This is a genomic window from Sporomusa sp. (assembly GCF_035561155.1).
Classification (GTDB): Bacteria; Bacillota; Negativicutes; order Sporomusales; family Sporomusaceae; genus Sporomusa.
Genome location: NZ_DATMYD010000101.1, coordinates 1 through 57,671, shown reverse-complemented (window position 1 = coordinate 57,671; position 57,671 = coordinate 1). Strand labels below are relative to the sequence as shown.

The 57,671-nt window shown below is 42.6% G+C and carries 60 protein-coding genes, 1 tRNA gene and 2 riboswitches (1 of these 63 running past the window's edge); of the genes, 46 read left to right on the top strand and 15 right to left on the bottom strand.

Translation table 11 applies throughout. The features are described from left to right. Positions 1-859, top strand: partial view of a PLP-dependent aminotransferase family protein gene (locus VN447_RS14295; protein ID WP_325526018.1) — the 3' portion only. Its footprint begins 548 nt before the window's first position; the window shows 859 of its 1,407 coding nt (coding positions 549-1,407); its start codon lies beyond the left edge, outside the window; it ends in the stop codon at positions 857-859. 243 nt (positions 860-1,102) lie between these two features. Further along, positions 1,103-2,293, top strand: a complete 1,191-nt coding sequence (locus tag VN447_RS14290; RefSeq protein WP_325526017.1) for a Xaa-Pro peptidase family protein — start codon at positions 1,103-1,105, stop codon at positions 2,291-2,293. A gap of 312 nt (positions 2,294-2,605) precedes the next feature. Here VN447_RS14290 and VN447_RS14285 read toward each other — a convergent pair whose 3' ends face one another. Further along, positions 2,606-3,064, bottom strand: coding sequence for a hypothetical protein (locus tag VN447_RS14285; protein WP_325526016.1), 459 nt, complete (start codon positions 3,062-3,064; stop codon positions 2,606-2,608). A 184-nt stretch (positions 3,065-3,248) separates the two neighbouring features. On the opposite strand from VN447_RS14285, the gene VN447_RS14280 reads away from it, so the two are divergent. The 6 genes from VN447_RS14280 to ribB all read left to right on the top strand — a co-directional run bounded on the left by VN447_RS14280 (position 3,249) and on the right by ribB (position 9,300). Next, positions 3,249-3,902, top strand: a complete 654-nt coding sequence (locus tag VN447_RS14280) for a GGDEF domain-containing protein (RefSeq protein WP_325526015.1) — start codon at positions 3,249-3,251, stop codon at positions 3,900-3,902. 252 nt (positions 3,903-4,154) lie between these two features. Then, a complete protein-coding gene (locus tag VN447_RS14275) occupies positions 4,155-5,288 on the top strand; it encodes a DNA alkylation repair protein (RefSeq protein WP_325526014.1) in 1,134 nt (377 codons plus the stop codon). Positions 5,289-5,290: 2 nt separating this feature from the next. Then, the gene (locus VN447_RS14270; protein WP_325526013.1) at positions 5,291-5,578 is read left to right on the top strand and encodes a Dabb family protein; all 288 of its coding nucleotides are present in this window, start codon (positions 5,291-5,293) and stop codon (positions 5,576-5,578) included. Positions 5,579-5,821: 243 nt separating this feature from the next. Further along, on the top strand, positions 5,822-7,396 hold the full coding sequence (locus VN447_RS14265; protein WP_325526012.1) for a PocR ligand-binding domain-containing protein: 1,575 nt from the start codon (positions 5,822-5,824) through the stop codon (positions 7,394-7,396). Between the two features lie 77 nt (positions 7,397-7,473). Further along, complete coding sequence (locus VN447_RS14260; protein ID WP_325526011.1) at positions 7,474-8,346, top strand: DMT family transporter; 873 nt, start codon at positions 7,474-7,476, stop codon at positions 8,344-8,346. Positions 8,347-8,409: 63 nt separating this feature from the next. Further along, positions 8,410-8,553: riboswitch (FMN riboswitch) on the top strand. A 99-nt stretch (positions 8,554-8,652) separates the two neighbouring features. Continuing rightward, complete coding sequence (ribB, locus tag VN447_RS14255; protein ID WP_325526010.1) at positions 8,653-9,300, top strand: 3,4-dihydroxy-2-butanone-4-phosphate synthase; 648 nt, start codon at positions 8,653-8,655, stop codon at positions 9,298-9,300. A 64-nt stretch (positions 9,301-9,364) separates the two neighbouring features. On the opposite strand, the gene VN447_RS14250 is transcribed toward ribB, so the two are convergent. Both VN447_RS14250 and VN447_RS14245 read right to left on the bottom strand, forming a co-directional pair. Further along, positions 9,365-10,270 (bottom strand): malate dehydrogenase, encoded by a 906-nt coding sequence (locus tag VN447_RS14250; protein ID WP_325526009.1) that lies wholly within the window; start codon positions 10,268-10,270, stop codon positions 9,365-9,367. A 26-nt stretch (positions 10,271-10,296) separates the two neighbouring features. After that, positions 10,297-11,094: a TrmB family transcriptional regulator gene (locus VN447_RS14245; protein WP_325526008.1), complete on the bottom strand. Its 798-nt coding sequence runs from the start codon at positions 11,092-11,094 to the stop codon at positions 10,297-10,299. Positions 11,095-11,524: 430 nt separating this feature from the next. Between VN447_RS14245 and VN447_RS14240 the strand changes: the two genes are divergently transcribed. Next, entirely contained in the window at positions 11,525-12,439 is a 915-nt protein-coding gene (locus VN447_RS14240) for a branched-chain amino acid transaminase (protein ID WP_325526007.1), read from the top strand. A gap of 250 nt (positions 12,440-12,689) precedes the next feature. On the opposite strand, the gene VN447_RS14235 is transcribed toward VN447_RS14240, so the two are convergent. Continuing rightward, entirely contained in the window at positions 12,690-13,211 is a 522-nt protein-coding gene (locus tag VN447_RS14235; RefSeq protein WP_325526006.1) for a CarD family transcriptional regulator, read from the bottom strand. Positions 13,212-13,569: 358 nt separating this feature from the next. Here VN447_RS14235 and VN447_RS14230 point away from each other — a divergent pair, with 358 nt between their 5' ends. From VN447_RS14230 to VN447_RS14215, 4 genes are all read left to right on the top strand, one after another. Beyond that, positions 13,570-13,995, top strand: coding sequence for a MarR family transcriptional regulator (locus VN447_RS14230; RefSeq protein WP_325526005.1), 426 nt, complete (start codon positions 13,570-13,572; stop codon positions 13,993-13,995). A 73-nt stretch (positions 13,996-14,068) separates the two neighbouring features. Continuing rightward, positions 14,069-14,719, top strand: coding sequence for a nitroreductase family protein (locus tag VN447_RS14225; protein ID WP_325526004.1), 651 nt, complete (start codon positions 14,069-14,071; stop codon positions 14,717-14,719). A gap of 447 nt (positions 14,720-15,166) precedes the next feature. Continuing rightward, positions 15,167-15,739, top strand: a complete 573-nt coding sequence (locus VN447_RS14220; protein ID WP_325526003.1) for a cysteine hydrolase family protein — start codon at positions 15,167-15,169, stop codon at positions 15,737-15,739. A 37-nt stretch (positions 15,740-15,776) separates the two neighbouring features. Continuing rightward, a complete protein-coding gene (locus VN447_RS14215) occupies positions 15,777-16,334 on the top strand; it encodes a pyridoxamine 5'-phosphate oxidase family protein (protein ID WP_325526002.1) in 558 nt (185 codons plus the stop codon). 97 nt (positions 16,335-16,431) lie between these two features. Here VN447_RS14215 and VN447_RS14210 read toward each other — a convergent pair whose 3' ends face one another. Then, on the bottom strand, positions 16,432-17,325 hold the full coding sequence (locus VN447_RS14210) for a LysR family transcriptional regulator (RefSeq protein ID WP_325526001.1): 894 nt from the start codon (positions 17,323-17,325) through the stop codon (positions 16,432-16,434). 150 nt (positions 17,326-17,475) lie between these two features. Here VN447_RS14210 and VN447_RS14205 point away from each other — a divergent pair, with 150 nt between their 5' ends. Both VN447_RS14205 and VN447_RS14200 read left to right on the top strand, forming a co-directional pair. Further along, positions 17,476-18,690: an MFS transporter gene (locus VN447_RS14205; RefSeq protein WP_325526000.1), complete on the top strand. Its 1,215-nt coding sequence runs from the start codon at positions 17,476-17,478 to the stop codon at positions 18,688-18,690. Positions 18,691-18,941: 251 nt separating this feature from the next. Beyond that, entirely contained in the window at positions 18,942-19,751 is an 810-nt protein-coding gene (locus VN447_RS14200; protein ID WP_325525999.1) for a hypothetical protein, read from the top strand. 61 nt (positions 19,752-19,812) lie between these two features. Here VN447_RS14200 and VN447_RS14195 read toward each other — a convergent pair whose 3' ends face one another. Further along, on the bottom strand, positions 19,813-20,787 hold the full coding sequence (locus VN447_RS14195) for a sensor domain-containing diguanylate cyclase (protein WP_325525998.1): 975 nt from the start codon (positions 20,785-20,787) through the stop codon (positions 19,813-19,815). 242 nt (positions 20,788-21,029) lie between these two features. Here VN447_RS14195 and VN447_RS14190 point away from each other — a divergent pair, with 242 nt between their 5' ends. From VN447_RS14190 to VN447_RS14160, 7 genes are all read left to right on the top strand, one after another. Then, positions 21,030-21,656, top strand: a complete 627-nt coding sequence (locus tag VN447_RS14190) for a LysE family translocator (protein WP_325525997.1) — start codon at positions 21,030-21,032, stop codon at positions 21,654-21,656. A 111-nt stretch (positions 21,657-21,767) separates the two neighbouring features. Continuing rightward, positions 21,768-22,631 carry a fumarylacetoacetate hydrolase family protein gene (locus VN447_RS14185; RefSeq protein ID WP_325525996.1) on the top strand — a complete coding sequence of 288 codons (864 nt, stop codon included), beginning with the start codon at positions 21,768-21,770 and terminating at the stop codon, positions 22,629-22,631. A gap of 227 nt (positions 22,632-22,858) precedes the next feature. Next, positions 22,859-23,542, top strand: coding sequence for an NAD(P)/FAD-dependent oxidoreductase (locus tag VN447_RS14180; RefSeq protein WP_325525995.1), 684 nt, complete (start codon positions 22,859-22,861; stop codon positions 23,540-23,542). Between the two features lie 317 nt (positions 23,543-23,859). Then, positions 23,860-23,997, top strand: a complete 138-nt coding sequence (locus VN447_RS14175) for a hypothetical protein (protein WP_325525994.1) — start codon at positions 23,860-23,862, stop codon at positions 23,995-23,997. Positions 23,998-24,260: 263 nt separating this feature from the next. Beyond that, entirely contained in the window at positions 24,261-25,235 is a 975-nt protein-coding gene (locus tag VN447_RS14170; RefSeq protein WP_325525993.1) for an N-acetylmuramoyl-L-alanine amidase, read from the top strand. A 398-nt stretch (positions 25,236-25,633) separates the two neighbouring features. Then, entirely contained in the window at positions 25,634-26,638 is a 1,005-nt protein-coding gene (locus VN447_RS14165) for a nucleoid-associated protein (protein WP_325525992.1), read from the top strand. 254 nt (positions 26,639-26,892) lie between these two features. Further along, a complete protein-coding gene (locus tag VN447_RS14160) occupies positions 26,893-27,132 on the top strand; it encodes a heavy-metal-associated domain-containing protein (protein ID WP_325525991.1) in 240 nt (79 codons plus the stop codon). A 90-nt stretch (positions 27,133-27,222) separates the two neighbouring features. Here the strand turns inward: VN447_RS14160 and VN447_RS14155 are convergent, their stop codons facing one another. Next, entirely contained in the window at positions 27,223-28,122 is a 900-nt protein-coding gene (locus VN447_RS14155; RefSeq protein ID WP_325525990.1) for a LysR family transcriptional regulator, read from the bottom strand. 134 nt (positions 28,123-28,256) lie between these two features. Here VN447_RS14155 and VN447_RS14150 point away from each other — a divergent pair, with 134 nt between their 5' ends. From VN447_RS14150 to VN447_RS14120, 7 genes are all read left to right on the top strand, one after another. Then, the gene (locus VN447_RS14150) at positions 28,257-28,967 is read left to right on the top strand and encodes a hypothetical protein (RefSeq protein ID WP_325525989.1); all 711 of its coding nucleotides are present in this window, start codon (positions 28,257-28,259) and stop codon (positions 28,965-28,967) included. Positions 28,968-29,031: 64 nt separating this feature from the next. Beyond that, positions 29,032-29,946 (top strand): EamA family transporter, encoded by a 915-nt coding sequence (locus VN447_RS14145; RefSeq protein ID WP_325525988.1) that lies wholly within the window; start codon positions 29,032-29,034, stop codon positions 29,944-29,946. A 294-nt stretch (positions 29,947-30,240) separates the two neighbouring features. Then, on the top strand, positions 30,241-31,158 hold the full coding sequence (locus tag VN447_RS14140) for a PhnD/SsuA/transferrin family substrate-binding protein (RefSeq protein WP_325525987.1): 918 nt from the start codon (positions 30,241-30,243) through the stop codon (positions 31,156-31,158). A 2-nt stretch (positions 31,159-31,160) separates the two neighbouring features. Further along, entirely contained in the window at positions 31,161-32,549 is a 1,389-nt protein-coding gene (locus VN447_RS14135) for a HAMP domain-containing sensor histidine kinase (protein ID WP_325525986.1), read from the top strand. A 1-nt stretch (position 32,550) separates the two neighbouring features. Beyond that, complete coding sequence (locus tag VN447_RS14130; protein ID WP_325525985.1) at positions 32,551-33,213, top strand: response regulator transcription factor; 663 nt, start codon at positions 32,551-32,553, stop codon at positions 33,211-33,213. A gap of 178 nt (positions 33,214-33,391) precedes the next feature. Further along, positions 33,392-34,777: a phosphoglycerate transporter PgtP gene (gene pgtP, locus VN447_RS14125; protein WP_325525984.1), complete on the top strand. Its 1,386-nt coding sequence runs from the start codon at positions 33,392-33,394 to the stop codon at positions 34,775-34,777. Between the two features lie 10 nt (positions 34,778-34,787). Beyond that, positions 34,788-35,513: a 2-phosphosulfolactate phosphatase gene (locus tag VN447_RS14120; protein WP_325525983.1), complete on the top strand. Its 726-nt coding sequence runs from the start codon at positions 34,788-34,790 to the stop codon at positions 35,511-35,513. A 123-nt stretch (positions 35,514-35,636) separates the two neighbouring features. On the opposite strand, the gene VN447_RS14115 is transcribed toward VN447_RS14120, so the two are convergent. Then, positions 35,637-36,125, bottom strand: coding sequence for a CarD family transcriptional regulator (locus VN447_RS14115; protein ID WP_325525982.1), 489 nt, complete (start codon positions 36,123-36,125; stop codon positions 35,637-35,639). Between the two features lie 351 nt (positions 36,126-36,476). Between VN447_RS14115 and VN447_RS14110 the strand changes: the two genes are divergently transcribed. The 4 genes from VN447_RS14110 (at position 36,477) to dapB (ending at position 39,969) form a co-directional block, all read left to right on the top strand. Next, on the top strand, positions 36,477-36,782 hold the full coding sequence (locus tag VN447_RS14110; protein ID WP_325525981.1) for a zinc-ribbon domain containing protein: 306 nt from the start codon (positions 36,477-36,479) through the stop codon (positions 36,780-36,782). Between the two features lie 330 nt (positions 36,783-37,112). Then, positions 37,113-37,823 carry an AraC family transcriptional regulator gene (locus VN447_RS14105; RefSeq protein ID WP_325525980.1) on the top strand — a complete coding sequence of 237 codons (711 nt, stop codon included), beginning with the start codon at positions 37,113-37,115 and terminating at the stop codon, positions 37,821-37,823. A 74-nt stretch (positions 37,824-37,897) separates the two neighbouring features. Continuing rightward, on the top strand, positions 37,898-38,794 hold the full coding sequence (locus VN447_RS14100; protein WP_325525979.1) for a DMT family transporter: 897 nt from the start codon (positions 37,898-37,900) through the stop codon (positions 38,792-38,794). A gap of 350 nt (positions 38,795-39,144) precedes the next feature. After that, positions 39,145-39,969, top strand: a complete 825-nt coding sequence (gene dapB, locus VN447_RS14095; protein WP_325525978.1) for a 4-hydroxy-tetrahydrodipicolinate reductase — start codon at positions 39,145-39,147, stop codon at positions 39,967-39,969. 53 nt (positions 39,970-40,022) lie between these two features. On the opposite strand, the gene VN447_RS14090 is transcribed toward dapB, so the two are convergent. The 4 genes from VN447_RS14090 to VN447_RS14075 form a co-directional block, all read right to left on the bottom strand. Beyond that, a complete protein-coding gene (locus VN447_RS14090) occupies positions 40,023-40,643 on the bottom strand; it encodes a TrkA C-terminal domain-containing protein (protein WP_325525977.1) in 621 nt (206 codons plus the stop codon). Positions 40,644-40,803: 160 nt separating this feature from the next. Continuing rightward, positions 40,804-42,570: a B12-binding domain-containing radical SAM protein gene (locus tag VN447_RS14085; RefSeq protein WP_325525976.1), complete on the bottom strand. Its 1,767-nt coding sequence runs from the start codon at positions 42,568-42,570 to the stop codon at positions 40,804-40,806. A gap of 1 nt (position 42,571) precedes the next feature. Next, the gene (locus VN447_RS14080) at positions 42,572-43,738 is read right to left on the bottom strand and encodes a cyclic nucleotide-binding domain-containing protein (RefSeq protein WP_325525975.1); all 1,167 of its coding nucleotides are present in this window, start codon (positions 43,736-43,738) and stop codon (positions 42,572-42,574) included. 173 nt (positions 43,739-43,911) lie between these two features. Beyond that, positions 43,912-45,567, bottom strand: coding sequence for an ATP-binding protein (locus VN447_RS14075; protein ID WP_325525974.1), 1,656 nt, complete (start codon positions 45,565-45,567; stop codon positions 43,912-43,914). Positions 45,568-45,823: 256 nt separating this feature from the next. On the opposite strand from VN447_RS14075, the gene VN447_RS14070 reads away from it, so the two are divergent. The 10 genes from VN447_RS14070 (at position 45,824) to VN447_RS14025 (ending at position 52,145) form a co-directional block, all read left to right on the top strand. Beyond that, entirely contained in the window at positions 45,824-46,273 is a 450-nt protein-coding gene (locus tag VN447_RS14070) for a DUF188 domain-containing protein (RefSeq protein ID WP_325525973.1), read from the top strand. A gap of 112 nt (positions 46,274-46,385) precedes the next feature. After that, positions 46,386-46,449, top strand: a riboswitch (Fluoride riboswitch). 73 nt (positions 46,450-46,522) lie between these two features. Then, complete coding sequence (locus VN447_RS14065; protein ID WP_325525972.1) at positions 46,523-46,861, top strand: DUF190 domain-containing protein; 339 nt, start codon at positions 46,523-46,525, stop codon at positions 46,859-46,861. A gap of 30 nt (positions 46,862-46,891) precedes the next feature. After that, positions 46,892-47,278 carry a fluoride efflux transporter CrcB gene (gene crcB / locus VN447_RS14060; RefSeq protein WP_414714914.1) on the top strand — a complete coding sequence of 129 codons (387 nt, stop codon included), beginning with the start codon at positions 46,892-46,894 and terminating at the stop codon, positions 47,276-47,278. 43 nt (positions 47,279-47,321) lie between these two features. After that, entirely contained in the window at positions 47,322-47,795 is a 474-nt protein-coding gene (locus VN447_RS14055) for a hypothetical protein (protein ID WP_325525971.1), read from the top strand. Between the two features lie 130 nt (positions 47,796-47,925). Continuing rightward, on the top strand, positions 47,926-48,375 hold the full coding sequence (tadA, locus tag VN447_RS14050; RefSeq protein ID WP_325525970.1) for a tRNA adenosine(34) deaminase TadA: 450 nt from the start codon (positions 47,926-47,928) through the stop codon (positions 48,373-48,375). A 7-nt stretch (positions 48,376-48,382) separates the two neighbouring features. Beyond that, a tRNA-Ser gene (locus tag VN447_RS14045) sits at positions 48,383-48,472 on the top strand. 391 nt (positions 48,473-48,863) lie between these two features. Then, positions 48,864-49,571: a hypothetical protein gene (locus VN447_RS14040; protein WP_325525969.1), complete on the top strand. Its 708-nt coding sequence runs from the start codon at positions 48,864-48,866 to the stop codon at positions 49,569-49,571. A 121-nt stretch (positions 49,572-49,692) separates the two neighbouring features. Continuing rightward, positions 49,693-50,100, top strand: coding sequence for a hypothetical protein (locus VN447_RS14035; RefSeq protein WP_325525968.1), 408 nt, complete (start codon positions 49,693-49,695; stop codon positions 50,098-50,100). A gap of 859 nt (positions 50,101-50,959) precedes the next feature. Beyond that, positions 50,960-51,316 carry a hypothetical protein gene (locus tag VN447_RS14030; RefSeq protein WP_325525967.1) on the top strand — a complete coding sequence of 119 codons (357 nt, stop codon included), beginning with the start codon at positions 50,960-50,962 and terminating at the stop codon, positions 51,314-51,316. A gap of 151 nt (positions 51,317-51,467) precedes the next feature. Then, positions 51,468-52,145, top strand: coding sequence for a reverse transcriptase domain-containing protein (locus VN447_RS14025; protein WP_325525966.1), 678 nt, complete (start codon positions 51,468-51,470; stop codon positions 52,143-52,145). Positions 52,146-52,206: 61 nt separating this feature from the next. Here the strand turns inward: VN447_RS14025 and VN447_RS14020 are convergent, their stop codons facing one another. The 3 genes from VN447_RS14020 to VN447_RS14010 are packed head-to-tail and all read right to left on the bottom strand — an operon-like array spanning position 52,207 to position 55,223. After that, on the bottom strand, positions 52,207-53,220 hold the full coding sequence (locus VN447_RS14020) for a site-specific integrase (protein ID WP_325525965.1): 1,014 nt from the start codon (positions 53,218-53,220) through the stop codon (positions 52,207-52,209). Next, positions 53,207-54,193, bottom strand: a complete 987-nt coding sequence (locus VN447_RS14015) for a tyrosine-type recombinase/integrase (protein ID WP_325525964.1) — start codon at positions 54,191-54,193, stop codon at positions 53,207-53,209. Before VN447_RS14015 ends, VN447_RS14020 begins: the two co-directional genes overlap by 14 nt. After that, entirely contained in the window at positions 54,186-55,223 is a 1,038-nt protein-coding gene (locus VN447_RS14010; RefSeq protein WP_325525963.1) for a tyrosine-type recombinase/integrase, read from the bottom strand. The genes VN447_RS14015 and VN447_RS14010 overlap by 8 nt, the downstream gene beginning before the upstream one ends. 151 nt (positions 55,224-55,374) lie before the next feature. On the opposite strand from VN447_RS14010, the gene VN447_RS14005 reads away from it, so the two are divergent. The 3 genes from VN447_RS14005 to VN447_RS13995 form a co-directional block, all read left to right on the top strand. Next, complete coding sequence (locus tag VN447_RS14005) at positions 55,375-55,995, top strand: group II intron maturase-specific domain-containing protein (protein ID WP_325526021.1); 621 nt, start codon at positions 55,375-55,377, stop codon at positions 55,993-55,995. 175 nt (positions 55,996-56,170) lie between these two features. Further along, positions 56,171-56,977 carry a site-specific integrase gene (locus VN447_RS14000; protein ID WP_325525962.1) on the top strand — a complete coding sequence of 269 codons (807 nt, stop codon included), beginning with the start codon at positions 56,171-56,173 and terminating at the stop codon, positions 56,975-56,977. Between the two features lie 268 nt (positions 56,978-57,245). Then, positions 57,246-57,671, top strand: a 426-nt coding sequence (locus tag VN447_RS13995; RefSeq protein ID WP_325525961.1) for a DUF2939 domain-containing protein, incomplete at its 3' end; no start/stop codon positions are given.

Here is a 57,671-nt window from a genome sequence, read left to right as displayed (position 1 = left end):
CATAGCCCAAATCATGCGGGGTAATCATTCAGCATTGGCGGTTGAAGATCCTGGTCACTGGATTCCTAGATCGGTTTTTCAAAATTATTCTTTTTCTCTCAGTCTCATTCCCGTAAATTCAAACGGCATAAACTTAGACTATTTAAAAAATACCGATAGCACTGTCATATATGTTACTCCCTCCCATCAATTTCCATTGGGATATGTGATGCCTGTGGAAAACAGGCTAAAGTTAATTAATTGGACAGAAACTGTTGGGGGAGTAATTATTGAAGACGATTATGATAGCGAACTCAGGTATCACGGAAAACCAATTCCTGCCTTGCAAGGATTGCACCCCAAAGGAAACATAATATATGTAGGTACTTTCTCCAAAGTTCTATCTCCCGCTCTACGAGTAAGCTATATGGTGTTGCCATATCAATTCCTTAGTGCTTATAATAAAATATTTCGTAATTATGCCGCCACAGTTTCATTATTAGAACAAAGAACACTATACGAATTTATGAAGCAAGGACATTGGGAACGCCATCTGCGGAAGATGCGAACAATATATAAAAGAAAACACGATGCGCTCATTCAAGCCATTGACCGTCATTTCAGCTGTCGAGTTAATATTCTTGGGCAGGGGGCGGGACTCCATGTTGTATTAGAGTTAGTCGATAATTCTCTTGACGAAAAGGAGCTTATCAGTCGAGCCTTGGAGAACAATGTCCGAGTATTCCCCCTCTCTGATACTTATCAATATAACAATAATTATCCTTCTCAAGTAATACTCGGATTTGGCAGGATGAATCCTGATGAATTGGAAAAGGGGATTAAATTATTATCTCAAGCCTGGAATTATAACAAGAGATGATATTCTTTTTGTGCGGTTACCACTAAAAACATAGTAAAGAACCCAGAAAATTATTTATATATTTCTGGGTTTTTTTAGTACATCGTAGATAGGATTCGACATGATGCGAAAAGAATTTATAAATATGAGCAGATTATTAACGGAGATCGAATTAGGTGTGATGTCTACCGAAAGCAGTCAGTTATATATTTGGCAAGCATTACCCGGAGATGCCCGAGATAATTATTCGACTGGAGGAAATGTATGATGAACTTTACCCCAAAGTCAGAAATTGAGGCAAGAACCTATCGTTTTCAAAGAAGGTTAAGCGAACAGGGGCTTAATGGAGCCATTATTTTACTCAACAGTGATATGTTTTATTTTACTGGTACGGTGCAAAACGCTGTTTTGTATATACCTGCCGACGGCGAGCCGCTACTCATGGTGAAAAAAAGTTTAAGTCGTGCTCAGCAAGAGTCGCCACTAAAAAACATTATTTCTATTAAGACTCCAAAAGAGATCGCTGGAATTATTGCAGCTGCCAATAATACTAGTCCTACGAAAATAGGGATGGAATTAGATGTGCTGCCAGTCAATCTGTATAATACCTATAAAAAAATGTTTCCCAATGCTGAATTCAGTGATATTTCGCCAGCAATCAAAGAAACTCGCGCGATCAAATCACCGTATGAAATAGAACTTATCCGTGACGCATTAGGGGTAATCGACAAAGCATTTTTAGCGGTTCCGTCTTTTTTGCATGAGGGGATGTTTGAGATTGAAGTGGCTGCATTGTTTGAGGCGGAAATGCGTAAACGCGGTTATTCGAATTGTTGCAAAATGCGGGCATTTAACCAAGATTTATTTTTTGGCAATCTATGTACGGGAAACAGTGGCGCGTATCCGAGTTTTTTTGATGGGCCGGTTGGCGGAATGGGGGTTAGCCCGTCCCAGCCTCAAGGGGCGGGTTGGAAAAAGATAAACCGGAATGAAGTGATCTATATTGATTATACGTGTGTAATCCAAGGCTATACAGGCGATCAGACCAGAATATTTTGTATCGGAGAACTTGCCCCCAAATTAGTAAAGGCATATGAAGATGCGTTGCTGATTGAATCGGAAATACTTAAAGCGATGAAACCGGGAATGTCGGCAGAAGAACCGTATCTATTGTCCGCTAAACTGGCAGAAGAACTGGGGTACAAAGATTGCTTTATGGGTTACAAAGATGATAGGGTCAAATTTATTGGCCATGGAATAGGCTTGGAGCTTGACGAATGGCCTATCTTGGCTAAGGGTCTTACTACTCCGATCGTGCCAGGGATGACTTTTGCTCTGGAACCTAAATTTGTGTTCCCTGAAGGGGCGATAGGGACCGAAAGTAGCTTTGTCATGACTGAAGAGGGACCTGAGTTATTAAGTGTTACACCTAATGGTATTACGTACATAAAGTAACTGGTATCCCCTACCGCGCCCTACTGCTTGAAGTCATGGTTTCTGCTATAGAGCGCAAGGCTATCTATGCAACCACGCCAACCGGTGCTTCGAGTTCTCCCGGGTGTACCAGCTCAACATAATAAATTAAGACTTCAAGAGTCTAATCTCTTGAAGTTTTTGTTTTTTTAAAATAAATGTACCTATTTGGTTAAGTTATACATTAAGCCAAAGACTGCAAACATCAAGTACGGATATAAGTTAACGGATACGTGTGATTACGCATCCGTCAACTTTTTGGGTAGAAGAAAGTCGTGAGACCTCGATTTCTTTCTAGATTTCAAATTCCGTTGCGGTAAAGGTAATTGGTCCAATAACAGTCGCGACACTGCCGGTATCCGGCAATTCAGCTGTTAGGAAATAGGTGGGCGGCTTTGATGACCGAAAGTCGAAGCGGGTATCGACATGAGAAAAGCTGGTAACTTTCCTGCTGTCAAAGCCACTTTCTCCACTATCATCCGCACTGAAAATTAAAGTGCCTGTTACAGGAGCGCCACGCCAAATTTTAAACAACACATCGACCCTGTCTAATCCAGTTCCATCAGTTATAGCCACCCAGCCGACAGTTGCACTTAATAATACGGCGGAATCGGAATCGCAATCGGAACGTCGGGTAAGAGAGGCCAAAGTCGTAGTTGCTGGCGACCGTGTGATAGGTATGGAAACACTCCCTGTTGTATTATTCGGTAATACAAAAAATCTAAATCTTTTTATTTCAACGTCCTGACTCATCCTAAATACCTCCATCACTATATTTCTATTAACATAATATTCATTATGCCTGCTAATTGTTACAGGTTAACTTCTAGTAATTGGGGTGCAGGAGTTGTCAGTTTGCAGGAAAACAATATCAATTCACGAAGAGTAAATAAAGTTTGTCAGTGAACATAGTACTATTTATAAAAAGGGGGACTAAATGAAATATACAGGCAGAATAACTGGCTTAATAATTATGCTAATAGCTATTATAGCAGTAAGAATATATGCTTATATTTATTTAAACTATTCATTTAGCAATCTACCTATTCCTGGCATTATTGGATTATTTATTGCTTTTTGGGCCGGTAAGCAGTATGACAAAGTAAAATTCTATTCAGAAAAAGATAGTTTGACGGGTTTTTATAACCGAAGATTTGTTGATGAATTGTTTCCGTCTCTTTTGGCCAAAATGGATAGAAAAAATGAAAAATTAAGTATAGTTATCTTGGATTGTGATAATTTTAAGGCCATAAATGACAGATATGGTCATAAAAAAGGGGATTTGGTGTTACAAGAACTGTCAGCATTGCTTTTAACCAGCATAAGAAAAAGTGATATAGCTGCTAGATGGGGTGGCGATGAATTTTTGATTATTGCGCCTTATGCGGATGAAGAAGATATAAAAGTAATCGTTAACCAATTTGAAAATGAGCTTCAGGAATTATCTAAAAAGTTTCAAATAGACATCTCTGTTTCAAGTGGCTATGCAATCTATCCTAGTGATGCGAAAACTATAGACGATTTAATCAATATTGCGGATAGTAAGATGTACGGCCTTAAAAATAAAGTAGGTATTGTTGAGGGTAAATAGGGTTAGGACTACGTAGCTTTGTTGAGGTCTAGAACCGGAGCATATTAGGAAGATTATTGTGGATAGAATGAAACAAGCGCTAGAGGTCTATGGACAATGATTTTAATATGACATACAGATGTCTTATTATCTTCTGTATAATGAAAGAAACGATAAGGAATGATGAACTAAGGACTTCGATAGTGCCGGAAAATCACCATGCTGAGTATCCTGCTGACTGGTGATTGATAGATAATCAGGAGGAAGCAGACGATGTCAGAACCTTTGAAGGCCGTTTATAATGAGGAGTTTTTGCATCAATTCAGTGAGCGGCTGCACGCCGTGTACGATGCTTTTGACACGGAGGGGTTTATCACCGCGGTGATAAATAATACATGGGACGAACTTGCCCTGAAAGCCCGTATGCGGCGAATCACTGAGACTCTTGGGAGGTATTTGCCGAGCCGCTACGAGGCGGCTCTGGACATACTATTCGCAATTGATGAAGACTGTATTGGATTTCCGTACCTGTTCTTCCCGGATTTCGTGGCAGTGTATGGTCAGGCAGAAGAACACTGGGATCTTTCCATGAAAGCCCTGGAACGATTTACTGTGAAGTCGTCCGCGGAATTTGCTGTTAGGCCGTTCCTATTGCGCGATCCGGAGCGAATGATGAGCCAGATGGCTGAGTGGGCAAAGCATCCGAATGAGCATGTCCGGCGGCTTGCAAGCGAGGGTTGCCGGCCCCGCTTACCGTGGGGAGAGTCGCTTCCTATGTTCAAACGTGACCCCATTCCGGTTCTTCGTGTACTGGAACTGCTGAAGGCAGACCCGTCGCCTTATGTGCGTAAGAGCGTCGCCAACAACCTAAACGACATCGCGAAGGATCATCCTGCGGTCGTGCTCGAAACGGCCCGACGCTGGAAAGGCCTGCATCCGCACACAGACTGGATCGTGCGGCACGGTTGCCGAACCTTGATCCGCAAAGCCGATCCCGCGGTCATGGCACTGTTCGGCTACGCAGAACCAGCAGGCGCGGCGTCGCTTACGACCTTCGCCGCATTATCGGCAGAGCCACCTGTACTGCCAATCGGTGGGAGCTGCGAGCTGAGGTACGAGCTTCGTATACGGGAAGGCGAGCCGGTACGCATTCGCATCGAATACGGGATCGACTTCGTTAAGGCCGGGGGGCGCACATCGCGCAAATCGTTCCTGCTGTCCGACAAAACAGTACCCGGCGGAGCGCGCCTTACTGGTATGCGGACGCACCGTTGGGCAGACCTCACGACCCGCCGCCATTATCAGGGCGAGCACCGGATTGCGCTGCTGGTTAACGGGCGCGAAACCGCTTACGCCGTGATTGAGCTCGAGGCGGGTAGTAAGGAGCAAAAAGATAGGAGGCTATGAAAATGATAACAAACAATCTGCTTCTCAAGTTAAAGCAAAGGGACAGTGAAAACATTGCGAAGACAAGAGATGTGCTGCTGAGCATGCAGGGGAGAATTGAAACTCTCCGTGACTTGAAAGTCGAAGTGAACATACGCCATACCGCGTCGTCCTATGACCTCGTTTTAATTGCTCAATTTGCTTCAATGGAAGATTTTGAGGCTTATCTGGTTCATCCGGTGCATATCGAGGTATCCAAATATATTGCAAGTGTGTTGGAAACCGGAGCAGCCGTATGCTATGAATCCTGAGAAGAATATGATTTACTATGTAAAATTAGTAACCGTAGACGTTTTTGGTCTACGGTTTTTTTATGCTTTCTTATGGGAGCCTTTATGCTTAATTATGCTAAGATGCCTAATAAATCGCTGCACTTCACATTCGCATAACTATATTGTAAATAAGTCAGAAGGTATTAGGGGGAAAATGACTAATTATACAATAAAATGTAAATCCGCGGCATAATAAATTTAATTGTATTATGGAGTGAGGGTATGAAATATAAGTTTTCTGATCTTGTTGATACTCAAAAACTTAATACACTTATGGAAACATTTTATAAGGCAACAGGAATACCGTCAGGTATCATTGATGTCGAAGGAAATATTATCGTTTCTGTAGGTTGGCAAAAAATATGTCGGGATTTCCATAGAAAGAGCTCCCAAACAGAACGATTATGTAGGCGGAGCGATGACTACATAAAGGGGCATTTGAGTTCAGCAGATCCTTTTATATGGTATAAATGTGAGAACGGATTAATAGATGCGGCTGCCCCTATAATAATTGGTGGAGAACACTTAGCGACAGTTTTTCAAGGACAGTTTTTATTTGAGCAGCCTGATTTCAACTATTTTAAAAATCAGGCGAAGAAATACAATTTTGATGAAGGTGAATATCTTGATGCTGTTTCTAGGATTCCCATTTATTCAGTAGATAAATTAGACTCTATAATGTTATATTTTACTCAACTTGCAGAAATGCTGGCAGAAATGGGCTTAGCTAAGCTTAGCCAAATAGAGTTACAGACTAAAGAGTTAGAAGAAAGTGATTGTGAACTGTTTCGGATTTTTGGTAATATTCCAAGTGTTGCAATACAGGGGTATGACTTAAATGGTAACATTACGTTCTGGAATGCCGCCTCACAAGGTATATACGGACTTAAATCCAGTGCGGTAATTAATAGGAAAGTTAATGAAGTGCTGGAGGGAGAAGCAGCACGTAAAATCATTAAAATGATAAAAGCTGTTAGTAATAGTGATAAACCACATGGGCCTGAAGAACGAGTTTTAAGAACTCAGGAAGGTAATGAAAAAACAGTTTATTCAACGATATTTCCCATACATTTATATAGGGGAAAAGAGTTTATCTGTATGGATGTAGATGTCACTGAGAAAAGGAATCTCGAAAAAGAGTTATTTCGCATTGACCGATTACATTTGATAGGTGAGATGGCTGCGAGTATTGGGCATGAGATAAGAAATCCAATGACAACGGTGCGTGGATATTTACAAATGCTACAAAAAAAGCAGGAGTTTCAGGGATATGGAAATCAATTTAGTACTATGATAGAAGAATTGGATCGTGCGAATCAAATTATAACTGAATTTTTATCTTTGGCTAAAGATAAATCTGTCGATAAAAAAATAAATAATTTAAATCGGATAATCAATGTGATGATGCCCTTAATATATGCCGATGCTATTATGACAAATAAAAACATCCGGTTAAACCTGAATGAAATACCTGATTTACCTATGGATGAGAAGGAAATAAGACAGCTGTTGTTAAATTTAGTGCGAAATGGCCTAGAAGCAATGATTCAGTCTGGAGAATTAGAAATAAAAACATTTAGGGAAGATAATGAAGTAGTTCTAGCGATAAAGGATAATGGAACCGGAATACCATATGAATTATGGGATCGGATAGGTACCCCGTTTTTTACTACAAAGCCTCAAGGGACCGGACTTGGGCTGGCTGTTTGCTATAGCGTAGCTGCGAGGCACCAGGCTAAAATCGTTATAGAGTCTAGCTCAGCTGGTACGACGGTGTTTACTAGATTCGTGATATAAGCCAGGGCTGCTTGACACCTGGTTTGAGCGGCGGTAGATGTCAATTCAATACAAAACTGAGGAAACGGGGACAAAAAATGAAGAAATGGGCTTATGCCTTGATCGTGATGGCTGCCACCTTGTGGGGTATTATCTCGATATTTGTAAAAGGCCTGGCGGAATACGGCTTTACTACACTGCAGATCGTCGCTATCCGGGTAGTCCTTAGCGCCATTATCCTGACATTCTATTTTGCCATCAAAGATAGGCAATTGCTGAAAATCGAGCCAGCTCATGGTAAGTACTTCATAGGTACAGGTATACTCAGTATTGCCTTTTTCAATTGGTGCTATTTTACCGCCATGCGTGAGACCTCAGTGGCGGTGGCCGCCATTCTACTCTATACAGCTCCTGCTTTCGTGTTGTTGTTAGCCAGGCTTCTTTTTGGTGAAAGGCTGACTACCGGAAAAATTGCTGCTCTTGTCGTTACTTTCTTCGGTTGTGCTCTTGTAGTAGGAATTTTGCCTAGTCCGCAAGGGGCAATGCCGCTTTACGGTCTGGTTTCCGGTCTCGGAGCTGGATTTGGCTACGCTCTATACAGTGTTTTTAGCAAATTCGCCCTGCGGCATTACAGCGCGTTGACAGTGACGGTTTACACATTCGTCTTCGCAGCCGCGGTAATGTTACCTGCAAGTGGACTTTGGGAAGTGAGGACGCTGCTTTTCCATTGGCCAGTAGTCGCCTACAGCATTGGCTTCAGCCTATTTTCCACCATTCTTGCCTACCTATGCTACACTGTTGCTCTAGCCTATATAGAAACAGGCCGGGCCGCTATCGTTGCAACCTTGGAACCCATAGTGGCAACGACTGTGGGTATAATGTTTTTTGGCGAGCAACTGAATAATTGGCAACTCCTCGGTATTATTCTCGTAATCGCCGCAGTAGTGTCTGTCCAGAGAAACAGGGAGTAGAAAGTATCCGTAGACGTATTCGTAAACTTGACAATATAAGGAAACGTAGTATTCTATAAATAGACTTATTCTCAGGGCGGGGTGCAAGTCCCCACCGGCGGTATCCCAGGTAACTGGGGAGCCCGCGAGCGCTCCTTATCTAGGAGGTCAGCAGATCTGGTGAGAAGCCAGAGCCGACGGTAATAGTCCGGACGAAAGAGGATAAGACAGTTAGCCACTATTATTTTAAAAATAATATTACTTATAGCTGTCTGTCCCTAAACGCCCTGATTCGGGTGAGTCGACTAAAATTAGGAGGCGACTACTTTGAATCAGATCTTATTAACACAGTTTGGTGATTATCAAGAGCGAGTGGAACGGGCCCTTAATGCATTACGTAATGGCCGAGGAGTTCTAGTTACCGATGATGAGCAACGGGAGAATGAGGGAGATATTTTTTTTGCGGCTGAGTCATTGACTGAAAAGCAGATGGCAATGCTAATTCGCGAAGGAAGCGGTATTGTTTGTCTATGTTTACCTGAAGAAAAGGTACAGGCATTAGACTTACAGATGATGGTTGATAATAATTCCAGTCATTTTCAAACTGCATTTACAGTGTCAGTTGAAGCTGCAAGTGGTGTTACTACAGGCGTCTCGGCTGCTGACCGTGTTGCAACGATAAAAGCGGCGATCGCTGCTGACGCATGTCCGGAGCACCTGCGTCGTCCAGGCCACGTATTTCCTTTAAAAGCACGGGCAGGCGGTGTACTGGAACGTCCAGGGCATACAGAGGCTAATGTCGACTTAATGCGGCTTGCCGGATTAAGTCCTTATGGTGTCCTGTGTGAACTCACTAATCCGGATGGTACTATGGCTCGTTTGCCAGAAATAGTAGCTTTTGCTGAACAGAGTAATATGCCAGTGGTTACTGTTGAAGATATAATTAAATATCGGCGCGTATTTGAGTCTAAATAGCACAAAATCCGTAGACATTTTCGTCTACGGATTTTTTCTGTGGTAGCAACTGCTTGCTACCCGTTTAGCAGTTGATCTCATCCAAGTAGGTTTTTATAGTAGCGATCGAATGTCCTAAAGCGGCTTCCTCCGACTGAGACATCGGTATATTGAGGATTGGCCCCGCTCCTTGCCGCCCAATAACGGTAGGGAGGCTGACTGCAGTTCCATAATTAATGTTGAAGGTGGAGACCGGCAAAATCTGGCGGTTATCATGCACGATTGCTTCAAGGATGGCACACGCGGCTACGGCAGGAGCGAAAACAGTGCCGCCTTTAAGGGCGATAACCTGGCTGGATGCGGCGCGAACTTCAGCGGCAATTCGCTCGACTGATGTTTCCGCATAATTCGCCAGGCTGGTTAACGGGACACCTTTGATGTGTATATTTGTTGTTAGTGGCACCATCGTTTCCCCATGTTCTCCCACAACATAGGCATCGAGATCCCGGGCGTCAACATTAAAGTGCTGCGCAAGATACGAACGGTATCGGGCTGTGTCAAGAACCGTTCCCATGCCAATGACACGTCCGGCGGGAAAGCCGGAGGCCTCATACGCCAGATGGGTCATGACATCAAGTGGATTGGTAATCATCAAAATGATACATTGTGGACTTAAGGCAACGACCTTTTTTGTGATATCTGCAATCAGACCAGCGTTACGGGAAAGCAGCATTACACGTGGTTCGTCTGCTCTTCGGGGAATGCCTGCGCTGATAACGACGATATCAGAATTGGCGGTATCCTCAATCTCGCCGTGTTTGATGCTGGCCTGGGGACAAAATGCTTGTCCCTGAAGGATATCAAGAGCCTCGCCGTGGGCTTTATCACTGGAGACATCTGTTAAAACAATTTCTTGTGCCAGTCCCTTTAATGCTGTTGTATAAGCTGCGGCAACACCTACTTTGCCACTGCCAATAAATGAAATTTTCATTTTAACTCCCCTATCTATCTATTTATTTATTTTTTCTTTTGTAGTTGCCGAAGAATATCGTAAGAGCGGCAAATATCTTCATACTGCTCTTGCCCCATATGATTAACTAAAACATTGACCATGATATCATGCCTTACATATTCTTTTGTGACTAGCACTAGTGAGGGTGTCTTGGTCCAAACACCAGTCGAGCTGCGATCTTCTTCAGCCAGTTTACCGATTACCACTTCAGTGTCATCGGCAATGACAGTGCAGAGCTTGGCTCCGACACGTTGGTAAACATTGTGGCTGCATACCTCCAGATTGACAACCTGACTAGCCTTAACATCACATTCTCCAAATATAGCGGTGACGACATAAACGCCGCGGTTTACGGCATCAGATAAGCTTGCATTGAGAAGCGCAACCTGCTCTGGCCAGAGAGAGGCAAATACCTCTTTTTCAGCCTGGCAAATCAATTCGATCATCTTAGTGTTAATGCTATCGGTTCCTTGTAGATTCCAGGTGAGATCAAAAGCGTCCATTGGCGGTATGGACGCTAAATCAGTCAAGACCGATTGGATACTTTTCTCTGTGTCTTCCTGGATACGGGTAAACAATATTTTTGGCTGGACGGGGTAGTAAAGAACAGGTTCGCTCTGGCTGTCAAGCACGGCACCACGGTTCTTTAATTTGGTCAATACTTCATAGATTTTTGACGGCGGGATTTGAGCTAATTTACTTATCTCATATCCGTTGGCCGGAAACCGCCGCAACAGTGCATAATAGGCTTTGGCTTCGTAAGAGCTAAACCCGAGTGACTCGAGCTTTTTTAAGACCTTCATACCAGTCGCCCTCCCCTTCTGTCTATATACTACTATGGTAGTATATAGACTTCAATATTCACTGATTGTCAGTGTATATAAACAATTTAAGTTTATTTTCCGATCAAGGGTATCAGGTCATCGGATGATAAGCAGCACTTTATACCTGTGAATGAGGAGATACTTTGCTTTAATGGGGCTTGACGATTAGGCTTATTATTTAGTATATTTAAGAACAAACGTATACGTACAAGGGTTGTGTTGGTACAGAAAAGGAGAGTAATACCGATAAAACCATATATGATTTACAGTTGTCCAAGGTTATGAATGGTAAGCTCTGTCGACATAACGGTATATAAAAGCGTACAAAATACGGATGATATCCCCGAACAGAGCCGCTCATCGAGCGAACTCTGTTTTTATTTACTTAATTATGAGGAGGACTTTGTTAATGGAAAATATGTATGTTTTTTATGATGGAAAGATTGTTCCTGAGAGTGAGGTACATATCAGCGTACGCTGCAAGGGGTTCAATTACGGACTTGGTTGTTTCGAAGGAATAAGGGCCTATTGGGATGAGACTGAGGGACAGCTTTATGCCTTTCGCATGCGGGAACATTATGAGCGGCTGTTACAGTCTTGCAAAACCTTGTATATCAATATCCCTTATACTGTGGACGAGTTGTGCCAGGCAACGATTGAACTGCTTAAGAAACATAACTTCCGTAGCACAGTCTATATCCGGCCACTTGCTTTTAAAGGGTCTAATCAAATATTCCCGACTCTTTTGGATGACGATAATCGAATTGTGATTTATTGTCAGCCGCTGGGAAGCTTTGTTGGCAAGGATGAACTTAGGGCGGCCTTTACATCCTGGGAGCGGTTAGGTGATAATATGCTGCCACCGCGTACTAAGCCGACGGCTGCCTATCTTAATTCCGGGCTGGCATCTTTGGAAGTAGTTCGACGGGGGTATGATGAAGCGCTGTTTTTGACCCGCAATGGTCATGTCTGCGAAGGACCTGGTGAGAATGTGTTTATGGTTCGTAACGGAAAATTGATCACCCCGCCGCCTTCAGATAATATTCTCGAAGGGATTACCAGAGACACAGTTATGGTCTTGGCGCGGGAGGAGTTAGGGATCGAAGTTATCGAACGGAGTATTACCAGGACTGAATTATATGCCGCCGATGAGGTTTTCTTTAGCGGTACGGCTATGGAAGTTGTCGCGGTTGTTGAGGTTGATGATAGGACGGTTGGTACTGGTCACCAAGGACCGGTATGCCGTAAGCTAAAAGAACTCTTCTTCCAGGTGGCAACGTCTAAGCTGGAGAAATACTCCGGGTTTTGTACGCCTGTCTATTAATAAACCATGGTTTTGCACAGATGAGCTAAACCATACCTTCAAGCGGGGAACAAACAGTCAATAAAGTCTGAGAAGGGGTATTCGGTGAGATATGCATCGAATACCCCTTCTTAGGTTAACCCCTCAATCTTAGCCGGACGAACTATGCGGAAAAAACTAAGACCACCGACACTGTCGATGGCCTTAGTTTTACATATAGTGCTTGAATGTGATGCGGGATTTACGTTGAGAAAGTGAGAGGAGTAGGTTACTATATAAGTGGTGCATTGCTTGCCAGTGAGAGATCACCCAGGGGCACATTGATTACTTGATCTAATAAAGTCGCCGCCTGCTGCTTGGTGATTCCCTTTACTAATACAACTTCGCTGATTAAGATTTCCAGAGCGTTTTCCATCATATTTTTCTCGGTTAATCCGAGTTTCTTCTTGTTATTACTGCGCACTAAATCCCGGATGACTTCAGCGCCTTCGTAAATATCGCCACTTTTTATTTTACTTATGTTTTTCTGGATTCTTCGATTATCTCTGATTGTTGTATCTGACTCGCCATCATAGAAAGTATTGAGGAGGTTGTCCAGCTTATCGGAGTCTACAATGGGACGTATTCCTAATCGATCTGAATTGTTAGTTGGGAACATGACGGTCATCTTTCGATGAGGTATATTCACAGTACAATAACGTAGGGTTTCTCCATGAACTACTTTTTCTTCAATTGCTTGAATTACGCAGCCACCTTGTGTGGGGTAAAAAATCTTGTCGCCTACTTGAAACATGAAGTCACCCCTTATCTTTTTTTTTCAGTATATCTATTATACAACAATATATAAAAAATAGCAAAAAATAATATTTTACCATAACAATAACTTTATTGTCAACAAGAATTTGAGCATATAATTTCGGTTTTTTTCGTTACTCTTGGATGGTAGCCGCTGGGCTCATCCCTATCATTCGTTTGCTGAGCGAAAAATTCAGGAGCTTCTCCAAGCAAAGCGGGAGAAATGATATAGCGTCCCATCATGAATAAAAGAGAAGTTTAACTGCCATATTATTGTTTGCGTGAATGAAAGCAAGTGTGTTATAATGCAAACATATATTTTGCATACAAAGTATCTCGGCAAAGGATTAAAAATTATGTTGCAGATTTTTGACAGTACCTGCCTGCTTCTCGCAAAGGCAGAGCAAAAGCACTATAACTATACGAAAAAACTATTGGAAAAAGAAAAACTAAATATTACTCCTGGTCAGATGGCGGTTTTATATACTTTGTACAAGGGTGACGGTATCTCAATTACTGAACTAAGTAAAAAGTGCTATTTGGACAACTCCACGTTGACCGGTATCATTGATCGACTGGAAAGGGCAGGATTAGTATTACGGATCGGGCAGCAGGATGACCGCCGGTCATTTTTTATACATTTAACAGAGACTGCCACAGACCTGCAAAACCAGGTTGCCGATGCCATGAATCGCATTTGTATGGCTATGTTGGATGAATGTACTGAGGATGAAATAGCTGTTTTTCGCAAAGTGCTGATGAATATTTTTGCGAAGCTATAGGTATAATTTGTTTGCCCAAATATTTTGCATACGTAATATTTGAGTAGGGATAATAATGTTTTAGGAGGAAGTTATGTTAGCGCAAATTGCAGAATGGAAAAGTGTTAGAAGATTTTTATCTCAAGCGGTAGAGGAAGAGAAAATCGTAAGTATTATGCGTGCAGGCCGCAGAGCACCGTCGTGGAAAAATATTCAGCCATGGAAGTTCATCGCCATTACCGGCGCAGCGGATAAAGAAAAACTAGCTGCAGGGTTTTCAATGGGGGCGCTCATAAAAAAAGCTCCTGCGGTTATTCTATGTGTTGGTACCTTGGATTCATGGGATCGTGATCATCAAAGAGACTGTCTAAGAGAGCTGCTTGCGAACACCGGGGTCGCAATGGCAAACGAAGATATCGATAAGACATTTTTAAATAATCAGATAGCCCAAGCTCTTGCCAACACGACCTCTTCTTTACTGGCAAGAACGTTTGAAAACATGGGTATCGCCTATGGCTTCATGATCCTAGAGGCAATGAATCAAGGTCTGGGGGCCTGTATTGTTGGGGAAATTGACAATGAGCTCTCAGGCGTTGATAGTGTAATGTACAATGAAATTAAATCCTATTTTGAATTAAGTGATTCAGAAATTATTACAGCAGCAATTATCTTAGGCTACCCAGCAAAGGAATCACCAGTGAGCCCGCGTAAGCAGGAAAATGATGTTTTTCAATTTCGTCGGTAATCGTTAAGGTAGTATCAAATGAATGAGATACCGAAATGTATAAAATGTCATCACTATTACATTACCTGGGATAAGGCTTTCCCATACGGCTGTAAGGCTATGGGATTTAAGAGCTTCAAAACTCCGTCTGCTGTTGTCAGGGAGTCATCTGGCCGGGAGTGCCTGGGATTTACTGAAAAGCGAAAAGATGATAATCGGCTCCAATGAGGCTAAGGTCACCGGCTACTACCGGTGGCCTTAACTTTTGTAGTCCCTAGGGGAGAGCTGTTGTGAACTATGCTCCCAGAGGAAATCGCTGCACTTGCCTATTAGACAGCCAATAGGCAAACAGCGATTTTTTTTCGATATTTTGAGATTTAATAACTCATATACAGGCCAAGGATATTCTGCATTTTTATGGAAATATATAGATAATATTAAGTGTCAGGGAAAGAAAGGGTGATGTTTGTGAATGATAAACTACCGAGAGATACCGCATTGCTGATTATTGACGTGCAAAATGCGATAGATAATCCAATCTGGTGTACGTTTGGGGAGAGAAATAACCTGACTGCTGAAGATAATATGGCGGCAGTTCTCCAGCTGTGGCGGCAATCAGGGCGACAGGTGATTCACGTTAAGCATGAATCGCGGGAACCGAATTCAACGTATCGGCCGGGGCAGCTCGGTTGTGAATTCAAAAAATGTGTAGCGCCCATTGATGGTGAACTAATTATAGTCAAACATGTTCATAGTGCCTTTATCGCAACAGATTTAGAAGCAATTCTTCGAGCGGCAAATATTTCGCACCTGGTGGTATTTGGCGTTATTACCAATAACTCTGTTGAGGCTACAGTAAGAATGGCAGGCAATCTCGGCTTTACTACTTATTTGGTGCATGACGCCACCTTTACTTTTGCAAAGCCAGACTATACTGGAAAAGTTCGAACTGCCGAAGAAGTGCATGCTATGTCGCTTGCAAATTTAGCGGATGAGTATTGTCAGGTTGTGTGTACGGACGAATTAAAGCCGATTATCTAGAGGTTCTTCCCGAACTAAGCAATGGATGGATAGTGACTTGGGGACATCAGTTCCTCAACCGGATAGCGGAACCTGTCATGTACCAGATATACACACAAATAATATCTTTAATGGAGGAGTGTTTACCTTGTTTAGCGAGATGAGACGCAAAGAAAAGCTTATGTCCCCAGAGGACACAATCAAAGTTCTAAAAGAAGCCGAATTTGGATCACTGGCTTGCATCGGCGAGAATGGATACCCTTATTCGGTCCCGTTGAATTATGCTTATGAGAACAATGCGATCTATTTTCACTCTGCGCATGCTGGTAATAAAATAGAGAACATCAAAAGGTACAATAAGGTTAGTTTTTCAGTTGTGAATTATCAAAAATTACTACCCGAGAAGTTTGATACCGAATATGACAGCGCTATCGTCTATGGTAACGCCTTTGAAGTCACAGACGAACAAGAAAAAAGAGATGCTCTTATGTTTTTAATAGAAAAGTACTCCGGTAATTATCGTGATCAGGGTATTGCGTATATCGATAGGGCTATAAAGGCTGTTAGTGTCTATAAAATACAGATTATACATATGACTGGAAAACTAGGGCGATAAATCCATAACTCAATCGGATAATCTATATGAAATCTAATAAAGATTTTTTTCCAGGCATGTTGTTAGTAACAGCATGCCTGGAAATCTTTATCGGAAACTATACAGATTGAGTTTTGAAGTCGCATAACCGGAGATATTGTTCAAGTATACTGAGACTTTCTAAGGTTCTTTGGTTAGGATATTTGTGAGTTACCTTATAGCAAATCCGCTCTGGCGCAGGCTCTGATAAACGTTGCATTACAAATTTAGCTGATTGCCGCAAAGAATGCCCCACTGACATGGGGACGATTGCCCACTGTAGTGCATCCTGCATAAGTACTGAAATAAGCCCTGCTGTATCTAATTGAATACGGGACGGGCAAGTAGGGTCCCACCACCGATTGTGCCAGGATTGATAGCCTGTGCTCCAATTCATATATAATTCGTATTGTGGCTTTAACGTGTGAATATCTACAATCTCCATAGAGCGGCGGCCCTTGTTACTTAATCGGAGTAATCCCATTTCTTCTGTAAAAAACGGCTCAATGGTGACACTTGGCGATAACATTTCCCGTACCACAAAGGCAATATCCAGTTCCTTGCGTTCAACACTTTCAAAAGACTCATTTGTATGTTGTGTGCGAATTTTTAGGTTTATAGCAGGGGAATGTTGTCCCAAGGCACGGTATAAAGGTGGTAGTACATAAAGATTAAGGCTATCAGCAACGCCGATGGAAAGGGTTAACTGTGGACCGCGTGCTTGCAGAATATGGATATCTTGCTGCAGCAGATTCCACCGTTCAGCAAGGCTGATAAAGGTTTCTCCCAGCGGGGTTAACTGAATTCTGTGGATACCTTTACCACGCTCTACTAATCGGCCACCAATACTCTGTTCTAGAACCTTTAATCTATAACTGACGGCCCCTTGCGATAAATTGAGCAACTCGGCCGCTTTATTCAGGGTGCCTGTTTGCACGATTGCCAGGAATGCCCGCACGCCCAATAGATCCATACTTAACCTCCAAATATAAAAATATTTAATATTAAATGCTAAATCATTACGTTTTACAAAATAAGTTAATATGTTTTAAAATTAACACTAAGCTAGCATTTAATCAACACATAATGACGCAATAAAGGATTTTCAGGAGGGATTTATCGATTGACTTCTCTGGGAGACCCCAATAAAAACAAGGTTATTGTCATTTCTTTACTTACAGCAGCCTGCCTGCTTGGTGACTCTATGCTTTATATTGTTTTACCTATCCATTGGAAAGACGTAGGGCTCGATTCTTTGTGGGAAGTAGGTATTCTTCTCTCGGTTAACCGGATCGTGAGATTACCTTTGAATCCATTGGTTGGTTGGCTGTACGGGAGAATGAGTAGTAGGAATGGTATTTTACTTGCGGGAGTTTTAGCGACTTTTACAACTATGTCTTATTCTGTTTTCAAAGGATTTGTACTATGGGTACTATTACGATGCATCTGGGGACTCGCCTGGTCGTTTTTGCGCTTAGGAGCCTATTTCACAATTCTTGAAGTTTCAAACGATACTAACCGGGGCTATTATATGGGGCTTTATAATGGTTTATACCGTTTGGGTAGTCTGGGAGGCATGCTGTTGGGCGGGGTTTTGGCAGATCGTTATGGAATTGGTTTTACAGCACTATTTTTTGGAGCAATAACCTTTCTGGCAATTCCATTTGCATTTTATCTGCTGCCTAATTCAAACAAACACTCTAATACGGAGAATAAGGCCATGGATATCCAGGCCCTCTTCAACTTGAATGTCTTTTGGACGTTAATGACAGGTTTGTTTATTGCCGCGATATATCAGGGGGTCTTTGTGGCAACGTTAAGCTATTTGATTCAGGTACATAACTCTTCAAACATCATTATCTTCGGTATTTCTGTCGGGGCTGCCTCACTCGCAGGGGTATTGCAGGCTTTACGATGGGGCTGGGAACCGTGGTTAGCTCCCTGGTTTGGTAAATTATCCGACGGTTGGTTTGGTCGTCGGGCAATGTTGACAGTAGCCTTAACCTTGGCTGCAATACTGTTTTTACTAATCCCGTTGCAGCTTCCGGTTGGAATGTGGCTGGCACTTATTCTCGCCATTCTATTAACCGCCACAATTTTAACCACTGTTATCGATGCAATTGCTTGTGATGTTGCCTGCTGTTCACCACAGAAGGCATTTATGACGTCCTATGCCTTTGCTATTGATATTGGTGCAGCATTGGGCCCGCTCATTGGGTACACGCTAAATGATATTTGGGGACCATACGCAATCTATTGGGGGATATCCGGGGGATTGTTCATACTCGCAGCAAAATGGATTGTTTGGCCAATTGATATATATAAGAAGGCAGTTTAAATAATTATAGTTTATATGCAGAGATACCCGCGCAGTCGCGCGGGTATCTCTTTCAACTGCCCAAAACACAGGGACATTGTTTTTGATACATTAGCCCTAAACCATGTGCCGTGGCTCGAATCCTCAGGGGCATACTAAGCAACTGTTGATGCTGGTGAAAATGCGGTATTGGCATGGTAAAAAAAACTAGAGGGATTTTGTGGATCATATAGAATAATTAACCACATCAATTATATTCAGAGAGGTGTTTTATGAAAAGCTTTTTCTTTAATAAACAGATATGGATAATGACACTAGTAGCCTTACTATTGCTGCTTCTAACACCGGTAGTTTTTGCCCAAGCAATCGAAATTACTGCTGAGGGTGTTTATCAGATGGGTGATAATGATACACCTTCTGTTGCTGAAGATAGAGCGTTATTAAAGGCGAAGAGAAATGCTTTAGAGCAGGCAGGAACGTATATTGCAAGTTCAACTGTTGTAAAAAACTTTCAGGTAACAGAAGATAATGTGGTAGCCTTATCTGCTGGCGTAATGAAAGTTAATATTTTAGATACTAAAAGAACACAAGTTGGTAACGGCATGGAGATTAGGGTAAATATTAAAGCGATTGTCGATACGGAAAAGTTGGATGAGTTTGTTAGACAATCTGCTGGACTGCAAAATAAGTCTACAGTTGTAGCACCCCTATCTCAGATGAAAGAACAATCCTCGGGTACGGGAATCGTAAAGTTTAATGGATTATACCAAGCGAGTACTTATCATGGAAGTGGCCATTATTACTATTATTATTTTAGGTTTTTCCCTGATGGGACAGTAACTAGTAACTCTGGCATAAATAATACTTTTTTATTAGAACGGTTTAAAGCACTTGAATCATCCCCGTCAGGGAGTGGCAAGTATTCAGTTCAAAATGGAGAAATTAGATTTTCAATTGCTTTTCCCAAAGGCAATGTTGACTATATAGGGACTATAGAAGGGGATAAACTACGATTAACTTTTCATAGTTACATAATTAATACAGATGGCGGTTATTATTGCAAGTTTTTTGAAATGAATTAAATGGTAGTTGAAAAAAAGATCCGTAGACATTTTCGTCTACGGATCTTTGTGTTTGCTAGGTTCAATCTGATCTAGACTTATTTGAATGAAAGCCGCTTTTATTCTTTTGCTTCTCTACATTGGGGGCGCTATTAACAGTCGGAGGAATGCTTGCAGCGGCTTTATCTTTTTCCTCTAGAGAGGCCTTAGTCGCCCGTTCGATAAGATAGTCTAGCGAATCATAGTTTTGAGAGACAGCACAACCAGTAGATATGGTGACCTGAATATTCTCGCCGTTGAGAGAGACGGACGACTCAGAAACCAGTGTCTTTAGTTTATCGGCAAGCATTAAGAGTAAACTCCTTTTTGAGGTGTCCACAATGGCAATGAAGCTTGCTCCATGCCAGCGACCAATAATATTAGGATAGCTAATGCCGGCAGACAAAGTTTTCGCAACCATTTTTAGAATCTTGTCTGCCATTGAAACACCATACAACTCATTAATGGCCCGAAACCCGGTGATGTTGATATATACAATACCGAAAGATTCTCGCTTCTCGGGTATCTCCTTAAGCATTATTTGCAGTCTGTTTTCGAGATATTGTTTACTGAATAACTCAGAAAGGGAGTCGACATAGGCCGCCTTTGTTAATGCCTTAACCTTATCATGAGCGAGTTTCTTTTGAGAATTATCGGAGAACAACTCGATGGCACCAGCTAGCTGACCGTCTTTATTATAGACTGGAAAGGTTTTGACTGTGGCGGAAATTAGATGCCCTTCTTTATGGGTAATAAACATGTCTTTTTCCTGTAGTTGGCCTTCTTGAAGGGCTTTGGTAATTGGGCACCCACTATCGCAGAGTTTCTCACCACTTGCACTAATATGAGATATGATTTGACAGCATGATTTCATATCGGTTTCATCTGCTTGATAGCCGACAATATTTTTGGCACCGGTATTCCAATAGATAATATTCTTGTTTAAATCAGTGAAGTAGACACCCTCATCCAGATAATCAAGTACAGTGTTAGTAAAAGCTCTAAAATGATCGTTCATAATTGTGCCTCCTTCATTGGATATTCATAATAACTTTCTGATAACATGCAAATAATTCCTGCTTAATACTAACTAGCGAGAAAAATTTTTGATTTTTATAACTAAGTAGGCTGATATAGCCGCCAGAGGCGTCTTAACTATGGAAAAGTAAATAATTTTGTATAAACTCTTCTTGGACTATTGCTTACAGAATCTCCCTGGCATAAAATAAACCTATTATATTAGAAAGGGGACTAATAACGATGTTTGGTATCGTTCACTATGAAATGTTTATTATCGCGGGCATCATTCTCAATATTACCCCTGGGTCGGATACCATATATATTTTAAGCCGCAGCATATCACAAGGCCGTGGGGCGGGAATTTATTCTGTCCTTGGTATTAGTTCCGGTTGTGCTGTCCATACCTTGCTGGCAGCGCTTGGGCTGTCTGTCATACTAGCTCAATCCGCTCTGGCATTTACAATTGTCAAAACGGCGGGTGCTCTCTATCTTGGCTACTTGGGCGTCACCACTCTGCTGGCCAAAAATAACGCGCTGGTTTCACTAAATGAGAACGTCATGTCCAATCGGGATATCTATCTGCAGGGACTGATAACCAATGTACTTAATCCTAAGGTTGCCCTCTTTTTTCTATCCTTTCTGCCTCAATTCATTGATCCACAAAACAGCTACGGAATTATACCCTTTATATTCTTAGGGCTAACTTTCTTAATCACTGGTACTCTTTGGTGTCTAATCCTGGTTTTTTGCTCTTCCGGTGTAACAACGCTGCTTCGGCAAAAAAATAATGCAGCTAATTGGATGAATAAAATCTGTGGGGGCGTTTATTTGCTTTTGGGAGTAAAATTGCTTACTACTGAACGTTAATTCACTACTGCGCATACATACGCACCATACAGATAAACCTCCTTCCAAGATGGTAGGGCTCGATTTTTGCTATAAAGTAATGAATGAAAATCATAAGGAGATGAAGCACACATGAAATTCGTCAATTTTAGGGTTGGAGAGGAAATTCACCTGGGAATCAAAAGTGAGTGTGGCGTTATCGATGTAAAAGAAGCGGCTGCAGTTCATGGTCTCGAAGTACCGGCCACGATTGAACAGGCGATTACCGCCGGTGAAACAGGACGGTTACAGCTGGCTGAATTGGTGAAAAAGGAAGTTCAAGCCATCCCGGAGGATAAGCTGATCTATGCTCCCTGTGTTACTAACCCCGAAAAGATCATTTGTGTTGGATTAAATTATGTGAGTCATAGGGATGAATGCGATATAGAGATTCCTGCAGCCCCGGTCTTGTTCAGTAAATTTAATAATGCGCTTGCTGCGCATAATCAGACCATTGCTCTACCTAAAGCCGCGGTTAAATTTGACTATGAGGCAGAGCTAGTCATTGTTATCGGTAAAGAAGCTGTGAATGTTTCAACTGAAGAAGCCCTTTCCTATGTATTTGGGTACACCGTTGGTAATGACTTAAGCGCCAGGGATCTTCAATTTCGTACCGGACAATGGTTATTAGGCAAGACTTGCGACCATTTCGCTCCTATTGGCCCTTGCTTAGTGACCGCTGACGAGGTAGACCCGTACAATCTGGACATCTGCTGTACCGTAAACGGTGTTGTCCGCCAGTCGGCCAATACACGGGACATGATTTTTGATTGCGCTACCATTGTAAGCTATTTGTCAAACTATATGACCTTAAAGCCGGGCGATATTATCTTTTCCGGAACACCGGGCGGAGTGATTTTGGGCTATCCGGAAGGGCAGCAACAGTGGCTTACTTCTGGCGATACTGTCAGCGTTACGATTGAAAATATTGGAACTTTAGTAAACACATTGGAGTAATTCCAATTCACACGGGAAGGTTATAATCATACTGGTATGTAAAAGACCCCAAGGGTTCTACAGATGTTAGAACCCTTGGGGTTTCTCTTATAGTGAAGCCTGACGTTTCTTGCAGGCCTGCATCCGGAGTATATCTGGGGCCGCTTTGTACCATATTAAAAAGACGTGGTGACCCAATGAATGACGAAAAGTTATACATGTAAGACTTACACAAAGGAGGCGGTATCATGGAAACGAGACAGGAAACAAAACGGGATATGCTGGATAAAGGTGCTGTATTGCAGCGGGACAAAAAAACCTATGCCATCGCGCCACACATACCGGGTGGTATTATTTTGGATTTTAATTTGCTGCGAAAGATTGTTGATACTGCAGAAAAGTACGGTGCCCAGGCATTAAAGCTTACAAGTGCGCAGCGGATTGCCATAGTTGGCATTGAGGAAGAGCACGTAGATCAGGTTTGGGAAGAACTCGGTATGAAAAAGGGACATGCGATTGGTTTGTGCGTGCGCAGTATAAAAATATGCCCGGCGACCCATTTTTGTAAACGGGCTCAACAGGATGCGGTGACTTTAGGACTTGAATTGGATGAAAAATATCATGGTAAGGACTTACCGTCCAAATTCAAGATGAGTGTTGCCGGTTGCGCAAATTCTTGTAGTGAACCAGCGGTACGGGATTTAGGAATTATGGGTACGCCCAAAGGATACACGATTATGATTGGCGGTAATGCGGGCATCAAACCACGGCTCGCCAATATATTTGCTGAAAACGTTCCTCAAGAAGATGTAATTCCGATGGTTGATAAAATTGTTAACTACTATAAGGAAAACGCAAAAAGCTATGAGCGGTTGGGAAACATGATTGAACGTCTTGGCTTTGATAAGATAAAGCAGGATTTATCTGACTGAGGTATATTAAAAGAGTGATTTCTCCTGCTACTGAACTGGCACAAGATAATTCAGTTGCATCTTATGCAATGTTTGCCGAATCACATCGGCGGTGAAATCGATACGAAAGCAGGGGATATTTTTTGCCGTCAGCCTCTCAAGTACATTGTATAACGCCGTGATGCAGCAGAAATTAAAAAAACCATATAAGCACCATACACATAACCCCTACCAAGACGGTAGGGGTTATGTGTATGATGCACCAGATAACTTAATTATGGCCGGAAAGAGCGTAAATAGCAGCATTTAGGAAAAACTATTACCGGAGGTGATATAAAATGCCGACGGAAAAACCAGGGCCTGATAAGTTTGGGATTGAGCATGAAATTAAAAATGACAAAAGCAAGCGGTTAACGGACGAGGAGTTGCGCGAGGAGGCAAAACGCTATACTAACAAGAATGATATTCGGCGATAGTAGTCGCTAACGGTAAAGGCTGTTAAGGATACTAGCAATAAGTAGTGATATTGCGTATAAAGAAGTCCGGTAAGTTGTATAAATTAGATAAGCATCCGTAGACGTTTTTGTTTACGGATGCTTATCTAATTTTATGCTGTAAGCCCCGATCTGGAATGGGACTTATAATCACGCCATAGCTGAAAAAAATACTGGCTGGCTAGCGGTTCAGGTGGCAGAAAACATACTGGATAAATATATTACAATAAAGGAGGTCGTTAATAATGATAAGTTCAAATGAACTCCAGATCTTTGGTTATGTCATAGGCATACTGCTAGGCGCTAATATCCTGGCAATGGCGTTATTTGTTCTGTTTGCCAAACTGCCAGACGGACAATTTCGCGAGGTGATTCGCGGTGTCATATTTGAGCTTGATAAGTTCGCAGACAAAATGGGAAATAGCGAGAAGCGAGCCTCTGCTATACAGCAAGTCAACGCAATACTAGGCTGGAGAGGCATCCTTGTGCCAGCCGCACTCATCGGATGGGTAATCGACACAGAAGTAGCTGCAATTAGAGAGATGCAAAAGGCAGCAGGTACGCCAAATTTACACGAAGATCAGGAGCAACAGGATGAAGGTACTGAAAGACAAGAAGACAGGACAATGCAACAAGTCACATTAGCGGATATAAAACAAATGGCCATCAAGGCTAAACCCGCTCTGCAGCAGTCTGCCCAAAAGTACGGATGGCCGATTAAGGTTTATCTACACTGGTCAGCAGGACACTATGATCAATTTTTTAGTGATTATCATTTAAATATCGGTAAAGATGGCTCAGTGTTTGTAAGTACCAGTGATTTAAGCGAGAAAAAGAGCCATACGTATTTCCGCAACAGCGGCGCCATTGGTATTGCTGCGGCTTGCGCCTACAATGCGCAGTCCTGTAATGATTTAGGACCAGAGCCACCAACTCCGGTTCAGATAGAGGCAATGGCGCAAATTATTGCTGTGCTAGGCAAGGCATTAAGCATTCCGATAGATATCCGGCACTTTATGACGCACGCCGAGGCTGCTGACAATATGGATGGGTGTGACCCGGGTTACGCAGAAAACGGATATCCGCAAGGAAGATATGGCCCACAAAACAATGTAGAACGTTGGGACTTGTGGGTCCTTAAACCAGGCGATAAACCTGGTAGTGGTGGTAATATATTGCGGGGAAAAGGTATTTGGTATCAACAAAACGGTGTTGGCTGAGATAATCTGCTGGAATGGATAATCATAAGTATCCGTAGACCGTTTGTCTACGGATTTTTTGTTTCTAGCAATGGGTGCTGCAATTGCTTCAGGTAGACTCGTCCAAAACAGCTTTTTGTTGAACTAAGAACCACTGGGAATTAGTGATGATAATATGTATATGTTGTCCTCGCAGGGATTTTTGCTATTAGTATTCAACAGCTTGGGTAGTTTTAAACACAAAAAGAAAAGTGGCCGACTGACTGAGCAGCCGATCACTTTACTTTTTGTAAGTTTTGCGCATGGCCTTTAATAAAGGAAAAAGCTCATTAATGAAGAAACTCAATAAGGGAACGTTAGATTATATGTCTATACAAATAAAGCCGCAGTAACTGCAAAAATAGAAAAGGAAGATGAATTTGCTAATAACAATTAATAGAGCCATTTTGCATATATTAGATTTTAATTCTGGGGTCACTGTTTTTTCAGAGCAAGAATTGGACGTGAAAAGTAACAGTGTGGTAACGTTTTTAACAAAACATATCGAAAAAGCCTATAATGATCAAAATTCCAAAGCAGGTACCTTCCATCCAAATAGCAAATTTAAAAAACAAGTGTCAGATTATATTGCAGGTAGTGTAGATTTCACTAGCTTCTCAGTATATGTAGCAGACTTAATGTATACAGCTATATCTCAGTCAGACGTATTAGATTCTACAGATTTACTCATCTGTGATTTCGATATAGATAGTCATCGTGTCATTGCCCTTTTGAAATGTAATAATAGAGTAGGATTCATCCATCAGGTCATCCATGAAAATGAAAAAATTAAAAACGAGATTATTAATCACTATGCAATCTTACCCAGCCTTACCCAGAAGCTTGATGAATACGCATTTATAGAGGTGGATTCTCTCGATATCAAGTTTATTGATAAAAAACGCGCTGTTAATGGTGAGGACGCATACGTATTTGCTGATCATATATTAGAGTGTAGTTCGCTTATTTCTGCAAAAGAGACTATCAAATTGGTGAGTTCCATTACACGGATGGTAGCAGAGAACCATGGGAAAAGCAGTGTCGAGGCTGTTTCTAAAACCAAAAACTATATAGTCGAGAACACGGAAGTATCAGAATTCTTGGATCCGGTAGAGTTAGGAAAACAAGTATTTCGTTCTTCTCCATTAATGCAAGAGGAATACATTAAAGAAGTAAAAAACGCCGGGATCCCCGAAACTGTGAAAGTAGATCGGTCGTTAGCCCTGCAAAAGGGCAAAAATCATAAAATTAAAACTGATACAGGAATTGAGATAACATTTCCCGTAGACTATTTCCAAAACAAGGAGTTTATTGAGTTTATTAATAATGCAGATGGCACATTATCAATCGCGTTAAAAAATATTGGCAGCATAATTAATAAGTAGTACTACTGCATATAAAGGGGATTTGAAGACGATGATCACCATAACCGATATTGAACTGTCAGACTTAGAGCAGTTTGCTGCGTTGGGTGAAGAACTTTTTGGATCTAAAACAAATATGGATCAATTGACGCGATGACAGCTAACAAAGATTAATAAAAATTACTGGAAATAGCAACCATTCTGGAGTATAATCAAGTTGGAAATAATTGTAATGTCAACTGCGTGTAAACCAACAAAGTTATGGGGGAGTTGTTATGGGTACAAGGTACAAAATCGATAACTCTAAAATTAATTTTGCCTTAACTGTTGACGGTATGACTTGTGAGCACTGTAAAAAAGCTGTGGAATCAAAGATTATTACCATGTATGGAGTAGACTCAGCGGTTGTAGACCTTACAGCTAAAACACTTACCGTGGAGTTTGACCCTAACTGTGTCACCTTGAAGGATATCGTAACCGCAGTTACGGAAGAAGGCTATACTGCAGAGTTATAAGGGCCTGATAGTCGGTTTCGCAGTTCGGTTGCACCAAGACCTTGCGCCAGCAAAGCCTTGGTGTATTTTGTTACCCTTAAGGGACCTTCTCTACACACCTGTGGTATTCTTTAGTGTCTCAAGGGTTACTTTGATAAACGCACGAAGAGCTGGCGAGAGCCACTTTTCTTTGTGATACAGTAACTGGGCCCTAATATTAAAAGCGGGTCCCTCCCAGGGTAATGCGATAAGCTGATTGGCAATTAGTTCTTGACTAACCGTGACGTGAGGTAAAAAACCGATGCCCCAGCCATCACAAACAAACCTTTTAATGACTTCGTTACTGCTTACCCCTAGTATAGATGACGGCTTTGCACCTGCTTGCGTAAGAATGCTTTCAAACAGTCGGCGGTAGCTACACCCGGATTCAGTTAGGACAAGCGATTGACCATTCATATCATAGGGCAGGATCTGGTGCTTTTTAGCTAAAGGGTGGTTTGGCGCCGCGATAACTGCCATAGGTACATCGAAAAGCACATGCGTAACAAGATCACTTTCAGTACAGGTTATGTCAGGCAAGAAGACCATATCGATTGTGTTCTTCCGTAGATATGTTCGATAGTCACTACACGTGTCAAAGCGAATATTGAGCTCTACTTTCGGATAAAGAGCACGAAATGTTTTGAAAACATTAGATAGCCGATATGTGCAAAGGGATTCTGCCGTTCCAATAGTTAGCGACCCTTTGGGGATTAGTGAGCTGGAGATTAGGTCTTTAGCTTCATCAGCCAGTTTAAGGATTTGGTCAGCATAGGTATATAAGTGTTCGCCGTCTTTTGTCAGTTTTATTTGTTTGCCTAAGCGCTCAAATAACATTGTACCGAAGTCTTCTTCAAGCGCCTGAATTTGATTGGTGACGGTAGACTGGGCATAACCGAGATCTTTGGCGGCTTTAGTGAAGCTTAATAATTTGGCCGTTGTAACGAAAGTTCTTAATTCACGAAATTCCATTTATTTCCCACCCATCAGATTTCATGAAACAGTCCATCTATATTATCAATTTTACCTATTGATAAGTCTATGATAATATAATTTCTAAAAGAGGTCTACCGAAAAGTGGGACCTTTATTGGGAGGGGTAAGAGGATGATAAAAACTATTAAGGCCGACGAAATAAAAGGTCGAGTATGGGACCTCGGTGCGGATTTATGCGGGATAGCCTCCGTAGAGCGCTTTGCAGACGCACCTTCCGGATTTCATCCAACTGATATTATTAAAGATTGTAAAAGTGTGGTTGTAGTGGCTGCACGATTTCCTATAAGTACTCTTTCGGCTTCATCCCCAGCCGCATATACTTTTGTTCGTAATAGATTAGGTGATAAAATAGATTCGATTACAGTCCAAATTGCATCAGAGCTGGAAAACCTGGGAAGCTGCGCCATCCCTATTCCGTCATCTGATCCTTATGATTATTGGGATGATAGCAGGCGACACGGGCAAGGGATATTGTCGTTAAAGCATGCGGCAGTGCGGGCCGGCTTAGGTCAAATAGGAAAAAATACACTCCTGGTGAATGATCAATTAGGAAATATGCTATGGTTAGGTGCGGTTCTTCTCAATCAAGAGCTTGAGCCTGATGCGCTAGCGAGTTATCAAACTTGCATACCTGATTGTAGAATCTGTGTAGAGGCTTGTCCGGCTAATGCTTTGGATGGGGTTACTATTGTGCAATGCAAGTGCCGTAGTATTTCAGCAAAGTATACTGAAGGTGGCGGTGGGGTCTATGCATGTAACCTATGCCGGAAAATCTGTCCACATCACAAAGGGATAAATGACTATTCTTCAGTTACCCAATAGACTTTGCAGGATTTTTGTACACAAAAGATACTCGTACCTATAGCACATTCAGGAGTATACAATAATGCAAAAACGGGATATTTTTATCGGTTTAGTAGTTGTTACGGTATGGGGCCTTAATTTTATTGCTATTAAAATAGGATTAAAGGATGTACCGCCGCTGCTATTAGGTGCTCTGCGCTTTCTTCTGGCTTGTTTCCCAGTCATTCTTTTCCTGCCTAGGCCGCCAATTCCGTGGCCCTGGTTGATTGCTTTAGGGTTATCTATTAATGTAGGGCAGTTTTCTTTTCTGTTCATGGGAATGAAGGTAGGCATGCCGGCCGGCCTTGCCTCGCTTGTTCTCCAGTCACAGGCCTTTTTTACATTATTGGTAGGGGTTGTTTGGCTGGGCGAACGTTGGAGCTGGAATCACTTGGCAGGTCTTGCTTTGTCCGGTAGCGGCATGGCTATCATCGGCTTTCAGCAGGGAGGGGAGATGACCGCTGCTGGGTTTGGACTGACTTTAACTGCGGCTGCGTGTTGGGGTATTGGCAACGTCATTATGCGCCGGGCCACTCAGGGCCTACCGCCTTCTTCCATGTTGGCTTTAGTGGTTTGGGCTGGCGCTGTAGCTATTTTGCCATTAATAGTATTATCCTGGATGATAGAAGGCTATGATGCCTGGCTGGCCGCCTATCATATGTCTAGCTTGGCTAGCATCGGTTCGATTATCTATCTGTCTTTCTTTGCTACTTTGGTCGGTTATGCCTTATGGGGTAAGCTGCTTTCGCGCCACCCCGCTGCCGTGGTTTCGCCGTTAGCCCTATTGGTGCCAATCGTGGGCATGAGTAGTTCAGCCTTGTTCCTGGGAGAAGTGGTTTCCCTTTGGCAAGGTCTGGGTGCCCTGTTGGTTATGGCCGGTTTGGTAGTGCATGTTTTGGGGGGGCGATGGAGGCCGGTGTTCTTATACGGCAGAGAAGTTGATAATTTTAGAAATTAATATAGGCACAAAAAATCCGTAGACACCTCTACGGATTTTTTTGTGCCTATTGGAGTGATTATGCAATACCTAAATCTAGTGGAGTATATAGTGATTGTCATAGGACTGTATTTACCAACAGATAGCAAAACAAAGGAAGAGACTGCCTATGCGGATCAAAAAAAGGATTTTTAGCCCATAAAACTGTATTATAATATAAAACTTATAGCCGAACGGCCTCTATTGGTGCATTATTTTAGGGCTTATTGTACAAAAACAGGACGTTAAAAATGTATGGCTGGGAGAACTGTCATCATGCCGCGCAAAATATTATATTTTATTCTTCTAATCCTTATGAGCCTGCTGGGGGCTTATTGTTACAATTCTTTCTCTGAGTCAAAGGCCATGGTTAGGTTCAGTCAGACTGAACCTATTCCTTCTTATCAGTGGAATCAGCGGGGTGAACCATTAAAAATTGCCATGATATCGGTACTAAACCGTCAGGAAACTTACCGGTATCAACGACAGGTTGCCCAGGCCATTGGCGAGAAGATGGGGCGACCTGTGTTGCTGTTGCAGCGGCGCAGCTATGCTGAAATTAATCAGCTGTTAGTTAAAGGGGGAGCAGACATCGCCTTATTGTCTACCGGTGCCTATAGCATTTACAGCAAGAAAGAGGACTTTGTCTTGCTTGTCATGCAGGAAAGGCATGGCAAGCCCTATTACGAATCGTATGTAGTCGTACCGAAGCAAAGTACTGTTAACTCGTTGTGGGAGCTTGCCGGAAAGTCGTTTGCCTATACCGACCCGCTTAGCTATTCAGGATACCTGGCGGTCAGGCAAGTGATAAACTCCAATGGTATGGACGCGAACGTTTTTTTTGCAAACTCATACTTTACCTATAGTCATGACAAATCGCTGCGGGCTGTTTCTGGAAATTTTGTTGACGGAGCAACCGTAGATAGTCTGGCCTATGACTATTTGAAAGTAAAGCAGCCTCAGCTTATTGCTGGAATTCGCATTGTTGCTGTACTCCCGTCAGCAGGTACTGGGCCAATTGTCGCTCGCAGCGACTTTCCTGATAAAGATAAGGTCCAGGAAATACTGCTGCATTTGCATGAAGATCCTGGCATTGCCCAAGCTCTCAATGAATTGATGATTGATCGTTTTATCAGACCTCAGCCCGAGCTATACCCGTCTTTTGAATCACTGCCACCAGACGGGGGGCAGTAATCATGAAGTGGTTCCAAGAAATGCGCATTATTCATAAATTGAGCTTGTCGTTCGCGACTGTGCTTTTTTTGCTAAGTATCTCGATGGGAATAATTCTCTGGAATTCGATGGGTAATGTAATGCGGGACAGCTTAGAAACTAAAGGAATTGATCTGGCTGCCCAATTAGCCGCACTTAGTAGTGAACCCATCCAAACCGCTAATCTGTACGCTTTGCATGAGCTTGTTTATTTGACCCAAAATAGCAACAAGGAAGTCCGTTATGTATTTATAACTGACGATCAAGGCGCGGTGTTGGTACACACTTTTCCGCAGGGAATGCCGAAAAAACTGCTGTCTACTCATGATGTTTCACAGCAAAAGTCAGAGGAACCGGAAGTTCTGGTAATCAGCACAGACGAAGGAAACATTCATGACGTACTTTATCCTATTGAACGGGGCGAACTTGGCTATATTAGGGTAGGTATGCATGAAAAAACCATTCAGCAGGTTTTACTAGCCAATATCGGCGAATTGATTTTGACTACTATTTTTATCGGTGCAGTAACCTTAGTGTTCTGCGTAAAATTGACCCAGCTTTTTACCAAACCATTAAATAAGCTAATCAAAATTTCCGAGTCTATATCGAGAGGGATTCTGCCGGCAGAGACGAAAGTTACTTCCGGTGATGAGCTAGGGAAGCTTACTACTGCCATAAACACAATGACGGCGAGTTTGAAAAAAAGTGAAGCTGAAAGGCAGAGCTTGTTAAATCACCTTATAACCGCGCAGGAGGATGAACGAAAAAGGATATCACGCGAGCTGCATGATGAAACAAGCCAGGCTCTTACAGCGCTTATTTTGTCAATGCGTGCTATGGCGAACCAGGCTGACAACTCAGACAACAAGTCGTTCATTTTAGAAGTAAGGGATGAAGCGGCTGGGGTGTTGCACAAGCTGCGCGATCTCGCCGTAGAGCTAAGACCGCCTGCTTTAGATGACCTGGGACTAGTTGCCGCTATACAAAAATACCTTGATGATTATAAAGAGCGGTATCAAATGAAGGTTGAGTTTGACCATTCATTGGTTAATCCGATTCCTGAACCCCAAGCCAGCTTAGCCATATACCGGATTCTGCAAGAAAGTCTTACCAATATAATCAAGCATTCTGGTGCGAACCACGTCTTGATCATTTTGACAGAGACAGACAGCATTGATCTGACGGTCAAGGATAATGGTGTGGGGTTAACGGTAGAAACGCTGTCTAAGGCCCGCAGTGAGAACCGGCTAGGATTGTACGGTATACAAGAACGGGTGGAGATCCTTGGCGGCAGATTTGCCATCGAATCCGAACCGCCTAAATGGGCGACTGTAATCAAAGTTTCTTTACCACGGTTAAAGGAGGTCGACTAATGTGACAGGAAAAATTAAAATTTTTCTGGCGGATGATCATGCTCTAGTACGCACAGGCATTAGAATGTTGCTTAAAAGTGATCCGCGGCTTGAAGTTATCGGTGAAGCCGACAACGGACAAGAAGTATTAAATAAGCTGGTAAATCTCAAGGTCGACATTCTGGTTCTTGATATATCGATGCCACAAATGTCGGGGTTAGATTGCATTGGGCGCATTAGGGACTGTCACCCTGAAATAAGAATTCTGATGCTCAGCATGCATGAGGATAAGAACTATATCATAAATGCTATGAAGCTTGGGGCAGCAGGTTATGTGCCTAAAGCTTCCGCAGATACAGAACTGTTTGATGCTATCCACGAAGTCGCCAAAGGTAATATTTATTTGAGTAGAAATGCTGCACAGTCTCTGGTTTCAGAGTTATTCTCGGCCAATCTCCAACAAGGCAAAAAAGCGGATGAAGGTAACCTGCTGAGTGGGCGGGAACTGGAAGTACTCAAATATATCGTCCATGGGCATTCTATAACAGAAGTTGGCGAAATGCTAAACTTAAGTGTCAAAACAATTGATACTTACAAAACGCGCATCATGGAAAAGCTGAATTGCAAGAAAAAGAGTCAGCTTGTTGAATATGCGCTCAAGAACGGTCTATTAAATCCTCTATAAGAAAATTTCTTACAATGTCACTAATCTTCTGATACAAAAAACAGAATTTTGCTGATAGTTCGAAAACTAAACATGCGCCATAATTAAGAAAAAGGGCAGGGGGATAGTTATGGTGCATTTCAGGTTTTAGAGTTATTTGTGCTTTATCTGCAAAACAAAGAAGAAGAGGTGACACATTATGTTATCAGTATTAAAACCTAAAGTGGCTACCCAGAAAGTGCCTCAGGAGAAAGTTGAGAGTACTTATCGGAGCCATCGTATTCAAGCTTTATCAGGTGTCTTTCTCGGTTATATGGCCTACTATATTGTGCGTAATAACTTCGCGTTATCTACCCCTTATCTAAAACAAGAACTGCATCTAAGCGCCACTGAAGTGGGGCTGCTAACCAGCTGCATGCTGATTGCTTATGGCATCAGCAAGGGGATCATGAGCAGCCTTTCAGATAAGGCTAATCCGAAAGTATATATGGCGATGGGCTTGCTCCTATGCGCCCTGGTTAACATTATGATGGGCTTCAGCACAGCCTTTTGGATGTTTGCTGGTCTCGTTGTTCTAAATGGATTTTTTCAAGGAATGGGTGTTGGCCCTAGCTTTATTACTATCGCAAACTGGTTCCCGCGTAAGGAGCGAGGAATAGTCGGTGCGATCTGGAATATATCCCATAATGTCGGCGGTGGTATCGTTGCCCCTATCGTAGGTGTTGGTTTTGCTATGCTGGGTACGAGTCACTGGCAGGCAGCAAGCTATCAAGTACCGGCTGCCGTGGCTATCGTTTTTGCTATGCTTATTCTGGCATTGTGCAAAGGTTCACCGGTTAGCGAAGGATTACCGCCACTAAGCGAAATTGTCAAGGAGGAAGCTGATCCGGCAACACAGCAGAAAGCCAATTGTAAAGCACCGGAGAATATGTCATCCTGGCAGATTTTTAAGACGTATGTATTACCTAACAAAAACGCTTGGTTTGTGTCCTTCGTAGATGTCTTCGTGTATATGGTGCGTTTTGGTATGATCAGTTGGCTGCCCATTTATCTGCTGCAAGTAAAGCATTTCACTAAAACGGAAATGAGTGTTGCTTTTTTGTTTTTTGAATGGGCAGCTATTCCATCTACTCTATTTGCAGGTTACCTGTCTGATAAGTTTTTCAAAGGCTACCGTATGCCGCCAGCCATTATCAGTATGGTGCTGATTTTCTTTTGTATCATCGGCTACTGGCAAAGCACAACGTTGTTTTGGACTACCGTTTTCGCTGCTATTGTAGGTTGTCTGATATATATTCCGCAATTCTTGGCTTCGGTGCAGACCATGGAGGTGGTACCACCCTTCGCTGTTGGTTCTGCAGTTGGACTGAGAGGCTTTATGAGCTATATTCTAGGTGCATCTTTAGGGACCAGTCTATTCGGTATAATGGTTGACCGTGTTGGCTGGGACGGCGGTTTCTATGTACTGTTGGCCGGAGCCATTGGCTGTATTGTCTTCTGTGTTCTTACCCATATGGGGGCAAAAGAACTTACACGGCAGCGCGAAGCTTGTACAGAATCACTTACTAATATCAAAGCTTCATAAGGAGAATAGAATGAAAATTGATGTTATCTTTTTGCCCGCAGCGGTTAGTGAGGTTGATATGTCCAACACCACCTGCGTAGTATTGGACATATTTCGGGCAACAACTAGTATTGTCACTGCTATGGCCAATGGTTGCAAAGTCTTAACTCCGGTTTTAACGGTAAACGATGCGCAGCAATTGTCCAATCAAAACAAAACAGCTCTGTTGGCCGGTGAGCGGCAGTCAATCAAGATCGCGGGATTCGACTTTGGAAATTCTCCGTTTGATTTTTCCGGCGATAAGGTGCGTGGCCGGCAGATAATCATGACCACAACCAATGGTACTACGGCAATAAAAGCAACAGAAGGTGCCTACCGGACATTGATTGGCTCCTTTTCGAACGCCAGCGCTGTTTGCCGGCAGGCCAAACAATACGGGAAGGATATAATGATTGTATGTGCCGGGACAGACCGCCTTTTCTCGCTGGAAGATGCACTCTGTGCTGGATTCCTGACCGAAATGCTGCTGTCAGAAGGGGAATCGGAGACAATATTGACAGATGCAGCTAGTGGTGCTTTATTGATGTATACCCAGGCGAAGGATGCCCTTGTTGACGTTGCCAAAAACAGCAGAAATGGCAGACGACTATGCGACTTGGGACGTGAGGCAGACGTCGAATACTGTTTTCGAATAAATTTATTTACTACTGTCCCAGAATATAGGAATGGGACGATAACGCTTGATTGTAAAGAGTAGCGAGACATTGGCGGTCTACCCCTCCAGGACGTACCAAGTAAAAAAAATATCCGCAGACGTTTTCGTCTGCGGATATTTATATTGTAAGCTATATAAGCACAGCTTGCTTGCCAATAGGGAGTACTACGCTGGGTGGAAGTTGATTACCCGGTCTAATAAGTCAGAGGCTTGTTCTTGCTGAATTCCCTTTACCAGAACAACTTCGCTGATTAGGATTTGGCGGGCGTTATCCAACATGTTTTTCTTGGTCATTCCAAGCTTTTTCTTATTGCTAATACGCACTAAATCACGGATAACTTCGGCCCCTTCGTAGATGTCGCCACTCTTTATTTTGAGCAGATTTCTCCGGTCTGTCTGATTGTCATTGCAGGTTGTATCTGATTCGCCATCGTGGAAAGTAGTAAACACGTCGTCCAGTTTCTCAGGGTCTACAATACGACGTATTCCAAGTCTCTCGGTTTTGTCGATGGGGATCATTACTTGCATGTTTCTGTGAAGGATATTGATGGAATAATACAACTGAGTTTCGCCAAGGAACTCTTTTTCTTCGATCGTCTGAATAATCCCCCCACCTTGCCCGGGGTAAAAAATCTTATCACCTACTTGAAACACGAAGCCCACCCCCTGTCTAATATATTTAGTATACACCAATATTCTTAGCGAAGCAAATAAATTTATATTTTACCATAATTAAATGCTTGATGTCAAACAAAAAAAGTAAATATAATTTAAATCCTAAATCCAATCTTTTCTAGATATCGAAATAGCCGTTATCGGCCATATTAATTGTAAGAGCTTACGGTAGCCGCGCTGCTATGTGGCGTGGTCGCGGTTGTAATAATCAATGCCGACTGTAATGTTACATGATTATGAGCGTCTACTGTCTAAGTTTAGTGGAAACTGCTCCACTTGAGAGTACCTTTTTTGAGTTCACCATTTGTAGAGAATCGAGGAGGTAATATTATGGCTCAAGACAAAAAATTAACTTGCCGGGATTGCAACTCTCCGTTTACTTTTACTGCGTCTGAACAAGATTTTTATGCGGAAAAAGGTCTCACTAATGAGCCGGGGCGTTGTCCTGAATGCCGGGCGGCGCGTAAGCAAAACCGTGGTGGGGGCTTTAACAACCGTGGTGGCAGTCAACAACGTGAAATGCATGCTGTTACTTGTTCTGAGTGCGGTAAACAGACTGAGGTTCCATTTCGCCCAAGTGGGGATCGACCCGTATACTGTAGAGACTGCTTCAGCCAAAACAACAACCGCTACTAAAATCTAAGGGGGATAACGCTCATAACGGTTTTTACATAATTCCTAAAACGCGCTGGCACAGGTTGAGTCCCCTGGGACTCACCAGCTAAAATAAACAACGATAGTACAAGTAAGCATCCGTCGACGTTTTCGTCTGCGGATGCTTACTCATTTCGGTCGTTCACGCTTAGTCCTACCGCGATGTGGAGATTGTGGATGCGCGGGAGGCTTGACTACACTTGTAAGAGAAACTAAAGATAGTTTTGACTAAACTAATTTGATACAATAGAAAGTAAGTATTTAGAGGAGCGGGTTTCCGCTGAAATGGATTTGTGGAGAGGAGCGTGAAAATTGGATACTATCTTATGCGAGCGCCGAACATATGACGATAAACCCTTTACTCACGCTCATTCGTATGGCCAGTTGATTATACCTATCCACGGAGCCTTGTCTATCTCTGTAGATCAAATGATGGTAGAAAAACAGCAAAATATTGTGTTTGTTCCTCCTGAGACTGCCCATTCCTTCTATGCACAAGCTGTTAATCAGTTCTTCGTGTTTGATGCCCCGGGTTTTTACTTTCCTAATGGATTAGGTGGGTGTCTTAGATTTTATTCGCTAGACGGACGTTGGCAGGCGATACGATGCTTATTGGCTGAAGAAGTGGGTAATGGACCTACTTCGAGCCATCGACTGACAGATTTGTTTCGCTATATCTCCGGTTTGTTGGAGCAGGATCAAGGTTCTTCTTCGCTAAATTATATCAGACACAATTTTGATAAATCCATTACGATTGATCAGTTAGCTGCCATAGAACATTTCAATCCAACCTATTATGCAGAGTGGTTCAAACGAAAATATGGTGCCTCGCCAATTGCCTATATCCGCCACTTGCGCTTCGACAAAGCCAAAGAACTACTTGCGTCCACAGACTATACAATTATGCAGATTGCCCAACAAGTTGGTTACGAAAACCAATCGACGTTGACAAAACTTTTCCAAAAAGAAATAGGAATAACACCACGGGAGTATCGTGAAAAGACCCGAAAGTGGGTTAAATAAAAAACGAATATTGGTCAAAACTGCAGACGCTTCTCCTGCTATACTATTTTTCAATAGATGTAGGAGGGTGTCAGATGCGGGCAAATTATAAAGGGGCATTGTACTTATCCATTGCAGCGAGTATTTGGGGAGGCATGTACGTTGCTAGTAAGTATGCCCTGGAAACAGTTCCTCCCTTTACGCTGCTCTTTATTCGTTACCTGTTAGCTTCAATAGTCTTATTGTTATGGTGCCGGTACAGCAAAGTCTCCGTTATACCTAGGGAACATAAGTGGTTGATGTTCCAGATTGGGTTTTTCGGATACTTTTTATCTGCTGGCGCGCAGTTTGTTGGCACGAAGCTTTCGAGTGCTCACTTGGGAGCGGCCATTACTACCCTCTCACCGGTATTTCAGTCGGTATTTGCTGTTTTTCTTCTTAAAGAGGCAGCCTCAAGGCGTCAGATTGCTTCAATTACCTTGTCATTCGTCGGTATACTCATTGTAACTGATGCAATTAACACCCTTAAAACAGATACCTTTAATGTGGGAAACCTGCTTTTTTTGATGGCGGCAGCACTATGGGGCTACTATTCTGTTTTGGCTAAGAAAGTAGCTGATACTCATCCGGTGCTGCGTATTACTACATGGGGTATTTTGTTAGCAACTGTGTTTGCTGCTTTTCCCGCCATACTAGAACTGGGGTCTTGGGATACCGCTGTGCTGGCTAATCGATTGGTCATTGCCAGCATTCTTTATCTTGCCGTAGTATCGACAGTGGCTGCCTATTATTGCTGGAACAAAGGACTGGCTTTGCTCAATCCTCATCAGGCGGGCTTGTTTATGTTCTTGCAGTCGATCGTGGGAAGCATCCTGGGGTATTTGTTGCTGGGAGAAAGCTTGTCAATCGCCTTCCTTATCGGGACTATTCTTATTTTACTAGCTGTTATTTTAGCATTCATTCAACCGAGTAGCCCTATCCGGAATCTATAGAAAAAATTTTAAAAATTTTTATGTTTTTTTGCAGATTTTATGAATACAGTAGGTTTAAACTGGCAATACTAAACATGTAATAGGTGTCCTCCGAGAATATGAGGGTTGCGAAAACATTGAATTGAATAACGCGCATACGTAAGCACCATATACATAAACCCCTGCCGAATAGGCAGGGGTTTAATTTATATGAGTGACCCTTGGTTGGAAATTGATACTGTTGTTGGTAGCAGAGATGTTGCATAGAATATATGGAATATAATGGATGGAATTTAATAACATAACCTACTTGACTAACTTACAATTCTAATGTTATTATTAGGTTGTAAGTTAGCCAAGGAGGTGCTCGAATGAAAGTTGCGTTAATTGGCTTAGGAACAACAGGAAGAATTGCGGCTGAATATTTTTATAAAGAACAAGCGCTGGCGTTAGTGTTATGCCGGGAGAATAGCCCGGATGCCGGTAAAGATTTAGGTGAGATTTTACATAGACCGCACATGGGTGTCGCGGTTGAGACTACGGAAAACCTTGAGGAGAAATTAGACAAGTTTAAACCAGATATATTAATCGATTTTTCTTCACCTTCCTTCCTGCGGGAGCATCTGCCTACGTTAGCACGGTGCAACGTAAACGTGGTAACTGCGGTTACTGGCTATACCCAGATGGATATAAAAAGAGTGAAGGTTTTGGCTCGAAAAAGGGAGATTGGTGTGGTAATTGCCCCGAATATCACCTTGGGTGTCAATGTGTTATTAGTGATGGCTCAAATAGCGGCTGCACTACAATCAGAGTATGATTTCCAGGTTGTTGATGAAAACCATAGAAATAAAAAAGACAGCCCATCAGGTACTGCGGAAAAAATCGTCGCAGCCATTAAACGGGGGCTTGAAAAGTCAAAAGAGGATGACTCGATACCAATTCACTCGATTCGGGCGGGTGATATTACCGGACGCCATAAAGTGCTGGCTTGCGGGAAGTATGATCAAATTGAGATCACGCATACGGCCTTTTCAAGAACGGCTTATGCCGAAGGTGCTTATAAAGCGGCTCAGTTCATCTACGGGCGGAAAGGCTTCTATGAGATGAAAGATGTGTATGGTCTCGGGAAACCAAGTTATGCTGATGAGCGGTTGCAGACTAATGCTACAGCCGCGCTGGCTGGATTCTATGCATAGATGTTGTAAGTAATATAAAATGAGCCACCCTTATTTAAAGGGACGGCTCATTTTTACGTTGGAATACCAACAAAATTTGTAGTTTTTGTTAAAATCTCACGATCACCAACGACCACAATCCGGTCATGTGGCTCAATTTTGGCATCAGGTCCAGGAGAAATAATGATTTCCGTACCTCGCCGGATGGCCACAACAGTAGCGCCTGTATGTTGCCAGAGCCTGATTTCGGCAATTGTATGTCCGATGATGTGTGAAGTTTCCGGTACTTGAACCTCAACCGGATTATACGGTGTAAGGTTACGCAGTTTATCGGAATAATTAATGATATCAGTAAGAAGATTTTCAAGTCTTGAATCAATTTCGCGTTTTTGGCGTAAAAGGAGTTCAACATCCTGATGCAGGGAATCCACAGAGTCTGTACTTTTATAGTGCTCTACAAAGCTATAGGCATTCTCGGTGGATAGTACCGTTACTTCTTTTCCCTGGGAAACACTGACAACATTTTTAACTTTTAGGAGGGCAATCGCTTTCCGGACTGTTTCGGGTGATACATTGTAGTTACTGGCTAGTAATGATCTACCCGAAATCTTCTCGTTTACACAAAATTCGCCATTAATGATTCGTTGTGCTAAGTCCAAAGCAATCGACCGGTACATGGCAATTGATGATTTCATCTAAGTTTCCCCTCGCTTGACAATCCGTGTTGCTATCATTATAGCTTTTATCGTAACAGTCAACAAGTTGGCATTTGTTAAGTAGCCTTAAAATAACCCGGAGAAAAGCAAAGGAACCGCCGGATGGCGGTTCCTTTGGACTAGTTACGGGATTGTGCAGTTACCATTGTGTTCGCTCTTTAGTAGAGGTCGCTGCGGGCGCATCTTGGGTTGGCGGATTTGAGGCAGCCAGTAGTTTACTGCGCTCGTTCATTGTTTTGGTAATTTGCTTGATGTAATTGCACGTTCCACTAATGATATCAACAAACGATATTCTCTTAAATTCGAACAGGTCTGCCTTCGAACTATACCCGATGGCTTGGCTCATCATCAAGTAGTCGTCGGAGATGTTGATAGGGACTCCCATGTCTACGATCGCCTTGTTTAATCTGCCAATTTCCTTGAGAATTTTCCGCAGATCCAGATCATCTAGTGTATAGTCAAGGTTTTGCCAAAATTCTACAGGCTTGTAAATGGAGTACTCATAGTTCATCAATTCATTTACAAAACTGTTTCCTAATTTGAAGCCGAGCTTTTCTCTTTGCTCAAACCACACCGTTCCAGGGAATACGCCGGGTGGGTTTATGATGACCGCGTCGGGATTGGCTTCTTTAATTAAAGTTACATTCTGTTCAAAAACGTCCTCTAGGGACACGCCCGGGATGACTGGGCATGGGTAAATCATAGACAATACGACTTGGCAAGACAGCCCCTCTGCTACGGCAGCCAGCTTAATGCACTGGATTGTATCAATAATGTCTTTTCTCACCACCCCTTTATTCATTATTTTGTCATTGATCTCGTCATGCCCGGTTTCTCCACCTAAAAATACGGCTCTAAGTCCAGATCGAATCATTAGGCGATAGCTTTTGTAAACCTGTTCTGATGTTTTACCTGGACGTGCAAACATCGAATAATTTATTTTTAAATTTTCACCTAAGATCATTTGGGCGATGGCTCTGCCATGCCCTAACGGAGTTTCAGAGCTGCTGAAACGGAAGAAAGCGATACCACGGCTTGTCATTGCCATAATCTCGTTCCTTATCTCCTCCACCGGTCGCGGGGTGTAATACGTATTTTGCCTTGTGTGTGTGCAAAAGCTGCATTTATTCCAGGTGCAGCCCAGACCGTCAATCAAGGTATGAAACCATACCTTGTCTGCCATGTCTACAGCTCGATATTTTGGAATGGTAAACGAGTGAAACATGTAATCGCTTTGTTCGTGGTAGTGGCCTGTCCTGATCAACGGAGAAGGACCAATTTCCCGGTGCACCAGCTCCAGGAAGGCCTCTTTTGTCGGAACGGTAATTCTTTTATTTAACAGATGCTCAAGCATCTCTTCCCCTGGCCCCATAATCGCCAAATCAAATTCTCCCTGGGCCAGAACGTACTCTCCGTATACCTTTACGTGTGGACCCCCGGCAATAAGTGTAGTTTCAGGATTTACCTCCCTAATTTTTTTAGCTAGTTTGACGCTCCAGGCATAAGGGGCTCCTCCCCAAACTTTTATTCCTACCAAAGGAATTTTCTCGGTTTTTACCAAAGTGGCGATATTGTCAATAATCTTGTCCATGTGGTATTTACGAAAACGAAGGGTTAACGACTGTACGGGCCAAGCCAGTAATAGGGCGAGTAATGCCAATATTTTAAACCGTCCGTTATAGGCTAGTTGAAATTTGACTAGCGTACGAAGCAGTCGGGTGCACCATTGGGGGACACCCCTTTCCACGAGTGAGACCCGCTGTTCGTCGGCAACATAAACACTAAACCCACGGTCCTCAAGATAGGTACGAATCATAGCTAACCCGTTTTCTAAAGCGGCATCTGAAGCAATTCTTTGTCTAGGCGCAAAACTATTTATTAGTAGTAAATCAATATTTTTAGTCATGTTACTGTCCTCCTTGCTTATTAATTGAGCAAGCACGAGTAAAATCGTTGATGCTTTTTAGATTGCTTAACAAGATCTCGGACGCTTCTTGATGAAGGTTTTGATATCGCTCGAATGCTTGCCTGGGTATCATAAATAGCTCGGAGTCGGTTAAAGTGGATACTGATTCTGCTTGTCTGGACTGGTTAGGGCGTGTAATACCGCCAAAATACTCGCCAGGCCCCAGGATATATGATCCTGATGGTGAAGTGGATACCAAATTGCCTGAGATCAGAATGTATAAATCGTTGCAGATGCTGTCCTGGTATAGAATGCAATCGCCTTCCGCGCAAGAGAATACCATTCCTGCGAGCAGAAGATCCATAATGCTTTCCGCGTCAAGGTGTTTAAACACTGGAATTGTAAGCGGAGAATCGCCCAGTGTGCGTTCTAGGTATTCCCATAAGCTTTTTCGGGTGACCAATTGGGTATTGAGACATTTTGATGCTTCAGGAAATAGCTGTAAAAACCTCTGTGCCATTGTTACATCATTGACATATTTTCGGGCGAGTCTCATAATAGGGGATTTTACGGCCTTCAGGTGATCTGTATCCTCCAAAAGCATAACTAGTGGGATTAGGAGACTATATCCCGGATCGGTAAAGGTATGGGCGAATCTTCTGAAGCCCACTCTTTCGTATAGCGGAATAACGTATGGGTTGCCTCCTGTAAAGCAGATTGGTATTTTTTGGTCTCGCATAAGTCGGTACGCTTCTGCGAGAATCAGATAGAGAGCAGGTGAATTTCGATATTGCGCTTTAATGGCAAGCTTAGTGCCAAGGCCAAAATGGGGGTCCGAAAAATCGGTGTACAGTGTCTTGAACTTATGCATATGAAACGCTTCGGCTAAGTCGATTGGATAGTCTTCCGCAGCAGCGATGGTAATACGCTGTGTCGCGACAATAGCACTTCCAGCCTGTACATAAATTAAAGCGCTCCGATCATCTAAGGAATCAACAATTTGTTTTGTTTTATCGATGGTTGATCCCAAAGGTTTGGCCATTTCCTGGACATATACTTCGTAACGCAGTCTGTAGATCTCACTTTTTTCCCACGATTGAGTGGCAATGCGGACTTGCAGTGAGGAATCAGCTTTCTCATCGGTCACCCGAACTTCTTTAATAGTCATCTTAAAATCATCCTCCTTTTTGTTTGACGCAGGTAAATTATGAGCTGTTACACAATCAAAGCCACCACCCCCTCTCGTGCATTTTGGGAAAAAATTAAAAATATGTTAAAAAATCCCGAAAAAACAAAAAGAGCCCTTTATCAGGACTCTCTGAAGTGAAACTGGTATATCAATTATTTAGATTTAAATATTACGTGGAAAGTCGTTCCCTGAAGACTAGAAACTACCTGAATTTTTGCCTGGTGATCGTTTGCTATCCTGTAAACCACAGCAAGTCCTAGGCCGGTTCCGGTATCTTTCGTAGTCAAAAATGGTTTACCTATATTCTCTAAGATGTGTGGAGGGATTCCTGTTCCCTGATCTTGTATTTCCAGGACTACTTCATCATTTCTAAAATAAGTTCGTATCGTAACAACTCCGCCAGGTTCCATGGATTCGAGACCGTTACGGACTAGATTCAAGAGTAGTTGCCGTATTTCTTTTTCATCCAGATGTATCTCGGGTAGGGTTTCTGGGATATAGTGAATATCCATGCTTGACGCATTTGCCGCGGCTTTTATCAGCGGGTATATATCCTGAATAATACAGTTTAGCTGGCAAGTGTTCAGATCGCGGGATTTATTCTGGCAGAGAGATAAATATTCTTTAATAATTAAGTTAGCTCGGTCCAGTTCGGTTATTAGCAAAGTAAAGTGTTCATGATAGCTTGAAAAGACCGGCTTTTTTAGAAAAAATTGCAAGTATCCTTTTACCGTAGTCAAAGGATTTCGAATTTCGTGAGCTACGTTTGCTGCCATTTGTCCCACTGTGTTTAGTCGATCTAGGCGAGAGACATCTTGCTCTAATATCTTTCGCGTTGAGATGTCCCGAATGATTCCTTCAAAACTTATACATGATCCGTCGTCGTCAAGAATTGGGACAGTTGTCTGTTCAACCCAGATCACAGTGTGATCTCGCCGGATAAGGCGCATTATCAGCGGGCCAGTCGAAACAGCAACCGGGCTGTTGACAAGACTCTCAACCCAGAAGGCGTCGCTTGGGTGAATCAATGAAAAAAGCAGGCCGGGTGTTTCATAGTATTCGTTAGGACTATAGCCGGTTAGCTTGCTTATTGACGGACTGATATAGTCAAGCTTTTGAGATGGTTTTAGCCGGTAGAGATAAATGGTATCGGCTGCGTTTTCAGCGAGTAGGCGGTATTGATTTTCTTTTGCTACCAGATCGCGGAAATTTCTCTCAACATATAGCATTAGAGTACCAATTGATATAATAAACCGGAACGTCCCGCTAATTAAAAACCCCCAAGGTACAAACCAATCCACCGAAACAAGGAAAGGCATATCCAGAGTATGTATGCCTGATCCAATAAAGGCAATAGCTACAACCGTCTTCCCCCAGCTCTTGCTGTCGAGGTGGCGTATAAACATCCATGCATGCCAAAAATAGATATAAGCTATGTAAATAACAGAGGGAAATGCTTTTGGAATAATCGACGCACCAAGAAAAGAAGCAATATTGAATTCTAATGTTACAGCAATACCCCAGTAATACCAGCCCTTATGCATTTTTCGTCCGAAAAACTTACTTGTAGCAAATACAAGCAATATATAATTGGCGATTAATATGAATTGAATACCCGCAAATACAGGCGTAGGAATTTGGTGCAACGGTGTTCGGTAAAATATTTGAGTTACAAAGTGGATCAACCAGAAAACTGCCCACAAACCAATATAAGTTTGGCGGTAAAGCCAGAACAAGAAAAAATAAACACATACTACAGCGAACGTAGCTGATAGAGTTGCAATAATTGAAAGTTCGTAAAAGGTCATTCGCAAAGTCTCCCCTCAGATATCTTAGGGTACTACACTCAATTCTGCATGTATTTAAACTTTTGCTAATTATAACAAACAGCGGCTGCAAAGTATGGAGATTTATGCCGAATAATAGAATATTATTGAATATTTCAACTGCCAATCCGCCTAGTTACCAAGTTGCTTGTGTTAATAATAGTTGTACTAAAGATGGAAGGGATAGCTTTGTTTACCGCGAAAATAGTGAAGATAACGATAAGTGGAAAGGAATACCATGAAAATTTTAATTGATGCTGACGCTTGCCCGAAGGCGGCCCTTCAGATATGCGTCCAAATAGGCCATAAATATGATATCCCTATTTGGACGGTGGCTAGTTTTAATCACAACATTGTATCTGACCACCATGTTGTAGTAGGCAGTGCGTCGCAAGAAGCGGATATCAAAGTAATTAACATGACCGAGCCCGGTGATATAATCGTTACGCAGGATTGGGGATTAGCATCTATGGTGTTAGGTAAGGCTGCGTATTGTCTTAGTCCGACAGGCAAAGAGTATAGCCCGGAAAACATTGATTTTTTGCTGGAAGAACGGGAAATCAAAGCTAAGTTTCGCCGGGGGGGCGGAAGAACAAAAGGGCCTAGTAAAAGAACACGGGAAGATGATCAGCGATTTGAGGCTGGAATCGAACGGTTAATCACGAAGGAGCAACCGCAACTAGGGTGAGCTATTTGAGAGAATAGCATCTGTAGACATTTTGGTCTATAGTCTTGTTTAATCTGTGGATTTTTGCGGTTGACGTCAAACTAGTCATGCTGTTATAATTTACCTATTAGTTAATAGTTGGGGCGATGGAGTTCGCCATTAACCCCGTGATGAGCGGTGATGACTCCTACCAGATACCTGGTAGGAGTCTGTTCTATATTATGGTTGGGTCGCAGGAAAGAGCTAGTAATTGAGGAGAGGGGGGTATATATGCCTAAAATTACGGGTAAGGCTAAACGGTTACGGATTTATATTGGTGAGCATGACCGTTATAAAGGAAAGGCTCTTTATTATGCCATTATCGAAAAAGCCAAAGAACTTGACTTAGCAGGAGCCACTATGTTTCGTGGTTTGATGGGCTATGGTGCAAATAGCCGGATTCATTCTGCGAGTATTGTTGACCTATCAAGCGATTTGCCAGTGCTGGTAGAAATTATTGATAGTGAAGAATATATTAATAAATTGCTTCCTTATATTGATGAAATGCTGCAAGAAGGACTAGTTACTCTAGATGATATTGAAGTAATCAAATACGGCAAAACGCGGTAGAACATTTTGCTGCTAGGAGGTGTTTTATACATGATGATTAACATATTAATCGTGGCGATAGGCGGGGGCATAGGGGCCGCATCAAGATATTTAGTCTCCTCCTGGGCTGCAGAACGGTTTGGATCTGGGTTCCCCTATGGTACTTTGATTGTCAATGTGGCAGGATGTTTTATCATTGGCCTATTTTTGGCTTTAGTAACTGATAAGATTGTCGTTAAGCCGGAGTGGCGATTGTTTGTTACCACTGGCTTTCTGGGGGGATTAACAACATTTTCGTCGTTTAGTTATGAGACAATGAAATTGCTGCAAGAAGCAGACATTTCCCTTGCCGTGTATAATGTTTTAGCCAACTGTGTGATCGGCTTTTTAGCAACCTGGGTGGGGATTAATTTTGCGAGGTATCTCACACTTTCATAAGAATTAATCGCTTTAGTTGAACTGATCAGGGGGAGGATACAATATGATTGAAGTTACTATGCCAGATGGAAGGCAATTTATCTTTAAACACATCATTTTTGATTATAACGGAACCTTAGCCGAAGATGGCATTATAAACAATTCGGTTCGTGAATTGTTGCGAGAACTGGCAGCGAAAGTCCATGTAGCAGTGATTACGGCAGATACCTTCGGTACAGCGCACGAACAGTTAAAGAATATTGATGGCGTGGAAGTTATTCTTTTAGGTAACCAAGCAGATGGTACAGAAAAGGCACGATATGTTCAGGAATGGGGCGCAGACAACACGGTAGTCATTGGAAACGGTGTGAATGACCAGCCTATGTTCTTTATTGCCGGACTAAAGATTGCTATTCTTGGACCAGAAGGGGCTAGCAGCGGCATATTGGCAGCATCTAACATTGTAGTTAAGAGCCCTGAGGATGCGATTCGTCTGCTGCTTAATCCTAAGCGTCTTATCGCCACCTTAAGACGGTAATGGTTTTCTACGAAGCATAGTAATAGGGACAATCCACAATATACCGGAGGGTATGGTGTTGATTTTTTTCTGGTGACGGGATATAATATCAAAGTAATATTTCAGCAAGCCCCGGCGGCGGTGAGAAAATATGGATGACAGTTACTATATGGGCCTGGCGTTGGTTGAGGCCAAAAAGGCGTATGACCTAGGCGAGGTGCCGATTGGCGCTCTGCTGGTTGTAGACCAGCAGGTTGTAGCCAGTGCTCACAATATGCGGGAGTTATGGCATGATGCTACCGCCCATGCCGAAGTAATCGCCATCAGAGAAGCCTGTAAGGCACTAAACCGCTGGCGATTGACGGGGGCTACACTTTATGTTACTATAGAACCGTGTCCTATGTGTGCTGGTGCAATTGTCATGAGCCGTATCGATAGATTGGTCTATGGCAGCCCCGACTACAAGGCCGGAGCAGTTGAATCACTTTTTAATGTTGTGCAGAATCCGGCGCTTAATCATCGCCTGGAAGTAACCTCTGGTGTACGTGCAGATGAATGCACAGCAATTATGAAAGATTTTTTCCGCCAAAGACGGAAGTAATTTTAATGGAGAGGTGTCCGAGTGGTCGATGGTGCTTGACTCGAAATCAAGTGTCCCTTCACCGGGACCGTGGGTTCGAATCCCACCCTCTCCGCCAGAAATCAAGGCTTTGCGAATTTTTTGCAAAGCCTTTTTTAATGCGTAATTTGAAAAAAATGAAGTTTTTGACCACATTTTGACCACAGCTTTACAAAATGGTTAGTAAAAATGGACCTTTTGAATGGATAGAAATAGTGATACAAGCGTTTTTGTGAGTTAATGTGAAACGAGTACTTGTCGTCGTAAACCTCCATAAAGCTATACAGCAAAAAGTTGGATGGAGGCTCAAAATGTTTTTGTACTTGGGATTTTTGAGAACCTCGAATAGCTTCTTCTTTTTTTATTGAAGGAAATGGCAATTTCGTGCAGAACGTTTTTATAAAAGTAAAAAATGTTATATGATGCTATTAAACAATTCCATGAACCTATATAAGAGGTAGGGATAGCGCATGTCTGATAATACGATAGAGTTAGTAATATTTATTACTATCGAAATAATTGCTGCTGTATGGTTGGGAATAAGACTTTATGCAAAGAAGGCCGTTGAACACAGATTTAAGGAGAAGCTTGAAGATCATAAGCATGACCTTGGGCTGATAGCTGAAAAGGCAAAATTCAACTATGGTAGAATGAATCAGGACTTTGGCCTGTGGACAGTTAAAAGACATGAATCCTACGCAAAACTTCATAATGCTACAGCAGAAGCCATATCAAAAGTTATGAGTCTTCGGGGATTTGCTCGAATACCAAATTATGAGCAGTTTTGTAAGGATGAAATTGAGCAACTATTAAAAGATAGGAACTATATTCAGACAGACATTGATTCTGTTATATTACATTGGGATTCCGACAAAAAAAATGCCATGAAACAGTTTGCTAAATTGGACAAGCTATACCGTGAGCATTTGGCAGAAGTAGCTTGTAGTGAAGCTCAAAATGCTTTGATTGATTCACAGCTATATATTTCTACAGATACTTATGGAATGCTGGATGAATTGCAAAGAAAAGTATATTTCTTATTGATTAACTATCGTGCTCAATACTGGGATGAAATTAAAGGTAAAGAAGAAGATGAACTGAAGAAGTATATACCAGAAGCCTGGAAACAGGTTACTTCGAAGATGAGAAGTGAATTGTCTGGTGGGTATAAAGAGTGATATGAAGTTTCCAATTGATAAAGAGACGCGAAAATCAAGTATCGCTGATTTTTGTACTTGCTTAGGGAAGTCGTATTTTGAGTGAATATTTCAATAATACTTTATGTAGGGAGAGAATACTATGTCTTTAGAAATTGCTGTTAGCGGAGTTGGGGGTTTACTTGTAAGTGCGTTAGCAAGTGCTGTAAAAAGTTCAGCTAAATTAGCTGAGACTGGTGATATAGAGAAATTAAAAGCAGAAGAGGTAAAACAAGAAATCGCTCTAAGAATGTCGGAATTTCAAGCAAGAGTTAGTCAGGAAATTGCAATTGCAAGGCGCATTGATACTGCTGAAGAAGTGGAAATTGAGGAATTCTATGATACCAGTGGGCAAGGTGGCATAGGAATAAATGCGAATAATGATCAAATTTATGTAGGAGCTAATGGTTCGGGAAGACGAGTAGTAAAACGGATTTATAGGTTTAAAGGTTGGCACGATGGCGGCATGGAGTTACATGAGAATAAGACTTTAGTTACTGAACAAGATTAAGTTATACCACTTGTTATACGCAAGTAGAGATATTAAGAAATAGAGTGAAATCTTTGCGGAGTTTGAATTAAGGCATGAGTTTTTAAACCAGAAATTACAGCTTGAGCGAGAAAAGCTAATAACTCGACTTTCAGTGGGGATGCAATTGTTTGTGGGGCAGAAGAGCATTCCGCTGCTCAACAAGGGCAAGCTGTTATTTAGCCTGGATAGATATGTCTTCCAATCCAAGTAGCAAGAGTCAAGGATCACTGCAAAAAAAATGAGCCTTCTAGCAGATTGCTAGAAGGCTCATTAGTTCAGTTTGCCCCGAATGGGCGATAACTCGGTGGTGAAAGTCCACTACAGGCTTGGCAGTAGGAACTGTTAGCAGAGGGCAAGGGCGTCCGCCGTGAGGCGGAGTCTGAAGTAAGCCTAATGCAAACCCTTGGTCTGACGAACAGAAACTACATATAAGGCATATGCAGGGCGGACGAGTTTGCTGACCAAAACAAAGTCCAATACTGCCCGAACCCTGCGGTGTAAATGTAGCAGATATATGAGGGGAAGGTTATCGTTCTTAACGGGGGAGGTCTTGCAAGGCTCCGAAAGACATTGGCAACCCCATGATACCCGGAGAACCCATATAGTGATGTATGGCTCAATTGCAAGAAGTCAGCAGAGGTCATAGTGTGCGCGTGGCAGCGCAATTATCAGGTGGGTTAAAGTCCCACTGAGTCCCGGACTGGGGGGCTCATATCCAAACCTGGGGGTAATTCCTCAGTGGCCGAGAAAACTCGGAGGGCAGGGCGTCTACCGTGAGGAGAGTCCGGAGGGCTTGAGGAGAAATGCCAGGCTGTAATCAATGGGGGCTGCCCCGAAGATGAACCGGTCGGCCAAAGATGGGGCAAGGTCGAGCCTGCACTATGGAGGCGAAGGCGTTCCAGCCCACCCATCGTACCAAGGTGTTTGCGGGCGGCATGGCAGGGAAGATAATTGTGTGACCCATGGAGACCTCGTAGCGTCTGAGTCAAGCACACCGCAAATGGGCCGGTGTATAAAGATAGCCGAGGTACTGGTAGTTGTGAGCGGGTACTTCATACAGACAACACAGCAATTCAGTAAGGCAAGCTATAAGGAAACCCCGAAAAGTATGCCGAAGCGGTGCGAGGAGTCGGAGAATCGAATAGTACTTAAACTGGCGAACAACAGAAACGCCAGGACTATCCAGGAAGGATAGCTCCACGCCATCTCAAAAGGAGGCGAAAGAGGGGAAGGCGATTCGCTTACTGACTGCCAATAACCAATGAACACAGTGAGTAAGTTGCAGAAGAAGGATAGTTCCCTATGAGAAAGACCCGGGCATTGCAACAGAGGAGACTGATAGTGCAGTGGAAGCAATTGGCGCAACAAGAAAGATCAAGGTACATTCTCTCATTGATAAAGTTTACCATCCAACAAATTTAAAACGTGCATGGGACAAGGTCAAAGAGAATGATGGTGCTGGTGGAGTCGATGGAATAAGTATTCAGGAGTTTGGCGCAGCCCGAGATGAAAATCTAGAGAAGCTGCATGAAGAACTGAAAACCGGAACCTATTGGCCGCAACCAGTAAGGAGAGTACACATACCTAAACGGGGAAAAGCGGGCGAAACAAGACCGTTGGGCATACCGGCCATATTTGACCGAGTGTGTCAGCAGGCACTAAATAACCGGCTAGAACCTATCTTTGAACCGATGTTTAATGAATGTAGTTTTGCTTATCGGCCAGGACGCTCGACACATGATGCCATGCGTAAGATATGGCGTGAAATCATGTCTGGAAATAACTGGATAGTGGATGCAGACCTGAGGGATTGTTTTGGCAGTGTCGATCACGACAAAGTAATTGATATGGTAGCAGAGAGAGTCAGCGATGGAAGAGTCTTGAAACTTATCCGACAAATGCTTAAGGCGGGTTATGAGGAACAAGGAAGACGCTACGCCACGCCAAGCGGAACCCCGCAAGGTGGTTTATGCAAAGCTTCGCATAAAGAGCCTTATGCAAAGAAAAAGATTATGCAAAGTTAACTCTGTAAAGTCTCTAAAATAGCCGATCCTCGCTCTGTTTTCTTTGCATAATCTTCTTAATCTATTTCAATTCAGATAACCAAGAAAGCAATGCTTGATCTTTGCTCCAATCCGGAAGGTTGCTTTCAACAAGATCCGGGTAAGCATTTTCAATGGCCTTACGCTTGGTTTCCATATCTGCCCGAGCATAAATCTCGGTGGTTTTGACATCTACATGCCCCAGAAAATCACGGATGTAGATGAGATTAACGCCTGCTTGGAGCAGATGCATGGCTTTGCTGTGACGAAACATATGCGGTTTAACCTTTTGAGGAATAATGGATAACTGACTTCTGGCGGCGTTGACATACTTTCCAATGATGTAGGCAACACCCTCTTTTGTTAGAGGATGATGCTGGCGGTTTGTAAAAAGCGGGTACTGCCTTTTATGCTGGCTGTTCAGGTGGTTTTCTGTCAGGTAGTTTTGGAGAAGAAACGCTGTATTCTTCATGAGAGGTACACGCCTAACCTTGTTCCCCTTTCCGGTAAGAACAATGACCGGAGGTGGTAAAAGAAACACATCCTCCACTTTGGCATCAATCAGCTCTTGGACTCGCGCACCTGTATCATACAGCACACTCATCAGGGTTAAATCCCGTCGGCCCTGTGGAAGGTTTCTATCAGGTTGATCAAGTAGCAGTTTCATAGCTTCCGGCGTCAGGTGTTCCACCATCGGTTTCCCGGCCTTTTTCACCGGGATGGCAATCACTTTTTGAAAATGGTAAAGTCCGGCAGGGTCTTCTGCCTGTACATACCGAAAAAAGGAATGGATAGCTGCTAGACGCTGGTTTCTGGTAGAAATGCTGCACTTTCTTTCTGTTTCCAACCAAGAAAGAAAGTCTTTGATCACATCCACAGTAAGGGTTGACATGGTGATTCGTTCTGGCGACATGTGCTCTCTTTCCTGGTAATACTTCAACAATAGCTTGAAAGTATCGCGATAGGAGTGAATCGTTTTGGGACTGGCGTTTCGCTGTTTTGTTAGCCAATTGGTTAAAAAGGCAGTCAGGTATTCGGCGAAATCAGTCGGTTTCACAGGAGTCACCTTCCAGTACAGGGATGATGTCTGGGTACCGGTTTTGCAGTTTAAGGATGATGTTTGGAAATACGTCGGCGGTCAGCCGCAGGTAGTACGCCGTATCCTGGAAGGAATCATGACCCATGTAGATCCTGAGCATCGGCAAGTAAACGGCCAAGTCCCTGCCTTGCTCAGTCCATTTTTTGAGGCAATGAACCGCATAGGCATGGCGGAAATCATGGATTCTTGGACCAGCGCCTCTGCCTCTGTGGGATATCCCAGCCAGCCATAGGAACCGGCGGAAATTATGATACACATTGGTGCTTGTCATGGGCTTACCGCCAAGCGTAGGAAAATAGTAATCTTCAGACGTGGCAAATGCATGAACTTTGGCTGAATATTCCCGACAGCGTTCCACAAGACTGTTGGACATAGGTACGAGCCGACTGTTGTCTTTTTTCGAATGATGAATAGACAGGACACCAGTAGTTAAATCAACATCACCGACTGTTAGCAGTCTTGCTTCAGTGACTCGAAGGCCGCACATATAGATCATCCGGAAGAACACAGGCATGATCAGGTGGCGATGGGGACATTCAGAAGAGTAATGGCACTGGTCAGTCTGGTCAAAAAAACGCACCAGTTCTTCTGTCGAATAGATATAGGGCACATATTGAGGTTCTTTGGGGTAGTAGCCTTTGGGTAAGATGTAAGCACTTAAGCCCATCACATCCAGATATTTTGAGAATTGGCGAAGTATGGATGCCCGAGCACGCTGATTTGCCTGCACTTCATGGGGTTGTTTGCTGCACCAGTTCAGGACGATCTCTTTGGTGAGGCAGTTAGCGTTCGGATATTTTTCCAGCGTAAACTGGTCAAAGCGCTTTAGATGTCTGGCTTCGGTCGCATATTTGTATCCGACGGCCTGTTTCAGTTCAATGTGATTTTTGAGGTGATTCCTGAAGGGACCGATATATTGAATGTCACACATCGCCGGTTCCCTCCTCAAGATCCAATGCGCATTCTCTCAGTTTGCGAAGGTCCACCTTAAGGTAGACTTTGGTTGAATCGGGATCGGTATGGCCAAGAATATCGCTAATAACAGACAGGGGTGTTTCTTTTTCCAATAGCATACTGGCTAGGGTGTGGCGCAGAGAATGCATTCCCCTTCTTTTTTTCAGTGTAGGCAAATAAGCTCGTCCCATGTAATCAGCAATTATCTGATGAAGATGGTCCCCTTCTGAAAAGGGGCCGTAGGGTGCCAGGTGTCTTAGAAACACGTAGGGGCTTTCAAACTTGGGACGTCCGCACTTCAGATAGTCAATTACGGCCCAGCCAACTTCGGATGGTAGCGGTAGGTTCACTGTCTCTTTCGTTTTTGACTGGGTGAATACCAGCTTTTTCTCTTCCCAATGAAAATTGGTGGTGACTTTTCCTGTTTCCAAAAGAAACCGGAAAAAGGCCCTCAGGGAGCAGATATTTTGTTCCACAGTTTTGTAGGTATAGCCTGCCAGGGTTTTGATGTAGTTGTTGATATGGTCAATAGTCATCACATTACAGGAGGTTGTGCCCTGCGCTGTCAGGTAATCTACGAAAGTTGCTGACTGTTTGACATAGTGGTTGATGGTTGCTTTTGCATAGGATTTTGCTGTGCAGTACTCTCGAAACTGGTTGCTGATCCCGATCCAGTAAGGATCTGAGAGAATCTGTTTAAACTTGTAGCATCGACGTAAAATGGTCCGGTGAAGCTGATAGTCGCCGATCATTCGGATAACGCGCAGTTCCTGCACTTCAGATGTTTTTAGTTTTCGTTCACTGTCTTTCTTCAATAGGCCAAAATGGTGTTCAATAAAATCAAATCCCAGTTGTTCTGAATACGCGGTTTCACACCGTTCTCTCGCAAACTCCATCAGCATCTTCCAGCGTCTACGGTAAAAGGTCAGTGTCCCTTCGCTGTAATGAAGCCTTATCATTTCCTGCTCGACGTCTTTAAGCAGGTCAACAAGTGGTCGGTTGTGCATGGAATATTCCCCCTTGATGATGTTTTGAGCGATTTGCTCTTACCTTCATCATGGGAGAGATTATGCAAAGCTAATCAAAGAACTTTGTAGGATTTATCAGCCTTTCAGAGCCTTACTTTGCATAATGACTTTCTTTGCATAAGGTGGAGTAATCAGTCCATTACTCAGCAACATCTACCTGACACTTTTTGACAATGCAATGACTACAAAAGGTTACAACTTAACGCGTTTTGCTGATGATTGGTTGGTGACATGTCGGACGAGAATAGAGGCTGAACAAGCATTGCAGGCAGCACGGGTAGTATTACAAAAACTGGGACTTGAGTTACAACTTGAGAAAACAAGAATTACGCACATATCCTACGGTTTTGAGTTTCTCGGCTACAAAGTAAAACAAGGAAAAGGAAGAAAACTGCCAAAAGATAAAATCAAGAAACAGGGAAATCAGCTGAATCTGTATGCGATTCCGAAAGAACAATCCGTGAAACGATTTATGGAGCAAATTCGAAACCACACTCGCAGGCGAATACCGCTGACACTTAACGAAGTGGTGGATATAATAAACCCGATAATTCGTGGATGGGGAAATTACTATCGGAAAGCAGATGTCCGCAAGCTGTTCAATAAGCTAGACAGGTGGATAATCCGCCGACTATGGTCATTCATCTATAAAAAGTGGCGAAATGCGGGATGGAGGAAATACCCTGTTAAGGATCTGTATGAGAAACATAGATTGGTAAACTTGATACAACTAATACCAAGCCTTGGTTAGACAGTCGTAGGTAATGCTGTCAGTGAGGAAAGCGGATTACGGGAAAACTGTACGATCCGTTTGATTGAGCGGACGGAGGTAGCCGTTGTGGCCGCCTCTAGGCGGTAACCTTTCGCCACTGCTCAGCAACATATATCTCACAGCCTTTGACCGAATGCTGGAAAGCAGAGGTCATATGGATACACAATATGAAGTTCCGGTTGCTTTAGCAGCGATTTGTGGGTTAAGGCGTGGTGAATGTTTAGCACTAACTGTAGATGACATAGATTTTAATAATAGAAGGATCAGAATTAACAAGCAACTCAATGATATAGAGAAGCAAGCCGTTATTGGAGATCCGAAAAGTGAAGAAAGTAATAGGACTATCAGTGCTCCAGAGGAAGTGTTTAATATTTTAAGACGGCATATTCAGCAGAATGAAAAAAATAAGCTTATGTTAGCTGATGAATATAAGGACTATAAATTAGTTGTTTGTCAGAATGATGGCGATTATGTTAGGCCTGTTTATTTTAGCAAAAATTTCACTAGGTTTATCGAGAAACATAAACTTAAAAAGATTAGATTTCATGATTTGCGTCATTCATGTGCTTCTTTGATGTTAAAGTCAGGCATCGCTATGAAAACAGCATCAAATATTTTAGGACATAGTTCAATTGGTATTACGGCAGATTTATATACTCATGTTTTAGATGAAACAAAGCAAGCGGCAGCATTACAGATAGGGAAAGAGGTTTTTGGGAGCAATGATATGGGTATGTTGGAAACAGAGAGTAACAACGGAGCGCGGAGCATTGTTGCGCCTGAACCCGCAGAGAAAGACGGTGCAGATAGTTTGCTCGAGAAAATACTGCATAGGGACAATCTCAATGCAGCAAGACTAAAAGAGAAGGGATACACAGATGGAGGTGTATCTCTTCTCATATCTAATAGCTTTTTAGAGATTCGGAATACTTTTACTCAGGATACCGAAAAGTACTTCTGATCAATTCCTGCCAATTTTTTATAGAATTGGCAGGAATTGATCATTTTATTAAGAACATTGTTATTTATAGTTGAAAAATTTGGCGGTGAAAGTAACACCATTTAACCCATGAAGGCTACAGAATTTATTGTGGTACTAATACACGGCCCCCAAGACATAGATACAAACTGGATAGATGCTTAGAATTATTGAGGATTAAGATTAAAATGATGTTGCAGAGCTCAAAACGTATTCCTTAGAGCAGATCCAATTCATAAATAAGGAGATTATGATGAATATTACATTTAACATTAAAATGCCACGTAATATAATTATTTTGATTGTATGTCTTCTTTTAAGTTCTTCTGTTATTGGAGGGTATTATTTCTATTGGACTAAAACACCGGAATATTCTTTGAAGATAATACAAGAAGCGGTACAAAAACATGATTTGGAAAAGTTTAAAATGCATGTTGATATGGATACTCTTACTTCGCATGCTGTAGATGATTTGTTTAGTGACTCGATAAGCAAAGCATCTAATAATAAAGAGGCTAATATTTTTGCGGCAGGTTTTTTGCAACTGCTTAAGCCTACAATAGTTAATGTTGTTAAAGAAAAAGTTACATATTATGTTGAAAATGGAAACGCTAAAAAGACGACTTCGACTAAACAGCAGCCTAACGATAAAAATATTGCTTTAACGGATAAAGAG

Excerpts from the sequence above, each read along its gene's own strand:
- VN447_RS14055 (WP_325525971.1), top strand. The coding sequence starts at position 47,322 with ATGATTGAAGTTACTATGCCAGATGGAAGGCAATTTATCTTTAAACAC.
- VN447_RS14260 (WP_325526011.1), top strand. The coding sequence starts at position 7,474 with ATGAAGAAATGGGCTTATGCCTTGATCGTGATGGCTGCCACCTTGTGG.
- VN447_RS14240 (WP_325526007.1), top strand. The coding sequence starts at position 11,525 with ATGGAAAATATGTATGTTTTTTATGATGGAAAGATTGTTCCTGAGAGT.
- VN447_RS14110 (WP_325525981.1), top strand. The coding sequence starts at position 36,477 with ATGGCTCAAGACAAAAAATTAACTTGCCGGGATTGCAACTCTCCGTTT.
- VN447_RS14225 (WP_325526004.1), top strand. The coding sequence starts at position 14,069 with ATGTTAGCGCAAATTGCAGAATGGAAAAGTGTTAGAAGATTTTTATCT.
- VN447_RS14100 (WP_325525979.1), top strand. The coding sequence starts at position 37,898 with ATGCGGGCAAATTATAAAGGGGCATTGTACTTATCCATTGCAGCGAGT.
- VN447_RS14285 (WP_325526016.1), bottom strand. The coding sequence starts at position 3,064 with ATGAGTCAGGACGTTGAAATAAAAAGATTTAGATTTTTTGTATTACCG.
- VN447_RS14175 (WP_325525994.1), top strand. The coding sequence starts at position 23,860 with ATGCCGACGGAAAAACCAGGGCCTGATAAGTTTGGGATTGAGCATGAA.
- VN447_RS14015 (WP_325525964.1), bottom strand. The coding sequence starts at position 54,193 with ATGTGTGACATTCAATATATCGGTCCCTTCAGGAATCACCTCAAAAAT.
- VN447_RS14075 (WP_325525974.1), bottom strand. The coding sequence starts at position 45,567 with ATGACCTTTTACGAACTTTCAATTATTGCAACTCTATCAGCTACGTTC.
- VN447_RS14280 (WP_325526015.1), top strand. The coding sequence starts at position 3,249 with ATGAAATATACAGGCAGAATAACTGGCTTAATAATTATGCTAATAGCT.
- VN447_RS14180 (WP_325525995.1), top strand. The coding sequence starts at position 22,859 with ATGGAAACGAGACAGGAAACAAAACGGGATATGCTGGATAAAGGTGCT.
- VN447_RS14200 (WP_325525999.1), top strand. The coding sequence starts at position 18,942 with ATGAAAAGCTTTTTCTTTAATAAACAGATATGGATAATGACACTAGTA.
- VN447_RS14035 (WP_325525968.1), top strand. The coding sequence starts at position 49,693 with ATGTCTTTAGAAATTGCTGTTAGCGGAGTTGGGGGTTTACTTGTAAGT.
- VN447_RS14190 (WP_325525997.1), top strand. The coding sequence starts at position 21,030 with ATGTTTGGTATCGTTCACTATGAAATGTTTATTATCGCGGGCATCATT.
- VN447_RS14090 (WP_325525977.1), bottom strand. The coding sequence starts at position 40,643 with ATGAAATCATCAATTGCCATGTACCGGTCGATTGCTTTGGACTTAGCA.
- dapB (WP_325525978.1), top strand. The coding sequence starts at position 39,145 with ATGAAAGTTGCGTTAATTGGCTTAGGAACAACAGGAAGAATTGCGGCT.
- VN447_RS14145 (WP_325525988.1), top strand. The coding sequence starts at position 29,032 with ATGCAAAAACGGGATATTTTTATCGGTTTAGTAGTTGTTACGGTATGG.
- VN447_RS14185 (WP_325525996.1), top strand. The coding sequence starts at position 21,768 with ATGAAATTCGTCAATTTTAGGGTTGGAGAGGAAATTCACCTGGGAATC.
- VN447_RS14170 (WP_325525993.1), top strand. The coding sequence starts at position 24,261 with ATGATAAGTTCAAATGAACTCCAGATCTTTGGTTATGTCATAGGCATA.
- VN447_RS14140 (WP_325525987.1), top strand. The coding sequence starts at position 30,241 with ATGCCGCGCAAAATATTATATTTTATTCTTCTAATCCTTATGAGCCTG.
- VN447_RS14265 (WP_325526012.1), top strand. The coding sequence starts at position 5,822 with ATGAAATATAAGTTTTCTGATCTTGTTGATACTCAAAAACTTAATACA.
- VN447_RS14135 (WP_325525986.1), top strand. The coding sequence starts at position 31,161 with ATGAAGTGGTTCCAAGAAATGCGCATTATTCATAAATTGAGCTTGTCG.
- pgtP (WP_325525984.1), top strand. The coding sequence starts at position 33,392 with ATGTTATCAGTATTAAAACCTAAAGTGGCTACCCAGAAAGTGCCTCAG.
- VN447_RS14235 (WP_325526006.1), bottom strand. The coding sequence starts at position 13,211 with ATGTTTCAAGTAGGCGACAAGATTTTTTACCCCACACAAGGTGGCTGC.
- VN447_RS14010 (WP_325525963.1), bottom strand. The coding sequence starts at position 55,223 with ATGCACAACCGACCACTTGTTGACCTGCTTAAAGACGTCGAGCAGGAA.
- VN447_RS14000 (WP_325525962.1), top strand. The coding sequence starts at position 56,171 with ATGGATACACAATATGAAGTTCCGGTTGCTTTAGCAGCGATTTGTGGG.
- VN447_RS14085 (WP_325525976.1), bottom strand. The coding sequence starts at position 42,570 with ATGACTAAAAATATTGATTTACTACTAATAAATAGTTTTGCGCCTAGA.
- VN447_RS14150 (WP_325525989.1), top strand. The coding sequence starts at position 28,257 with ATGATAAAAACTATTAAGGCCGACGAAATAAAAGGTCGAGTATGGGAC.
- VN447_RS14070 (WP_325525973.1), top strand. The coding sequence starts at position 45,824 with ATGAAAATTTTAATTGATGCTGACGCTTGCCCGAAGGCGGCCCTTCAG.
- tadA (WP_325525970.1), top strand. The coding sequence starts at position 47,926 with ATGGATGACAGTTACTATATGGGCCTGGCGTTGGTTGAGGCCAAAAAG.
- VN447_RS14290 (WP_325526017.1), top strand. The coding sequence starts at position 1,103 with ATGATGAACTTTACCCCAAAGTCAGAAATTGAGGCAAGAACCTATCGT.
- VN447_RS14230 (WP_325526005.1), top strand. The coding sequence starts at position 13,570 with ATGTTGCAGATTTTTGACAGTACCTGCCTGCTTCTCGCAAAGGCAGAG.
- VN447_RS14195 (WP_325525998.1), bottom strand. The coding sequence starts at position 20,787 with ATGAACGATCATTTTAGAGCTTTTACTAACACTGTACTTGATTATCTG.
- VN447_RS14160 (WP_325525991.1), top strand. The coding sequence starts at position 26,893 with ATGGGTACAAGGTACAAAATCGATAACTCTAAAATTAATTTTGCCTTA.
- VN447_RS14275 (WP_325526014.1), top strand. The coding sequence starts at position 4,155 with ATGTCAGAACCTTTGAAGGCCGTTTATAATGAGGAGTTTTTGCATCAA.
- VN447_RS14080 (WP_325525975.1), bottom strand. The coding sequence starts at position 43,738 with ATGACTATTAAAGAAGTTCGGGTGACCGATGAGAAAGCTGATTCCTCA.
- VN447_RS14040 (WP_325525969.1), top strand. The coding sequence starts at position 48,864 with ATGTCTGATAATACGATAGAGTTAGTAATATTTATTACTATCGAAATA.
- VN447_RS14030 (WP_325525967.1), top strand. The coding sequence starts at position 50,960 with ATGAACCGGTCGGCCAAAGATGGGGCAAGGTCGAGCCTGCACTATGGA.
- VN447_RS14245 (WP_325526008.1), bottom strand. The coding sequence starts at position 11,094 with ATGAAGGTCTTAAAAAAGCTCGAGTCACTCGGGTTTAGCTCTTACGAA.
- crcB (WP_414714914.1), top strand. The coding sequence starts at position 46,892 with ATGATGATTAACATATTAATCGTGGCGATAGGCGGGGGCATAGGGGCC.
- VN447_RS14210 (WP_325526001.1), bottom strand. The coding sequence starts at position 17,325 with ATGGATCTATTGGGCGTGCGGGCATTCCTGGCAATCGTGCAAACAGGC.
- VN447_RS14250 (WP_325526009.1), bottom strand. The coding sequence starts at position 10,270 with ATGAAAATTTCATTTATTGGCAGTGGCAAAGTAGGTGTTGCCGCAGCT.
- VN447_RS14270 (WP_325526013.1), top strand. The coding sequence starts at position 5,291 with ATGATAACAAACAATCTGCTTCTCAAGTTAAAGCAAAGGGACAGTGAA.
- VN447_RS14120 (WP_325525983.1), top strand. The coding sequence starts at position 34,788 with ATGAAAATTGATGTTATCTTTTTGCCCGCAGCGGTTAGTGAGGTTGAT.
- VN447_RS14065 (WP_325525972.1), top strand. The coding sequence starts at position 46,523 with ATGCCTAAAATTACGGGTAAGGCTAAACGGTTACGGATTTATATTGGT.
- VN447_RS14155 (WP_325525990.1), bottom strand. The coding sequence starts at position 28,122 with ATGGAATTTCGTGAATTAAGAACTTTCGTTACAACGGCCAAATTATTA.